Here is a 55,033-nt window from a genome sequence, read left to right as displayed (position 1 = left end):
ACCGTCGTCTCAGCATCCGTCCCACCGAACGCCGCCGAGAACTCCGCCGCAGACCCCGCCGGCACCCCCGCCGGCCCTGGATGCTCCGTCACCACCGGACGCACCGGATTCACCGTCAGCGTCGCCGCGTCGGACCACACCGACCCTGAGGCGTTGCTGTAGCGGACGCGGTACTGGCGACCGTCCATGTCGAGCGTCACCCGCTCGAAGGTGAGTGTGGGGTCAGCGGCGGCATCCGGTACGTCTGCCCAGCTCGCGCCCCCGTCGACCGAGTGCTCCCAGGTGGCGCTCGTGGGCGCAGCCGTACCGGTATACCGACTGGTGAACGTCGCCGAGCCGCCCTCCGAGACGGAACGGGAGACGGGCGACTCGGAGACGACCGCCAGAGCCGGGATAACGGTGAGCCTGGCCGGATTCGTCGCGGCCTCGGTCCGCGCGTTGGAGAACACCGCCCGGTAGGACATGCCGTCGAGAGCGAAGTCCGCCTCGACCTCGAACCGCGCCTCTGCGTTGAATCCGATCGGGACACGGGACCCGTCGATGTCGGTCCACGAGGACTGGTCGCGCGACTCCTGCCAGCGGACCTCCGCCGGGGCGGAGGCCCCGCCATGACGGGCGGTGAACACCGCTGTCGCGCCCTCCGCGAGAGTCTGGCCCTGCGGGCTGGCGTTGACGGCGATCTGCCCGGGGAGAACGGTGAGGGTGGCGGGGTCGCTGTAAATGACGACTCCTGTCGGCGCGGCGACCTTCGCCCGATACATGTAGCCATTCATGTGCCACCAGACGTCGGGCAAGTCGTACGACAGCGTCACCCTGGACGTGGAGCCGTTCATTGTCGTCTCCGTACCTGCGATATCGCCCCAGGTGAGCCCCCCGTTGATGCTCGCCTGCCAGTTAGCCGTGAGATCACTGACGCCCATCGGCCTCACATTCGCCGTGAAGTCGGGCCGGAAGGGCCGGCCATTGCGCTCAGCGAGTGACACGTCTTGCGGGTGGGTAGCCCACTCCGGACGCACGCCCCACCCACCTTCACGAGCGAGGTCAGCGAGGCCCGGCGCCGCGCCGGAGCCGCCTCGCGCTGGCACGCCAGCCGCTGGGCTAGCCGCCTTCTGTCCCTCGGGTTGTTCGGGACCACTTCCTTCGCCCTCCGCGAGATCAGTCTCGCTCGCAGCGGCGCCCCCGGCATGCTCTTCCGTGTCCTCGGCGTCGGCCTGCCCCGCGTGTCCGGCCTCAGTCGCCACCATGACGGCGTGAGCCGACGCGGGTGCCTGCAGGAACGAGCCCACGGTCAGCACCGAGGCCAGTGTGAGAGCGATCAGCATCCGGAAGAACAGGTACACGAGAGGTTCCCATGCTCGAGGGCGGCACGACCCATGCGGGTCGTCTGGTCGTTCCGAGTCTGTACGTCATACATGGCGCTCTTACGCGACTGCGGCCGAACTGAGTGCACCCGTGACCGACATGAGGGCACCGACGCGCCGCGTAGGTGCCCTCATGGTGTGCTCGTGGCCCGCGCTTCGCCGTGCCGGGCTCGCGCCGCTGAGCCTGTCGACAGCACGTCGAGCACCCCGAAACCCACGCGACACCGCGGACGAGCAGCCGATCAGTCGTCGAGGAGCTCAGCCTCGATCACGTCGTCGTCCCCTCCGGCAGCTGCCGGCCCGGCAGGCTCCGCCGCGGGACCGGCACTCGTGAGGACGAGCGCCGAGCCGTCGGCGGCGACATCGACCCGCACGATGTCGCCGTCGCGCACCCCGCCCGACAGGATCGCCATCGCGAGGCGGTCCTGGATCTCCGACTGGATGAGGCGTCGCAGCGGGCGCGCGCCGAACACGGGGTCGTAGCCGCGCTCGGCCAGCCAGGCACGCGCGTCGGGCGTGACGGCGAGCGAGAGACGCCGGTCCTTCAGGCGCCGCTGCAGCGCGTCGACGGAGAGCTCGACGATCTGCGCGAGGTCGTCCTGGCTGAGAGCCTCGAACATGACGGTGTCGTCGAGGCGGTTGAGGAACTCGGGGCGGAAGGCCTGCCGCAGCAGGATCTGCACCTGCTCGCGCTTCTGCTCGAGGCTCAGCGTCGGGTCGATGAGGATCGGCGATCCGAGGTTGGACGTGAGGATCAGGATGACGTTGCGGAAGTCGACCGTGCGGCCCTGACCGTCGGTGAGGCGGCCGTCGTCCATGACCTGCAGCAGCACGTCGAAGACCTCGGGGTGCGCCTTCTCGACCTCGTCGAGCAGCACGACCGAGTACGGACGGCGCCGAACGGCCTCGGTGAGCTGGCCGCCCTGCTCGTAGCCGATGTACCCGGGAGGGGCACCGACGAGCCGCGACACGGAGTGCTTCTCGCCGTACTCCGACATGTCGATGCGCACCATGGCGTGCTCGTCGTCGAAGAGGAACTCGGCGAGCGCCTTCGCTAGCTCGGTCTTGCCGACACCGGTCGGCCCCAGGAACAGGAACGAGCCGGTGGGACGGTTGGGGTCGCTGATGCCCGCGCGTGAGCGGCGCACGGCGTCGGCGACGGCCTTGACGGCGGTCTTCTGCCCGATGAGGCGCTTGCCGAGCTCGGACTCGAGGCGCACAAGCTTCTCGGTCTCTCCCTGCAGCAGGCGCCCGACGGGGATGCCGGTCCAGGCGGCGATCACGGCGGCGATGTCTTCGTCGGTGACCTGCTCGTTGACCATCCGCTCAGGACCGTCGACGGCGGTCTCGGCGCGCTCCGCCTCGATGACCTCGCGTTCGAGCGCCGGGATCTCGGCGTACAGCAGGCGCGACGCCTTCTCGAGGTTGCCCTCGCGCTGGGCCCGCTCGGCTTCGACCCGAGCCGCGTCGAGTCGCGTCTTGAGGTCGCCGACGCGGTTCAGCGAGGCACGCTCGCGCTCCCATCGCGCCTGCAAGTCGTCGAGCTTCTGCTGCTCGTCCTTCAGCGTCGCGCGCAGGGCCTCGAGACGCTCGCGCGACGCGGCATCCTTCTCCTTCTTGAGCGCGAGCTCTTCGAGCTTCAGCCGGTCGACGTGCCGGCGCAGCTCGTCGATCTCGAGCGGCGCGGAGTCGATCTCCATGCGCAGGCGCGACGCGGCCTCGTCGATCAGGTCGATCGCCTTGTCGGGCAGCTGACGTGCCGGGATGTAGCGGTTCGAGAGGGATGCCGCGGCGACGAGCGCGCCGTCGGAGATCGCGACCTTGTGGTGGGCTTCGTAGCGCTCCTTGAGACCGCGGAGGATCGCGATGGTGTCTTCGACGCTCGGCTCGCCGACGTAGACCTGCTGGAAGCGGCGTTCGAGGGCGGCATCCTTCTCGATGAACTCGCGGTACTCGTCGAGGGTGGTCGCGCCGATGAGGCGGAGCTCACCGCGGGCGAGCATGGGCTTGAGCATGTTGGATGCCGCGACCGAGCCCTCGCCGCCGCCCGCGCCCATCAGCACGTGCAGCTCGTCGATGAAGGTGATGATGCGGCCGTCCGACTCGGTGATCTCCTTGAGCACGCTCTTCAGCCGCTCCTCGAACTGGCCGCGGTACATGGCGCCGGCCACGAGAGCGGAGATGTCGAGCGAGACGAGCTCCTTGTTCTTGAGGCTCTCGGCGACGTCGCCCGCGACGATGCGCTGGGCGAGGCCTTCGACGACGGCGGTCTTGCCGACGCCGGGCTCGCCGATGAGGACCGGGTTGTTCTTCGTGCGCCGCGTGAGCACCTGGCTGACGCGGCGGATCTCGCTGTCACGCCCGATGACCGGGTCGAGCTTCCCCTGGCGGGCACGGTCGGTGAGGTTGATGCCGAACTGCTCGAGGGCGCTCTGCGCCTCCTCCTGTCCGGGCTGTTGCGTGGCGTTCATGTCTCTCCTGAAATCTCTCGGCTCAAACTTGAGCCTGTCTGACTCAAGTTTATCACCGCGAGGCTCAGGGCGCTACGGCCCCCGCCGCCGCCCCCGCGGCCGAGGCCGCTAGAGACCGCTGCGTAACACGGGTCTCGATATGCGCGAGCAGGGCAAGACGAGGCCGGGTTCGCAAGAAAAGGGCGACAGCGTGCAGCACGGTGAAGAGCGCGCATGACCATCCGATCGGGCGCAGGAATTCCACCGAGGCTAGTGACAGCGCGAGCGCAAGGGCCGAACCGATGGCGAGCGTGATCCCGAGCCCCTGCACGGCGATCCGAAGCTCCGGGCGTTGCGACAGGTCCGCCGTCGCCCGCCAGACGACGCTGAGCACCAGATTGGGGTAGTAGATGGCGCAGGCGATCCCCACGAGACTCTGCCACCACGGCTGATCGAGCAGCCGGCCGACGACGAAGATCGCGGCAGCCACCCCCATCCAGATCATGAACGGAAGAACGAACTGGGCCACCGTCGCGACCCAGGGAGAACGCGGCGCACTCGTAATGGCCGAGACACCATAAACGCGGGCTCGCTCGTGGGCGATCTGCGCACGACGCTTCCGCTCGCGACCGTCCGCGACTCGTTCCACCGCCCGCGTCAGGAGGAGCGCCATCCACGTCAGCGCCAGCACCACCACGATCCGGGGCGTCTCGGACGGCGTGACGACGGCCACCGGCACCGTGAGCACGGCAAGGAAGCCCAAAAGGAGGGCGCCCACCACGATGCACCCGAAGAGCGCTTGCCTCGTCACCACTGCCATCGACTGCTCTTCGGCTCCGAACGCCGTAGCGGCGGCCGCCGCGACGAGAAATGTCGCCACCACGGCGGCGATGCCGAAGAAGTCGTGCAGCCCCACCTCCCCCGCGGCGGCGACCGCTTCGAGCGCATGGTGCCACGATTCCGCTGTCAGCGGCCCCGCCCCCGGAACCGTGGCGATCAGATAGGCGGCGCCGAAGACGCCGACCGTCATCAGCGCGAGCGATGCGGGCCCACTGAGCCACACCCACGCGAGAGCCCGTCGGGCCGAGCGCAGCTCTCGGTGAGCTACCGGCGCTGCACTCATGCGACGGCCGCATCGAGGGAGCGCGGCTCCGCTGCAGCGACATCCGGCACGCCCTCCCGCGTCGAGCGAACACCGGCTCCTACCGCCTCGGGTGTGCACGCGAACCGCGCCCGATACGCACTCGGGCTGAGCCCCAGGGCCCGGGCGAAGTTCTGGCGCAGGACGGATGCCGACCCGAATCCGCTGTCGGCCGCGATCTGGTCGAGCCCGAGGTCGGTGCGCTCGAGCAGGCGCTGGGCCCGCAGGATCCGCTGCCGCCCGAGCCACGCCGCCGGCGTCGTGCCGTAGTCGGCCTTGAACCGCCGCGCGAAGGTCCGGGGCGACATGTGAGCGCGCGATGCGAGGAGGTCGACGGAGAGGTCGAGGTCGAGGTTCGCGATCATCCAGTCGGTGATAGGCGCAAGCGAGAGCGACGCCGCCTCGGGAAGAGGACGGGCGATGAACTGGGCTTGACCGCCGTCGCGGAGAGGCGGGACGACCATCCGTCGGGCGATCGTGTTCGCCGCCTCGGCACCGAGCTCGATCCGCAACAGATGCAGGCAGGCGTCGAGCCCGGCCGCGGTGCCAGCCGACGTGATGATCCGGTCGGACTGCACGTAGAGCACGTCGGGGTCGACCTCGATGAGCGGATACATGCGCGCCATGGTCTCGGCGTAGCGCCAGTGCGTCGTGGCGCGCTTGCCGTCGAGCACACCCGCCGCCGCCACGGCGAACGCGCCGCTGCAGACCGTGAGCACCCACGCCCCGCGTTCGACCGCGCGGCGAACCACCGCCGTGACTCGCTCGTCGACGGCATCCCAGCTCTCGCGCGGAATGGGCGTGATGATCACCAGGTCGGCCTCGTCGGCGAACTCGAGTCCCGCGTCGACGTTCAGCGAGAACGCGAGGTTGGCCGGAACCACGCCGGGGTCGGGCGCCACGACCCGGAAGTCGAAGTTCGGAATCCCCTCGTCGCTGCGATCGAGACCGAACGCCTCGCAGGCGAGGCCGAACTCGAACGGTGCGAATCCGGGCTGGACGACGCAGGCGACCGTGTGCATGGCAGGAATCCTCCGAATACCGTCATCTCCGCCAGTATCGGCAGGATGACGCCCATCGTAGCGTTTCTGCCATGGATTCCGACATGCTTCTTCTCGCCGTCGCCCTCGTCGTCATCGCCGCGGTGACGGGCACCCTCGCAGTCGTCGCGCGCGACGGCTACCGCCGAGTGCCCACCGACGCGACGCGCGTGCCGCCGCGGGACGAGGCCGCCCCGACGCGCCCCACCGCCAGCCGGCGCCGCGTCGAGGGATCAGCCGAGGTCAGCGGGCGCGGAGCGCACGGGCGCGACGCGATGCCGCGAGCAGTCGCGACGCCGATTCCGCCCAGGTGAACCGGGCGATGTGGGCACGACCCGCCGCGACCAGCGCCGCACGAGCGGCATCGTCGTCGAGCGACTCGACGGCCGCCGCGAACGCGCGCGGGTCGCGGGGCGGCACGTAGAGCGCACCGTCACCACCGACCTCGTGGAAGATCTCCATGTCGCTGACCACCGCCGGCACCCCCAACGCGAGCGCCTCGGCGATCGGCAGCCCGTACCCCTCGTCCAGACTCAGCGTCGCGAGCGTGCCCGCATCGGCCAGGAGGGCCGCGTACTCGGCATCCGTCACCCCGCCGTGGAAGACGATACGGGCGTCGGGGGGCGCGAGCTTCTCGAGTTCGGCGCGCCGGCTGTCGGAGATCCGGCTCAGCAGGTGCAGCGTACGACCGGGCAGCCACTGCATCGCGCGGACGAGCGTCTCGACGTTCTTGTAGGGCATGAACGAGCCCATGTAGACGATGTTGCGCGGCTTGGCGGCTCCCGGCATCGCCGTCGACGGCGCGAGATCCGCCAGACGCTGCGGAGCGTTGGGGAGGACGACCACCTCGCGCTTGGTCAGCTTCACGTCGGCGAACTGCCGCTTGCTCGTCTCGCTGACGGTCGCGACGAGGTCCGCGGCGTTGAGCGTGGCGCGCTGGGGCGCGTACGAGAGGTGGAAGAGCCGCCAGCCCAGGCGCACGAACCACGGCAGATCGCGGGGCGGCGTGCGGTGACGGTAGTAGATCGTGTCGTGAAGCGTCAGGATGAGGGCGAACCGCCGGCCGAGCGCGCCGATCGTCTGCATGGGTGAGTAGACCACGTCGGGCCGATGCCGGTTCAGCCGCAGGGCCGCGAACGGCTCGAGCATCGACGTGGGGGCGTGCAGCACGACGTGCGGTGCCCCCTCCGGCAGGAAGGGAACCTGCGCGGGGTCGTGCACGATGAACGTGACCTCGACGTCCTCGGCGGGGGCCGCCGCGAAGACGGCGTGCGCGAGCTCGTGCGAGAAGCGGCTGATGCCGTCGTGGAAGTCGGTGCGGATGTAGCGCGCGTCGAAGAAGAGCCGCATCGTCACGCGTCGAGCGGCTCGCCGCGGTAGAGCTTCTCGAAAGTGTCGAGGGTGCGCTCGATGTCGTGGATCTCGACACCGTCGAGCGAGGCCTGCTGCATCCGCAGGTACTCCTCGGGAGAGGCGGTGAGCACCCGGCGCAGCTTGTCGGCGAGATCGTCGACGTTGCCGGGCTCGAAGAGGTAGCCGTTCACACCGGACTGGACGAGGTGCGGCAGGGCGACGGCATCCGCCGCGACGACGGGCAGCCCCGAGGCCATGGCCTCCATCGTCGCGATCGACTGCAGCTCGGCGATCGACGCGATCGCGAAGACGTCGGCCCGCGTGTAGGCCGCCCGCAGGTCGGCCTCGTCGGTACGCCCATAGAACGTGACGCGGTCGCTGATGCCGAGCTGCTGCGCGGTCTGCTCGAGGTTCCGGCGCTGGTCGCCGCCGCCGACGATGTCGAAGTGGACGTCGAGCTCGGGGGCGAGCTTGGCGACGGCCTTCAGGGTGACCTCGACGTGCTTCTCGGTCGTGAGGCGCCCGACGAACAGGATGCGGCGGTGCTCGCGCGGGGTGAGGTCGGGGGTGTAGTTGCGCTTGTCGATGCCGCAGCTGATCGGGATGACGCCCGAGATGTCGATCGTGCCCTCGAGGAACTCCGCGGCCTTGCGTGTCGGCGTGGTCACGGCACGCGACATCAGGAACGTGCGCTTGGCGTCGTCCCAGCAGAGCTTGATGATGATCTTGTCGAGGAACGGCGGGAGCGTCGTGAAGTCGATGACGTTCTCGGCCATGACGTGGTTGGTCGCGACGACGGGGATGCCGCGCTTGCGCGCCTCGCGCGTGAGTCCGCGCCCGATGACGATGTGCGACTGGCTGTGGACCACGTCGGGCTTGACCGAGTCGAGCACGCGCCGTGCGTAGTGCTTCGAGCGCCAGGGCAGTACGAAGCGCAGCCAGTCGTGCGGGTACCAGCGCCACCCGGGCAGGCGGTGGACGGTGAGGTCGGCGCCCTCGATGTTCTCGGTGAAGATGCCCGACTGCGAGTGCTTCACGCTCGGCGTCACGACGTGCACGTCGTGACCGCGGGCGGCCAGGCCGGCGGAGAGCCGCTCGGCGAAACGGGCGGCGCCATTGACGTCGGGGGCGAAGGTGTCGGCGCCCATCACGATGGTCAGGGGCGCGCGCGTACTGTCGGCGGGAACACCCTCGGTCGTCGTGGATTCGGTCACGGGTCAGGCCCAATCTGTACGGCGGAGTGCCGCCGGCTGTGGCCGACGCGGCGGGCCCGAGCTTACCCGAGCGGTCTTGGGGCTTCCGGGAGGCGGTGCGGCGTTGGGGAAAACCGAGCGGCACGGGCCTGCGCCGCGGGCTGCGCGGCAGACGGGGGCGAGCACCCAGGCGGCATCCCTAGGCTGTGGTCATGGCCCGACTCGAAGCCGATGCCGATCCCGCCCGCTGGGTACCCGTCACCGAATCATTCGGATTCTCCGGACGCCGCGCCCGCAAGCGCGCCATCGGGATGCTGCTGAGCCAGGCGAACGCCGCGATCGGCGCCGCGCCGCGCCCGGGCGGGCGCTTCGCGGCGTGGGCTGCGAGCCAGGCCGTGCCGATGCTCATGCGCCGCGCGAACGGGCGCGTACGGGCCTGGATGTGGAAGGCCGACCCCGAGCTGGTCGTCGTGCTCGCGCAGATGCAGGAAGCGACGCCGCAGGTACGCACCGCGCGGGCGATGATGCCGATGGAGTACGACGACACCGAGGACTTCCGCTCCCCCTACCTCGGGGCGGGCGAGAAGCTCGTGATGACGCTGCCGCCCGATCCGCGGACGCCGCCGTTCGTCTCGTACACGTGGGACACCGGGACGCATCTCGTGACGCTCTCGGCCGTGTGCAGCGACCGCGAGCGCGTGGGAACGGTTCTGGACGAGCTCGATCACCTCGCCCGCTCGCTCCGCGTCGTCGACGACCTGACCCTCGACGAGTCGGCTGGCACCCTCCGCCTCCCACCCGCCTGATCCCCACCGTCGCGCACGACGTCGCGCACGACGTCGACTCGCCAGGAACTGAGGATGCCGGGCGGCCGGATCCACAGTTCGTGGCGAGTCGACGGGGGGTCACTCCCCCGCGGGCGGGTCGGAGGGGCGGCGGTAGAGCACGACCTCGGTCGCCCGGCGCACGCGCGCGCCGTGACGTAGGGTCACGACCGCGCCGGTGGCGCCGGCGGCGAAGACCCGCGCACCGGGACGCTGCTGCATCTCGTCGCGCAGTCGTTGCTCGAGGTCGCGCACCTCGCGGCGGAGCCCAGCGACCTCGTTCTCGAGCTCCAAGATGCGCGCGATGGCGGGGAGGCTGATGCCCTCCGCAGACATCCGCGCCACTTCTCGCAGCTGCCGGATGTGACGCAGCGAGTATCGACGCGATCCTCCCTGCGTGCGCCCGGGCACCACGAGGCCCAGCCGGTCGTACTGCCGGAGGGTCTGCGCGTGCATGGCCGCGAGCTCCGCCGCGGCCGCGATCGCGAAGATCGGGGCGTCCTCGTCGATGTCGTCTTCAGCCATGGTTGGTCACCTCCTGGGCGTCGCGGGTGTCGCCGTCCAGCCCGCCGCCCCGTTCCGTGGGATCGGGGACGGCGAGCGAGCAGCGGGTGGATCAGCCGCGCGCCTTGTTCATCAGGTCGGCGCGGGGGTTCTCGCGGGGCTCGACCTCCGCGAAACGTTCGAGGGCCGCTCGGGCCTCCTCGTCGAGATGGGCGGGAACGGCGATTTGAACCTCCGCCAGAAGGTCGCCCGTGCCTTTGGACGTGCTCACGCCGCGCCCCTTGACCCGCAGGACGCGACCCGACGGGGTGCCGGGCGCGACCCGCAGCTTGACGGGGTCGCCGCCCAGTGTCGGTACCTCGATCGTGGCACCGAGGGCTGCCTCGGTGAAGGTCACCGGCACCACGACACGGAGGTTGAGTCCGTCGCGCGTGAACACCGGATGCGGCCGGACGGTCACGCTCACGACGATGTCGCCCGGCTCTCCGCCATCGGGCGAGGGACGCCCGCGACCGCGCAGCCGGATCTTCTGCCCGTCCTTGACCCCGGCCGGGATCTTCACCTTGAACGGCTTGCCGTCCTCGCCCTGGAGCGTGACGGTGTCGCCGCGAACCGCCGTGGCGAAGTCGAGCGTCGTCCGCGCCGTGACGTCGGCGCCGCGCTGCGGGCCGCCGAAGCCCTGGAACCCTCCGGTCGAGCGGCCGAAGCCGCCCGACCCGAAGCGACTGGACCGCCCGGTCTGCTGGTTGAACATCGCGAAGATGTCGTCGAAGTCGGCGCCGCGCGCTCCGGCGCCGCCCCGCGCACCCTGGTTGAAGGCGCTGAAGACGTCCTCGAAGCCACCGGCGCCCTGGCCACCCGCGGTGAAGCGGGCGCTGCCCGACCCCATCGCCCGGATCTGGTCGTACTCGGCACGCTGCTCCTTGTCGGAGAGCACGGAGTACGCCTCGCTGATCTCCTTGAACTTCGCCTCGGCCGCGGGGTCGCCCTGCGTCGAGTCGGGGTGGTACTTGCGCGCGAGCTTGCGGTAGGTCTTCTTCAGGTCGCTGTCGGAGACGTCTTTGGAGACGCCCAGCACCTTGTAGAAGTCCTTGTCGAACCAGTCCTGACTGGCCATGTCGTTGCCTCCTATTCGGCCGGCACGGCGACGACGACCTTCGCCGGACGCAGCTCGATGCTGCCGAGGCGGTAGCCGACCTCGACGACCTCGAGGATCGTCGGCTCGGCCGTGCCCGGGGTGGGCGCCTGGAAGATCGCCTCGTGCTGCTGCGGGTCGAAGGCGTCGCCGGCGGCGCCGTAGGACTCGACACCCAAGCGCGCCACGACCCCGCGGAGCTTGTCCGCGATCACAGCGAGCGGCGATCCCTCGACGAGGTCACCGTGCTTGTCGGCACGGTCGAGGTCGTCGAGCACGGGCAGCAGCCCCTTGGCGACCGACCCCTTGGCGCGCTCGATCTCGGCCTCGCGCTGGTCCTCGGTACGCCGACGGTAGTTGGCGTACTCGGCCTGCACGCGCTTGAGGTCGAGCAGCAGGTCGTGCTCCTCGGCCGGCGCCTCGGCGACGGCCGCCTCGTCGGACTGCGTCGCTCCGAGGATGTCGTCGATGGTCAGTTCGTCGTCCGCAGCCGCAGCGTCGGCGGCATCCGATGCTTCGGAGGCCTCGTGCGCGTCGGGGCCGGACGCCTGGGCGTCCGACCCCTTCCCGCCGAGGACCTCGTCTTCGCCGTGCGGCTCTTCGAAGTCCTTGTTGGTCATGATTACTTCTTCTCGTCCTCGTCTTCGACGACCTCGGCGTCGACGACGTCCTCATCGGATGCCGCCGCACCGGTGTCACCGGTGGGAGCGTCGGTCGGGGCTCCCGGCGCCTGGTCGGCCTGACCCTGCGCGTAGATCGCCTCGCCGAGCTTGCCCTGCGATGCGTTGAGCTTCTCGAACGCGGTCTTCACGGCCTCGTCGTCATCGCCCGCGAGCGCGGTCTTCAGCGCGTCGACGTCGCCCTGGACCTCGGACTTGACGTCCTCGGGGAGCTTGTCGGCGTTGTCGGCGATCAGCTTCTCGATCGAGTACGACAGGGTCTCGGCCTGGTTGCGGACCTCGGCGGCCTCGCGGCGCTTCTTGTCCTCTGCCGCGTGCTCCTCGGCCTCGCGCACCATGCGCTCGATGTCGTCCTTCGGCAGCGACGAGCCGCCGGTGATCGTCATCGACTGCTCCTTGCCGGTGCCCTTGTCCTTCGCCGAGACGTGAACGATGCCGTTCGCGTCGATGTCGAAGGTGACCTCGACCTGCGGGATGCCGCGGGGCGCCGGTGCGATGCCCGTGAGCTCGAACGTGCCGAGCGGCTTGTTGTCGCGGGTGAAGTCGCGCTCGCCCTGGAAGACCTGGATGGCGACCGACGGCTGGTTGTCGTCGGCGGTCGTGAAGGTCTCGCTGCGCTTGGTGGGGATGGCGGTGTTGCGCTCGATGAGCTTCGTCATGATGCCGCCCTTGGTCTCGATGCCGAGGCTCAGGGGGGTCACGTCGATGAGGAGGACGTCCTTGCGCTCGCCCTTGAGGACGCCGGCCTGCAGGGCGGCGCCGACGGCGACGACCTCGTCCGGGTTCACGCCCTTGTTGGGCTCCTTGCCGGCTTCCTTCTTCACGAGCTCCGACACGGCGGGCATACGGGTGGAACCACCCACGAGCACGACGTGGTCGATGTCGCCGACCTTGATGCCGGCCTCGCGGATGACGTCCTCGAACGGCTTCTTCGTGCGGTCGAGCAGGTCCTTGGTGAGGTCCTCGAACTTCGCGCGCGACAGCGTCTCGGACAACGAGACGGGGCCCGAGTCGGTGAGCGAGAGGTAAGGCAGGTTGATCGAGGTCGACTGCGAGCTCGAGAGCTCCTTCTTCGCCTGCTCAGCGGCCTCCTTGAGGCGCTGCAGCGCGATCTTGTCGCCGGAGACGTCGACGCCGGTCGTGTCCTTGAACTGCTTGATCAGGTACTGGACGATGCGCTGGTCCCAGTCGTCACCACCGAGGCGGTTGTCACCGGCGGTGGCGCGCACCTGGATGGTCGAGAAGTCGTCGTCCTTGCCCACCTCGAGCAGCGAGACGTCGAAGGTTCCGCCACCGAGGTCGAAGACGAGGATGAGCTCGTCCTCCTTGCCCTTGTCGAGACCGTAGGCGAGCGCGGCGGCCGTCGGCTCGTTGATGATGCGCAGGACGTTGAGACCCGCGATCTCGCCGGCCTCCTTGGTGGCCTGGCGCTCGGCGTCGTTGAAGTACGCGGGGACGGTGATGACGGCGTCCGTCACCGTGTCACCCAGGTACTGCTCGGCGTCGCGCTTGAGCTTCTGGAGGATACGGGCCGAGATCTCCTGCGGCGTGTACGCCTTGCCGTCGATCGACTGGGTCTTCCAGTCGGTGCCCATGTGGCGCTTGACCGAGGTCAGCGTGCGGTCGACGTTGGTGACGGCCTGCCGCTTGGCGGTCTCACCGACGAGGACCTCGCCGTCCTTGGTGAACGCGACGACCGAGGGGGTCGTACGGAGCCCTTCGGCGTTGGCGATGACCTTGGGCTCGCCGCCCTCGAGGACGGCCACGACGGAGTTCGTCGTGCCCAGGTCGATACCCACTGCACGTGCCATGAGTTGTCTCCTTACTTGCGGTTCGAATGGATCGGAAGTCTGCGGCGGCCCAACCTGAGCCGCGATGACTCAACTGTACTCGCGCCGGAAAACCCTGTCAAGAGAACTTGAGTCTGGTCGTATCAAGTTCGACGATAAGCAGCGTCAGCCGCATGACGATGGACTGAGGAAAAGCTGAGTAAGCCTGAGGCGGCATCATCGGATCCTCCCAGGGGAGCGCTATATGTTGAGTCCACCCATGACAAGAAGCGTGAACCCGAACTCGCCTCTCGTCGACATCGAGCCCGCGATGGGCGGTCGCCGAGCGTTCCCGCGCGCACGGAGGCGCTCATGACTCGCAGCGCTGTCGTCATCGAGGATGACGACGACCTCCGTCACCTGCTGACTCAGACCCTCGAACAGCACGGCTTCGCCGTGCATGCCTTCCCCGACGGCCCGGCCGGCGTCGACGCGGTGCGCTTGCTGCGCCCCGACCTCACTACCGTCGACGTCAAGCTCGACGGGATCGACGGGTTCGAGGCCGTCCGCCGCATCCGGGCGTTCCACGACGGGTACGTGCTGATCATCAGCGCCGTCGACGACGAGACCGCGACGGTCGAGGGGTTCCGCAGCGGTGCCGACGACTACGTCATCAAACCCTGGCGCCCCTACGAGCTGCGCGCCCGGATCGACGCCCTGATGCGCCGCCCCCGCGCCCTCCAGCCCGGCGAGGCGGCGCCGGGGGCGTGGCTCGAAGCCGGCGGGCTGCGGCTGAACCCCGGCTCGCGCCGCGTCGAGCTCGACGGCCGGTCGCTGGATCTCACACGCTCCGAGTTCGACGTCCTGCAGGCGCTCATGCAGCGCCCCGGCGACGTCATCGAGAAGGCGTGGATCGCGCTCATGCTGCGCCGGCAGAGCGGCGCCCACGGCGAACACGTCAGCGGACATGATCTCCACGCGGTCGAGGTCCACCTGATGAACCTGCGGCGCAAGCTCGGCGACGACGGCCGTACGGGCCGCTGGATCGAGACGGTGCGCGGCATCGGCTACCGGTTCGCGCGTCGCGACTGAAAAGCACGCTCCCCCGCCCGGCGACGGATACGCTGACCCCGTCGCGATGACGCGACGCGCCGCCGACCGGCGGCACCGAGTGTTCACGGAGAGGTCGTAGCGTGCCCGGCATGTCACCCGAGACCGACCCACCCGGCGCGGGCCGCTCCCCGCAGGCATCCGATCCCGGCGTGCCGGCGCCTCCGACGGCCGCCGACACGCAGGCACTCGGGCGCATCGCCGCCATGCGGACCCGCGACGTCGACGAGCAGCCGATCCCCCGCAAGGCCGTCGTGTCGTGGGCGCTCTGGGACTGGGCGACGCAGCCCTTCAACTCCGTCATCCTCACGTTCGTCTTCGCGTCGCTGTTCCTCGTCTCGGACTCGTTCCTCCCCGCCGACATCGCGGCGCTGCCCGACACCGACCCGGTGAAGGAGGCGGCGCTGGCCGAATTGGCGAGCGGCTACGGCGTCGCCTCGACCGCCGCCGGCATCCTGATCCTGCTGCTCGCCCCCGTGCTGGGACAGACCGCCGACCGGTCGGGGCGGAAGAAGCGATGGCTCGGGGTGTTCACCGTCGTCCTCGCGCTGCTGCAGTTCGCCCTGTTCTTCACCTTCGCCGACCCGGCCTTCTTCTGGTACGGCGCGATCGTGCTCTCTCTCGGCGCCGTCGTCTCGGAGATCGCGGGCGTCAACTACAACGCCATGCTCGTCGAGGTCTCGACCCCCCGCACGATCGGACGGGTCAGCGGTCTGGGCTGGGGCCTCGGCTACATCGGCGGCATCATCGCCCTGGCCCTCGTGGTCGCCCTCACCTTCGCCGACTGGTTCGGGATGGACACCAGCAACGGTCTCGCCTACCGGCTCATCGCCGTGGGCTGCGGCGTGTGGACGATCGTCTTCGCCATCCCGCTGATGCTGAACGTGCCCGAGCGCTCCGCGCCCCACACCACGGAGAAGGTCGGCTTCTTCGCGGCGTACGCGCACCTGGTGGCCGACATCGTCCGCCTGTACCGCACGGAACGCCCGACGTTCTGGTTCCTCCTGGCGAGCGCGGTGTACCGCGACGGCCTGGCGGGCGTCTTCGCCTTCGGCGGCGTCCTGGCGGCACGCGCGTTCGGGTTCTCGGCGACGGAGGTCATGATCTTCGGCATCGCCGCGAACCTCGTCGCCGGCGCGTCCACCATCGTCGCCGGACGATTCGACGACCGGTTCGGGGCACGCGCCGTGATCGTCGCGACCCTGTCGGGCCTCATCGCCGTGGCCGTGCTGCTGTTCGTCCTGCAGGATGCCGGATCGATCGTGTTCTGGATCGCCGGACTGATCCTCTCGGGGTGCGTGGGCCCGGCGCAGGCCGCCAGCCGTTCGCTACTGGCCCGTGTGACGCCTCCCGGCATGCAGGGTGAGATCTTCGGCCTCTACGCCACGACCGGACGCGTCGCGAGCTTCCTCTCCCCCGCGATGTGGGCGCTGTTCATCGCCTGGTTCGGCAGCATCATCTGGGGCGTCCTGGGCATCGCGGTGGTGCTGCTCCTCGGACTCGTGCTGCTGCTGTTCGTGCGACTGCCGAGACAGGCCCGCATCCGCTGAGCAGGTTCAGGCGGGACGCTGCATGGGGACGTGCGGGATGTCGTCCTCGGAGAACTCCGCCCCGCTGATCGCGAACCCGAACCTCCCGTACCAGTCGGCGAGGTGCTTCTGCGCATCGAGGTCGATCGCGGCACCGGGCCACCGCTCCCCGGCGCGCTCGACCGCCGCGCGCATGAGCTGCGCAGACAGACCGCGGCCGCGCGCGTCGGCCGCGGTCGCCACTCGGCCGATGCGGGCGTTCCCCGAGGCATCGCGAAGCAGCCGGAGCGTCGCCAGCACCCGCCCGTCGTCTTCGATCCAGAAGAGCTCGGTGTCGGGCTCGAGGTCGCGGCCGTCCAGCTCCGGATAGGCAGCGGCCTGCTCGACGACGAAGACGCTGACGCGCAGCCAGAGCAGGCGGTAGAGCGTTTCGGCGGGAACATCGGTCAGACGGGCGGAAGACACCGGGAGCATCCGCCCAGCGTACGACGAAGGCGCCGAGCGGTCGTGCTCGGCGCCTTCGAGACGGTTCACTGACGATTCGCGGCAGCTGTGTCAGCCGCGCCTGCCGACGATCCACGGGAAGCGCACTCCCCGTTCGTTCGGCTCCTCGACCTCGAGCCCGTAGTGGTCGCCGATGCGCTCGATGAACTGCGCGCGCTCGGCGCGGGCGTAAGCGCGACGTTCCCGCTGGAAGGCGAGCACCGTCGACCAGCACATCAGCAGCATCACGATCGAGAACGGCAGGGCGATGAGGATCGCCGCCGTCTGTAGCGCCTGCAGGCCTCCGGCCAGCAGGAGCGCGCTCGCGAGCGCGGCGGTGATGACGACGAAGAAGGTGCGCACCCAGCGCGGCGGCTCGGGATTGCCGCCCGTCGCGATCATGCCCATGACGAGCGCCCCCGAGTCGGCCGAGGTGATGAAGAACACCGCGATCAGGACGATGGCACCGATGGTCAGCACACCACCGGCGGGCAGCCCTTCGAGCAGCTGGAACAGGGCGCCCTGCAGGTTCACCGACCCGTCGGCGGCGAGCATCGATCCGGGCTGCTCGAGCTCGCGGTACAGCGCCGAGCCGCCGAGGACGGCGAACCACAGGATGCCGATCAACGTGGGAACGAGCAGAACGCCCGCGACGAACTGGCGCACCGTGCGCCCCTTGCTGACGCGCGCGATGAAGATGCCGACGAAGGGCGCCCACGAGATCCACCAGCCCCAGTAGAACGACGTCCACTGCGCCTGCCAGGCCTCGCCGGCCGCCCCCTGGAGAGCGCTGACCGTGAACGAGAGACCGATGAAGTCCTGGATGTACGCGCCGATGGACTGCACCCATTCGCGCAGGAGGAACTGCGTCGGGCCGACGAAGAGCAGGAACAGCAGCAGAAGACCGGCGACGATGAGGTTGAAGTTGGAGAGCCACTTCATCCCCTTCGTCACGCCCGACAGCACCGAGAACAGCACGAAGACCGACACGATCGCGATGAGCCCGATGAGCATCGCGTCATTGAGCGGCGGGAGGCCGATGAACTCGAGCCCCGACCCCATCTGCATGACGCCGAGTCCGAGCGACGTCGCGACGCCGAACAGCGTGCCGACGAGGGCGACCGCGTCGATGACGTTGCCGGCGGCGCCGCGGACACGGTTGCCGAGCAGGGGCTCGAGCGCCCAGCGGATCGAGATCGGGCGGCGGCGACGGTGGATCGCGTACGCGAGGGCGAGCCCGACGACGACGTACATCGCCCAGGCGTGCACGCCCCAGTGCAGGTAGGTCTGCGTCAGAGCGCTCTGCGCGAGCTGCTGCTCGGTGCCGGTCACACCCGGACGCGGGTCGACGAAGTGGCTGAGGGGCTCGCTCACGCCGTAGAAGACGAGGCCGATGCCCATGCCCGCGGCGAAGAGGAGCGAGAACCACGAGCCCGTCGAGAACTCGGGCTCGTCATCGTCGCGCCCGAGCTTGATGTCGCCGAAGCGACTGAAGCCCACGAAGATCGCGAAGCCGACGAAGAAAGCGGCGATGAGGACGTAGTACCAGTTGAACGAGTCGACGATCGAGGTCTGGATGGCGCCGAAGAACGACTCGGCCGTGGTGGGGAAGATGATCGCGAAGGCGCTGAACCCGACGATCACCACCGCGGCGGGCCAGAACACCCAGCGGGCGATCGTGCCCGGGGTGGACACCGCGGCTATGCGTTCTGCGGGAGAGGGCTGATTGTCGGTGCTCACCGAACCAGGGTGACAGGATACCGGCGCGACGCAAAGCGGGGAAGGCCAGTTGCCCGCGGCGGCGACAGCGGCTATGCGTCAGGGGCGCGGCCAGGCGTCGGCGAGTTTGGTGAGCAGTCGGGCCAGCTCGGAGCGCTCGTCGTCGGTGAACCCGTCCAGCGCGCTGCCGAGGGCAGCGCGACGCTCACCCCGCACACTCTGCGCGAATCGGCGCCCCTCGTCGGTGAGCGCGATGCGGGTGCGGCGGGCATCGTCGGGGTCGGCCTCCCGACGCACCAGGCCGAGGTCGACCGCCTGCTGGACGAGTCGCGAGGCACGCGGCTGGTCGACACCGATCGCCTCGCCGATCTCGCTGACGGTGAGCGGATGGGATGCCGCGACGAGCACCTCGAGCATCCGCAGGCGCGCAAGCCCCGCCATCCGGCCGCGCCCCTCGGCGAACGGGCCGCCGCGATGTCCGTGCGGGCCATGCCCGGCGTGGGCGCCGAGCCCCCCGTGCGTGTGCGGCCCGCGCTCGATGCCCGGCCCGGGCCGCCGCAGTCCGCGGAGGCGACCGAGGGCATCGGCGATGGCATCGATCTGCGGGTCGTCGGCGGCCGTCATGCTTCGAGAATACATGCGACTTGACATGCACCTGAGCTACATGTCATAGTGCATGTACATGACAAATGACATACATCTCGGGTTGGACGCACCGGCCCACGAAGGGAACACCATGAACACCCACGACAACACCTCCGAGACTCCCCACCCGGGTACGCGGCCGCTGACCTTCTGGATGCGCGCCGCCGAGACGGCCCTGTCGTCCGAGATGCATCGGACTCTGTCGGCCGAAGGGCTCGACCGCCGCGACTGGGCGGTGCTCAATGTCCTGGCCGGAGAGCGCGACATCCCCGAGCTCGCCGAGCGCGTGCAGCGGGGCGGCAAGCGCGTCCGGTCGCTCGCCGCTCGCGGCTGGGCCGCCGAGCGCGACGGGGCCTGGATCATCACCGACGACGGACGGCGCGAACGCGACCGCATCCACGCGCTCGTGAGCGGCGTGCGCGACCGCGTGCGCAGCACCGTCACCGAGGAGGACTACGCCACCACCGTCGCCTCACTCGAGGCGATCGCCCGCGGGCTCGGCTGGGACGAGACCTCACCGCGCCGATTCGGCCCTCGTGGTCGACACGGCTTCGGGCACGGCTTCGGTCGCGGTCACGGCTGCGGCCCGCGCTTCGGCGAGCACCCGCACCGCGGCGACCACGCGCACCGCGGCGACCACGCGCACCGCGGCGAGCACGCCTTCGAGCGCGGCTTCACCGCGGGCTTCGCGGCGGGACGCGACGCCGCCTGATCCGCGGCATCGCCTGCGACGGCCCCGAGGCGCGAGCCTCGGGGCCGTCGTGCATGCCGCACGCGGTGTCAGGCGCCGCGCGACCCGGCGTCGATCGTGCCGACGTCGGTGCGGTGGAAGTTCTGGAACGAGCGGGATGCCGTCGGCCCGCGCTGCCCCTGGTAGCGATTGCCGTAGGGGCCCGATCCGTAGGAGTTCTCACTCGGCGAGCTGAGCTGGAAGAAGCAGAGCTGGCCGATCTTCATGCCGGGCCAGAGCTTGATCGGCAGGGTCGCGACGTTGGCGAGCTCGAGCGTCACGTGGCCGGAGAACCCTGGGTCGATGAAGCCGGCCGTCGAGTGGGTGATGAGGCCGAGGCGGCCGAGCGACGACTTCCCCTCCAGGCGCGCGGCGACGTCGTCGCCGAGGCGCACCTGCTCGAAGGTCGATCCCAGCGCGAACTCGCCGGGGTGCAGGATGAACGGCTGGTCGGGCTCGACCTCGATCAGCCGGGTCAGCTCGGGCTGGTCCTGCGCCGGATCGATGAAGGGGTACTTGTGGTTGTCGAACAGCCGGAAGTACCGGTCGAGGCGCACATCGACACTCGAGGGCTGCACCATCGAGGCATCCCAGGGGTCGAGGCCGATGCGGCCCTGATCGATTCCGGCACGGATGTCGCGATCACTCAGCAGCACGCACACAGCCTAGAGCGCGTCGCGGTGCGACGCCGTCATCCGGCCCGTTGCCGCACCGGCGGCGCGGTCGTCTGCCGGGCGACGAGCTTCGTCGGGAGGCGCAGGTGCGTGGCCGGCGGAGTCTCACCGCGCATGAGGGCCAGCAGCATCTGGACGGCGGCCGCGCCCAGCCGCCCCATCGGCTGCCGCACCGTCGTGAGGGGGACCGGAAGCCGCGTCGCCTCGGGGATGTCGTCGAATCCGACGATCGACAGGTCGCGGGGAACCTCGAGCCCGAGCTCGGCGGCGACCTGCAGGATCGCGATGGCCGACACGTCGTTCGCCGCGAAGACCGCGGTGGGCCGGTTCGGCGTCGACAGCATCTCGATCGCGACCTCGCGCACCGTCGCCTCGCGATAGCGCCCCGCACCGACGTAGGTCGCATCGAACGGGATGCCGGCGTCGGCGAGCGCCCGACGATACCCCGCGTCACGTGCGATCGACGAGCGCAGGTCGGCGCGCCCGGCGATGTAGCCGATGCGCGTGTGCCCCATGCCGATGAGGTAGGCCGTCGCCTCGCGGGCGCCTCCGTAGCTGTCGCTCTCGACGATGGGGACGTCGGCCGGACCGGTGTGCGGGTCGATCGCGACCAGCGGCACGTCGGCGCTCGCCTTGACGACGGTCGGGGTGACCATGATCGCCCCGTCGATCAGCGTTCCGCTCAGGCGGGACAGCGACCGGCGCTCCCACCCCTCTTCGTCACCGCGCGACCCCGAGTAGGCGAGCAGGTCGTAGCTCGTGTCGCGGAGCGCCTCGCCCACCCCCTTGAGGATCTCGGCGCTGAACGGTTCGAAGTCGGCGACGAGCACGCCGATCACACCGGTCGAGCGCGACCGCATGCTGCTGGCGATCAGGCTCGACTCGTAGCCGAGCTCCGCGACGGCCGCCATCACAGCATCCACGGTCGCCGTCGCAACCCCGTAACGGCCGTTGACAGCCTTCGACACGGTCGACACGGACACGCCGGCACGCTCCGCGACGTCGTGGATGGTGGGTCGTCGTCGGTCCATGACCGCATGCTAGCCCGAAATGGAAACCGTTTTCGAAAACGTTTGACACCTCTTTGTTGCCCGCGCAAACTTTCGGTGTCCGACAGCACCAGCGAATGTCCGACGACACCGAGCATCGCCGCTCGGCGGTTCGAGCAGCCCAGCCCGGGCCCGGCCGCGGCGCGCTCATCGGCAGATGTCCACTCAACGAAGAGAGAAGGAATCACATGGCACGCACCATCACGGCTCGCCGCAAGGCGGCCGTCACGGCAGCCGTCCTGGCGGTGGGGGCCCTCGCCCTCACCTCCTGCAGCGGCAACGGCGACGGAGGCAGCGCTGACGGCACCGTCGAGATGACGCTCTGGCAGAACTCGACGACCGGCCCCGGCCAGCAGTTCTGGAAGGATGCCATCGCCGCATTCGAGGCGGAGAACGAGAACGTCAAGATCTCGATGCAGTCCGTTCAGAACGAGGACATGGACGGCAAGCTCCAGACCGCACTCAACGCGGGCGACCCGCCCGACATCTTCCTGCAGCGCGGTGGCGGCAAGATGGCCGCCATGGTGCAGGCCGGACAGCTCATGGACCTCACCGACCTCATCGGCGACACCGCCAAGGAAGAGATCTCCGAGGGCTCGTTCAAGGCCGAGACCTACCAGGACAAGGTATGGGCGATGCCGCTCGCGGTGCTCCCCAGCGGCTTCTGGTACAGCTCCGACCTGTTCACGCAGGCCGGCATCACCGAGGCCCCCGCGACGATCGACGATCTCGAGACCGTGGTCGGGCAGCTCAAGGATGCCGGAATCGCCCCCATCGCCCTCGGCGCGAAGGATGCTTGGCCGGCGGCGCACTGGTTCTACAACTTCGCCCTGCGCGAGTGCAGCCCGGAGACGATCGAGGAGACCGGCGACTCGAAGGACTTCAGCGACGAGTGCTGGCTGAAGTCGGCCGAGGACCTCGCCGACTTCGCCCAGCTGCAGCCGTTCAACGAGGGCTACCTCACGACCTCGGCTCAGCAGGGCGCCGGCAGCAGCGCGGGCCTCATCGCCAACCACCAGGCGGGCATGGAGCTGATGGGCGCCTGGAACCCGGGCGTCATCGCCTCGCTCACGCCGGACGAGCAGCCCCTCCCCGACCTGGCATGGTTCCCGTTCCCCGAGCTGTCGGGCGGCGCCGGCGAGCCCGGCTCGATCATGGGCGGCGTCGACGGCTACTCCTGCTCGGCCAAGGCCCCGAAGGAGTGCGCCGACTTCCTGAACTTCCTCGCCAGCGCCGAGCAGCAGGAGGCCTACTACAAGGCCTTCAACGCTCCCCCGGTGAACTCGGTCGCGCAGGAGGCGGTCGAGGAGGAGTACCTCCAGGAGGTCCTCGCCGCGTACAACAAGGCTCCTTTCGTCTCGCAGTGGCTCGACACCGTCCTCGGACAGAACGTCGGCAACGCGCTCAACGTCGCCGTCGTCGACCTGCTGGCGGGCAAGAGCACGCCCGAGCAGATGATCCAGTCGGTCTCCGACGCAGCGAAGAAGGGCTGATCCGCATCATGTCGCTCAGCGAGACAGCCGTGGCGGGCACCGCCGACGGCGTGGATCTCGCGGCCCGGGGCGAGGGCGTCTCCACGACGCCCTCGCCCTCCCGGCGCCGCCGAGGCCTGGGCTGGTCGGGTCGCCTCGAGATCGCGGTGCTCGTCGGCCCCGCCCTGGTGATGTTCGTCGGGTTCGTCATCTTCCCCGTGGTGATGGCGGCCTACTACGGCTTCTTCCGCTGGCAGGGCTACGGGCCGCCCACCGAGTTCGTCGGCCTGCAGAACTACATCACGATCCTCACCGACCCCACCTTCGTCGAGGCCCTCAGCCACAACGCGATCATCGTCGTGGCGTCCCTCGTGCTCCAGGGTCCTGTCGCGGTCCTCCTCGCCCTGCTGCTCAACCGCCGCATGCGAGGACAGTCGCTCATCCGCGTGCTGATCTTCGTGCCCTACGTCATCGCGGAGGTCGTCGTCGGCACGGGCTTCGGACTCATGCTGCAGACCCAGGGCGCCCTCAACGGGGCCCTCGAGCAGCTCGGACTGGGCGCGCTCACGCGCGACTGGATCGCCGATCCCTCGATCGCGATCTGGACGCTCATGGCCATCCTGACCTGGAAGTACGTCGGCTTCGCCGTCATCCTCTTCCTCGCGGGCCTCCAGGGGATCCCCGACGAGCTCTACGAGGCCGCCGCCCTCGACGGCGCGGGCTACTGGCAGATGCACTGGCGGATCACCCTGCCCCTGCTCGCCCCCACCCTGCGCATCTGGGCGTTCCTGTCGATCATCGGCGCACTGCAGCTGTTCGACCTCGTCTACATCATCTGGGGTCAGTACGTCGCGTCGACCGCCGGCACCTCGACGATGGCCACCTACATGGTCGTCAACGGCCGCAACGCCGGCAGCTACGGCTTCGGAAACGCCGTCGCCGTCGTGATCTTCCTCATCTCCCTCGTCGTCGCGATCGTCTACCAGCGCTACGTGCTGCGTCGCGACACCGCGGGGGCCATCACCGAAGGGAAGCAGGAGCGATGACCGCCCTCACCTCCCCCGCCACGCGCGCGATCGTCGCGCCCGCACCGACAGGGCGTCGCGGACGCCGCACGGAGCGCCTGCCCTGGGGCAGCCCCGTCGTGTACTTCGTCGCCCTCGTGGTGATCGCGCTGATGCTCGCGCCGGTGCTGTACATCATCATCGGCGGCTTCCGCAGCAACGCCCAGATCACCGTCGACCCCGCCGGGTGGCCGTCGCCGTGGAACATCGAGAACTATCTGGCGGTGCTCACCGGCTCGCAGTTCTGGCAGCAGGTGCTCAACTCCACCATCGCCGCCGGCGCGACGACGATCGGCGCCGTGCTGCTCGGGCTCATGGCCAGCTACATCCTCGCCCGGTACCGGTTCCGCGGCCGCGGGGTGCTGTACGCCGTCTTCGCCTCGGGCCTGATGTTCCCCATCACCGTCGCGATCACGCCGCTGTACATCGTCATCCGCGACCTGGGCCTGATGAACTCTCTTGCGGGCATCATCCTGCCGCAGATCGCCTTCGCGCTGCCGATGACGATCATCATCCTGGTGCCGTTCCTGCGGGCCATTCCCGACGAGATCCAGGAGGCCGCGTTCATCGACGGATGCGGGCGCCTGTCGTTCTTCTGGCGGATGGTGCTGCCCCTGTCGGTGCCCGGCGTCATCACGGTCGGCATCCTGGCCTTCATCGGCAGCTGGAACAGCTACCTGCTTCCGCTGTTCATCCTCAACAACGAGGCGACCTTCACCCTGCCGCTCGGCGTGCAGGCGTTCTCCTCGCAGTACTCGGTCGACACCGCGAAGGTTCTCGCCTTCACCTCGCTGTCGATGCTTCCCGCCCTGGCGTTCTTCAGCCTGTTCGAGCGCCGCATCGTCGGCGGCCTGACCGGCGCCGTCAAGGGCTGATCCCCCGTAGAGAAAGCACGAACCGTGACCCTCACCGATATCTCCGTCTCGACGCGCGTCTCCGACCTGATCGCGCGCATGACCCTCGACGAGAAGCTGGCCCAGCTGGTCGGCTTCTGGGTCGACCAGGGCGATGAGGTCGTCGCCCCGATGGCGGGCGAGATGGCGTCGTCGACCGCCTACGCCGACGCGACCGTCCACGGACTCGGGCAGCTGACCCGCGTCTACGGCACGCGGCCCGTCGACCCGATCGAGCGGGCGGCGTGGTTGTGGAACGAGCAGCGCCGCCTGGTCCGCGAGACGCGTCTGGGCATCCCCGCGCTCGTGCACGAGGAGTGCCTGACGGGTCTGGCAGCGTGGCAGGCGGCGACCTTCCCCACTCCTCTCGCGTGGGGCGCGGCATTCGACCCCGAGCTCGTCGAGGAGATGGGGGCGCTTATCGGCGAGTCGATGCGCGAGCTCGGCGTCCATCAGGGTCTCGCCCCGGTGCTCGACGTCATCCGCGATCCCCGCTGGGGACGCGTCGACGAGTGCATCGCGGAGGATCCGTACGTGGTGGGCGTGATCGGCACCGCGTATGTGCGGGGTCTTCAGAGCACGGGGGTCCACGCGACGCTGAAGCACTTCGTCGGGTACTCGGGCTCGCAGGCGGGCCGGAACCACGCGCCGGTCCACGCGGGACCGCGCGAGATCGCCGACGTTTTCCTGCCGCCGTTCGAGATGGCCGTCCGCGACGGCGGCGTGCGCTCGGTCATGAACTCGTACGCCGAGATCGACGGGGTGCCGGTGGCGGCGACGCCCGCCTACCTCACCGACCTCCTGCGCGAGACGTGGGGCTTCGACGGCACCGTCGTGTCGGACTACTTCTCCGTCGCCTTCCTCCAGACGATGCACGCCGTCGCCCGCGACCGCGGCGAGGCCGCGCAGCTCGCCCTCGAGGCCGGCATCGACGTCGAGCTCCCGACGGGCGACGCCTACGTCGGCCCCCTCGCCGAGCGCGTTCGGGCGGGCCAGGTCGACGAGGCCCTCATCGATCGCGCCGTGCGTCGCGTGCTCATCCAGAAGGAGGAGCTGGGGCTCCTCGACGAGACCTTCGAGGAGCCGCCGACGAGCATCGACCTCGACTCGCCCGCGCACCGCGCGGTCGCCCGTCGCCTCGCCGAGGAATCGGTCGTGCTCCTGACCAACGACGGCACCCTTCCCCTCGCATCGCCCCGTCGCATCGCCGTGATCGGGCCGAACGGCGACAGCTCGGAAGCGCTCATGGGCTGCTACTCGTTCGCCAACCACGTTCTCGCCCACCACCCGGGCGTGCCGATGGGATTCGAGATCCCGACGCTCGCGGCATCCATCGTCGATGCCCTGCCCGACGCCGACGTCACCGTCGTGCGCGGCTGCGAGGCCGAGGGCGACGACCGGTCGGGCTTCGCCGAGGCGGAGGATGCCGCGCGCGCGGCCGACGTGGCGATCGTCGCCGTCGGCGACCGGGCCGGCCTGTTCGGCCGGGGCACCGTCGGCGAGGGGAACGACGCCGACTCGCTCGAGCTGCCCGGCGTGCAGCGCGAGCTCGTCGAGCGTCTCGTCGCGACGGGCACCCCGGTCGTGCTCGTCGTCCTGTCGGGCCGGCCGTACGCGATCGACTGGGCGCTCTCGGGCGAGGGGGCCGTCGCGGCGGCGCTGCAGACCTTCTTCCCCGGCGAAGAGGGGGGTGCCGCGATCGCCGCGATCCTCAGCGGCGAGGTCTCGCCCTCGGGCCACCTGCCCGTCTCGCTCCCTCGATCGTCGGGTTCGCAGCCCTACAGCTACCTGCACCCGATCCTCGGCGGACCCAACGAGATCACGAGCGCCGACAGCACCCCCGCGCTCCCCTTCGGACACGGGCTCGGCTACACGACGTTCGAGCGGACCGGTCTGTCGGTGACGGAGACGGTCTCGGCCGGAGACGCGTTCACGGCGAGCGTGCGCGTGCGGAACACGGGCGAGCGCGCCGGCACCGACCTCGTGCAGCTCTACGCCCGCGACGTTCACGGAAGCGTGACGCGTCCCGTCGCGCAGCTGCTCGGGTTCGCCCGGGTGGAGCTGGATGCCGGCGCCGAGGCGACCGTCTCGTTCGACGTGCCCACCGCACGGCTGGCCTTCACTGGACGCGAGGGCGTGCGCATCATCGAGCCCGGCGAGATCGAGCTCTGGGTCGGACCGTCGTGCGCGGAACGCGAGACCGAGGCGGCGACCGAGATCGTCGGCGAGGTGTATCGCGTGACGGCACCCGACCGGCGCATCGTCGAGGTCTCGATCGAGCGGTGACCGGGGGTCGTGCGCGGCGGGCCCGAGCGATAGTGTGCGGGCCATGTACAACGACTACGCAGGGCCCGCGGCGGCCTTCGGCATCGGCTTCATCGTGCTCGGGATCGCGATCTACCTCGGGACGATCGCGCTCATCCTGTGGGTGAGCTATCTGCTGATGCGCACGGCGGTGAAGAACGGGATGCTGCTCGCGATGCGCGAGAGCGGCGGGCAGTTCCCGGGTGGTGGCGCCGGTGGCGTTGGTGGTGCCGGTGGTTATGGCGCTGCTCAGCGTCCGGCGGCGCCGCCGTACCCGCAGGCTCCGCCCGCGCCGGGAGGCCACGGTGCTCCGGGTGCTCCGGGTGGGCCTGCTGCTCCCGGCGCACCGGGCGGTCCGGCTACCGGCGGTCCGGCTTCCGGCGGTCCGAGCCCTGTGGGGTAAGCTGACCGAGCACCTCCGGGTGCGCGGGGCTGTAGTTCAATGGCAGAACATCTGCTTCCCAAGCAGATAGCGCGGGTTCGATTCCCGTCAGCCCCTCCAATGCGGAAGCCGTCGGAACCGCCTCGTCCGTGCCGCGATCCAAGGGTCCGCGCCCGACACCCCGGCGCAGCGGCATCCCACCCGGCGTGTCGGAAACGATCGCTTGCATCCCGACCCGCCCCGCGCGCCGCCGCACCGGGCCGGATCAGGTACCCGCGGCCACGGCGACGAGCATCACCGCCGCCGACGCGAGCATGAGGCCCGCATGCACCCGATGGCGGCGATGCGGCAGCCGACGCATGTGGCGAGCCGTCACGACGGCCCATCCGGCGACGAGGCCGCCCAGGACGACGAGCAGCCCCATCGGCGACGTGTGGTCGTGACCTCGGACACCGATGACGCCGTCCATAGCGCCGCCGACGACACCGGCCCCGCCGCCCGCGCCGCCCATCGTCGCCGCGCAGGCGGCCATGACCACGAGACCGAGCGCCGTGTGCACCGCGAGAGGGCAGACCGCGCCGCGAGCCGCGCGTCCGTCGGCGGCCGGCCGCGCGCCGGCGCACCGAGCGACGACCGCCAGCACGACGGCGAGGGCCAGCTGCGCGGCGACCCACCACACCGCGGGCACGGCACGCCAGAAGGTCAGGTCGGCCATCGCCGCGGCCATGACGACCGACGCCGCGACGGCCGCCGCCTGCGTCCCGCGGGGACGGACGAGCAGCACCGCCGTGCCGACGATCGCGGCCGCGAGCGCGCTCAGGTGCAGCGCAGCCGACACCGTGTCACACCGCCGTGAAGCGACGCCACGACAGGGATGCGATGTCAGCGGGCGCCCCGGCCGCGAACTCGAGTGCCCCGGATGCGACGTCGAGCGCGACGGTGAGCTTGGTCTCCCAGCGCAGGTGGTCGGGCTGCTCGGGGCGCGGCCGCACCGAGATGCCGTCGCCCGCCACCGCGCCGAACGCGAGGGCGCGCTCCTGGGCATCCGGGATGCCGGCGAGCTCGGCGTTGTCGACGAGGCAGGTGTAGCGCGGCACGCTCGTCGTCTCGTACGGCGAGTACTCCCCCGCGGCGAGGCCGGGGTCGAGGAAGTGGTTCGTGTGCGCGAACGTCTCGCCGCGCGACACGGGCAGCACGGCCACGCCCGCGGGGGCGACCTCGATCGCCGCCGCGGAGTCCCGGTCGACGACCGTGATCACGCTGGATGCTGCGAGCGGCACCGACCGCGCGATCGCGGTGGCCTCGTCGACGCTCGCGGCACGGTCGAGGATCATCCGCGACAGCACGTGCACCGGCACCCCGGCCTGCGAACCGTCGGAACGGTGGTGGAGGATGTTGAAGTGCACGCCGACCCCACGGTCGTTGACGCCGATCTTGGCGGGCTGCCCGAATTCCGCGAAGGCTGCGACGCGCGCCCCGGAGGCGCTCTGCCACCGGCGCACGAGGGTCTCGTTCGAGAGCGTCTGGTGCCAGTCCCAGGTCTGCAGTGTGCGAGGCGCACCGGCTTCGGGCACGTGGACGATCGTCGAGCATTCCATGGACGGGATCGAGGGGGTCATCCGGGCGAGGATCTCGGTGCGGGCCGTGAGCATCAGCACCTCGGCGACCTCGAGGCCGCTGCCGGCGGCGATGCCCCGGAACTCCGCGGCCACCTCCGGCGCATGCACGGCGACCGCTGCATCGCACGCGAGCGCGACGTCGACGGCATCCGCCGCCAGCACACCGGACTGGGCGAACAGCTCGAGGTACGACGCGTGCGCCGCGCGCAGCTGCGGCGCCCAAGCCTCCCCCAGGCGGCGCCCTTCTGCCTCGGGGTCCGTGGACTCGGCCGACCACTCGTGAACGATCATGACCCGGCTCCGATGCGCTCGATGAGGCCGCCCACGTCGCCGTGCGGGCACCCGCGAGCACGCGCGGCGGCGACGACCCGCTCGCGCACATCCGCCGGCTTGTCCTGGCTCAGCTTGAACACCGCGCGCTGGTCGGTCACGGTGAAGCGGAACGAGACGACGCCCCCGACGATGCGCTCGAACGTCGGCAGCGACCCGGTCGGATCCCAGGCGGAGGCCTCGAGGGCCTCGAGCTCGTGCACCGTGCGGGTGACGACGTGCATGCTCTCGGTCGGGTCGTCCAGCACCGTCACGCGGGCCGTCAGATGCACCGCTGCGTAGTCCCAGGTCGGGACGTTCGGATCGTCGGCATACGCCGTCGGCGAGACGTAGCCGTGCGGCCCCGAGAACACCAGCAGCACCGGCTGCCCGTCGCGCAACGAGCGCCACTGCGGGTTCTTTCGCGCGATGTGTCCGAGCATCTCGCCGCCGACGAGGCCGTCGTCGGCGGCGAGGTGCTCGATGATGACGGGCGTGTGGGTCGCGACCGGCGCCTCTTCGGCCGATCCGCCCGAGACGATCAGCGCGAAGGGGTTCGCACGCACGAGGTCGGTGACCTCGCGCTGCGACGGGGCGCGGTAGGCGGGGAACTCGTGCACGGCTCAGCCCGCCGCGCAGAGGATGGCGTCCCACGCGGTCTCGCCCGCGAGGGTCGCGACGGCGGTGGGGTTGAGCGACAGGCGTCCGTGCGCCGTGGCCGGGTCGACGGGCAGCTCGATCTCGTCGGTCGTCAGCGCGAACAACGTGTCACCGTCCATCGAGGTGTGGAACGGCTGGATGCCGCGATGCATCGAGCTGTGCACCTGCAGGGCGAACTGCTGCAGGTCCGTGTCGCTGAGGCGGACGTTCGTCACGACAGCGGTGATCGTGGTGTTGCCCGAGACGCCGGCCGTGAGCCGAGCGTCGGCGATCGCGGCCTCGTAGTCCTCGGCCGGATGCCGCCGTGCACCGCTCGTCTCGTCGTAGTTGCCACGGACGATACCGCCCGACCGGTCGAGGATGACCCCGTAGGGATTCAGGACCGTCACCACGAGCACCTTCACGTCGCCGACCTGGCGGAACGCCGCGCCCTGCCCCGTGAACTCCACGCGGGCGGGATCGACCTTGCCCGCCGACGCGGATGCGCCCCCGCCGACGCGCCCCACCTCGATGACGCCGTCACGCGCCGCGTCGTACGCCGCGCGCCCGAGGGCGGCATCCGGGAACACGCCGTTGTCGCGCACGGAGTAGTCGTAGATGATCGCGCCCGAGACGAGCTGCAGCTCGTCGAAGCCCGCCCGGTGCTCGACCGTGTCGAACAGAGCCTCCGAGACGCCGGCGACGGCGGACAGCCCGTAGACGGATCCGCCGGCGAGGCAGATCGCGTGGTTGAAGCTGTAGAGGCCGCTCGCCCCCACCGCTCCGCCGCGGCGGTCGACGTATGTGCGCGCACCCTGGGGAATCGACAGCACGGTGGCGCCGGTGGGCCCCTCGGCGTACTCCGCGGTGCCGACACGCACGCCCGGGAAGTCGTAGGCGACCTGTCCGCGATCGGTGCCGTGCGCGGGGAGCAGGGCGAAGTCGCCATTGGAGAGCCGGGGCCCCTGCGTGCGGACGGGGGCGAGACGGGGCGAAGGGGTCACGATGAGAGCTCCTGGAACAGTTGACGCGAGTAGGGGTGGGCGGGCGATTCGTAGAAGACGTCGGTGGAGGCGAGCTCGACGATCTCGCCCCGGCGCATGACGGCGACACGATGAGAGATGTAGCGGACGGCGGCGAGGTCGTGCGAGATGAACAGCGCCGCGAAGGCGTGCTCTCGCTGCAGATCCTGGATGAGGTTGAGGATCTGCGCCTGCACCGAGACGTCCAGCGCACTGACCGCCTCGTCGAACACGACGAACGCCGGGTGGGTCACGAGCGCGCGGGCGACGCTCACCCGTTGCAGCTGTCCGCCGGAGAGCTGATGCGGGCGCCGCTGCTCGAACGACACCGGAAGGCCGACGGAATCGAGCATCGCCCGCGCCCGCGCCTCGGCCGCGGCGCTGCGGCGCTCGTGCACGAGCAGCGGCTCGAGCACGGCGTCGAGCACGCTCGATCGCGGGTCGATCGCCCACCGCGGGTGCTGCAGCACGGCCTGGATGCGGCCGGCCCGCGACCGCAGACTCCGGGCGAGCGGGGCGCCCTCGAACCGGACGACGCCACTGTCGGGTCGTTGCAGCCCGAGCACGACGGCCCCGGTCGTCGATTTCCCCGATCCGGATTCGCCCACGAGTCCGAGCGTCTCGCCGGGTGCGATGTCGAACGAAATGCCCGCCATCGCCTGCACGGAACGCCGCGCGGGACCAAACCCCGACGTGAAGCGCACCGAGACGTCGTCGAGCTCGACGACGGGTCGCCGGTCATCGGTCATGCCGTCACCTCCTGGTCCTGGTCTCGCTGATCGCTGTCGCGGCGCAGCAGCTCGTCGGTGCGGATGCACAGACTCGAACGCGCGGAGGTCGGCTGCGGCCGGGTCGTCGCGCACGCCGCGACGCTGACGGGACAGCGCGCGCTGAAGGCGCATCCAGCCGACTCGCCGTGCAGCACCGGCGGCGAGCCGGGGATGCTGGCGAGCCGATCGCCTCGTCGCACGCGCGAGGGATCGGTCGCGGCGAGCGCTCGCGAGTATGGGTGCACGGGTGCGCCGAGCACGTCGCCGGCACGGCCGCGCTCGACCACCCGGCCGGCGTACATCACGGCGACCTCGTCGCACCATCGTGCGACGGCGGGCAGGTCGTGACTGAGCCACAGGATCGTCGTACCCAGCGCGCGCGCCTGCTCGAACATGAGTCGCACGACCTCCTCGCGCACCTGCGAGTCGAGGGCCGCGGTCGGCTCGTCGGCGATGAGGAGGCGGGGTTTGCGGCACATCGCGAGCGCGATCGCGACGCGCTGCGCCATCCCGCCCGAGACCTGGTGGGGGTACAGCTTCAGCACACGGTCGGGGTTCTCGATCTGCATGGCCTCGAGCAGTTCGAGCAGGCGCGATGTCGACGCGTCCCGTCCCGTCGAGCGCAGCACGAGCTGCAGCTGACGTCCGATGCGCATCGTGGGGTCGAGCGATCCGATCGGGTCCTGTGCGATGTACGCGAGCTGGTCGCGACGGTACCGGCGCAACGCGCTGGTACCGAGCGCCAGCACGTCGATGCCGGCGACGCGGATGTCGCCGCGCACGACGGTCGCCGACCTCGGCTGCATCCGCCCGAGGACGGACGCGAGGGTCGATTTCCCCGACCCCGACTCGCCGACGAGGGCGAGCGACGAGCCGACGCCGATCTCGAGGTCGACGCCGTCGAGGGCGCGCACGGTGGTCGCGCCGACGAAGTCGAGGGCGAGGTCGCGAATGATGACGGCGCTCATGTCAGCGACCTCGTCTCTCGGGGTTCGAGTCGGTCTCGCAGGCTGTCGCCCACGATGTTGATGCAGAGGATCGACAACACCAGCACCGCTCCGGGGACGATGAGCAGGTGCGGGGCGAGGGTCATGTAGAGGGTGCCCTGCTGGATGAGCAGACCGAGCGAGGCCTCGGGTACCTGCACGCCGAAGCCGAGGAAGCTCAGCCCGCCCTCGACGAGGATGGCGACGGACAGGGCGTAGCTCGCTTGCACGATCACGGTGCCCGCGATGTTCGGAAGAAGGCGCCGCAGGAAGATGACCGGGGTGCGGACGCCGCTGATGCGCGCCGAGACGATGAAGTCGCGTTCGGCGACCGAACGCGTCGCCAGGCGCACGACACGGGTCATCAGCGGAATGGTGATCGCCACGATGCTGATGATGGCCGCGGGGCGCCCGGGGCCGATCAGTGCCGAGACGAGGATCGCGAGCACGAGGGCCGGGAACGCGTAGAGGATGTCGACGACGCGCATGACGACCTCGTTCGCGGCCCCACCGAGGTAGCCCGCCACCATGCCGAGGAGCACGCTCACCGCGGCCGAGCAGAGGACCGCGACGATCGAGACGACGAGCGTCGTGCCGATCCCCTCGAACAGCCGAGGCAGGAACGAACGCCCGAGGTTGTCGGTGCCGAGGGGTGCGTCGAACGCGGGCGGCTGGAAGCGTCCGCCGATCGTGGCGCTGGTCGACCCGGCGACGCCCGTGAGGGTCGCGACGACCGTGACGACGACGATCGCCGCGAGCACGAGCATCGCGGTACGCGTGAGCACGTCGATCTCGCTCCATGCGACGCGCGTGCGCCGACGCGCGCTCGACAGCCGCTGGGTGGTGGTCGGTGTGACGGTCATCGCCGGCTCCCTCCGGTCAGGCGCAGCCGTGGATCGAGCGCGTTCGAGACGAGGTCGACGACGAGGGCCGCGAGGATGAACACGGTCGCCGCGAGCAGCACCGCGGCCTGGATGATGGCGTAGTCGCGGCGCCCGAGAGCGGTCTGCAGGTACGACCCCATCCCCGGCACGTTGAACACGAACTCGACGATGACGGTGCCGCCGAGCAGCACGGCGACGAGGGCCCCGACGATCGTCAGGACGGGGGCGGCGACGTTGCGCACGACGTGATGACGGATGATGAACAGGGGCGTCTCTCCCCGGGCGACGGCCGCCTGGATGTGCGGCTCGACGAGGACGTTGAGGACGGCGTCGCGTGTGTTGCGCGCGACCACGGCGACGCACCCCACCGCCAGGACCGCGACGGGCAGCACGAGCGAGCCGAAGAAGCGAGCGGGATCGTCCGCGAAGGCGGCGTACTGGCCGACCGAGACACCGAGCCCGAGCGTCGAGACGGCGAACACCAGCAGGCCGGCGAGCAGGAACTCGGGGATGCTGATGCCGAGGGCGCTCAGCAGCTTGCCCGCCGCTCCCGCCGAGCCGTCCGCCCGGAGCGCGGCGACGAAGCCGAGGGGGATGCCGATGAGCAGCGTGACGATGATGGTGATGGCCGCGATCGTCGCGGTCACCGGAAGCCGGGCGGCGAACTCGTCCGTCACCGACACGTTCGAGACGAAGGAGTAGCCGAGGTCGCCGGTGAGCACGCCCCCCACCCAGCGGAAGTACTGCTCGACGACGGGCGCGTCGAGGCCGGACTCGCCCACGGCCTGGGCCCGCTGCGCCTCGGTGGCAAGCGGACCCAGGACGAGGTCGGTGTAGTCGCCGGGCATCAGTCGCACCGAGGCGAAGATGAGCACCGAGACTCCGGCGAGTGTGAGAAGGGCAGCCAGCACGCGCCGGATCGACCACAGGATGACGGTCATGTCAGCCGGCGCGGAACTCGGTGATGCGGCGGAGGAAGTCGCCGTAGCCCTCGTCGGCGCTCAGCGTGGGGCTGAGCGACGCGGTGTTCCACCCGATCGTCGACGGCCGCAGCACGAGCGGGACCATCTCGCTCTGCTCGTCGGCCAGCGAGCACAGATCGGTGAAGGTCGAGGCGCGTTCGCTGCCGGGCTCGGTCGAGGCACCGGCGGCGATCATCTCGCTGAGCTCGGGCGATCCCGACATGAAGACTGCCGAGAAGCCGGCGAGCTGTGGGTTCCACCAGGTCGTGACCATCGCCGGGTCGGCGTAACCCGCGAACCAGCTCAGCGCCAGGTCGAAGTCGGACGGGGCACCGTAGACGCGTCCCGAGTAGGTCGCGTAGTCGAGTTGCTCGATCGAGACGTCGACGCCGATCTCGGCCAGGTTCTGCTGGATGATCTGTGCGATCTGTGCCAGGACCGGCTCGTCGGTGTAGACGAGCAGATTCAGGTCGAGGCCGCCGGCGGCGTCGACGGCTGCCTTCGCCGCCGCGAGGTCGCGGGCTGCCGACGGCAGCGAGGCCGGATCGCACGAGTCGGGCAGCCCGACGGGCGTGACCCCCGTCGCCGCGGTCGCTCCGCCGAACACGAGCTCGTTGATCGCGTCGCGGTCGATCGCCGAGTTGATGGCGAACCGCACATCCTCGTCGGCCAGCGCAGGATCGCCCCCGAGCGAGTTGATCATCAGGTAGTGGAAGTCGGTGTTGCGCTGCGTGGCGACGCGGGCGTCGGCGGTTCCCGAGAGCAGCGAGGCCGAGTCGGTGGAGTTCAGGATGGCGAGGTCGGCCGATCCGTCTCGCAACGCAGCGGCGCGCGTCGCCTCGTCGCCGACGATGTCGATCGTCAGCGTCGAGAAGCCGAGGTCGGCGGCATCCGGGTGATTCTCGTTCGGCGCGAAGGTCCACTGCTCGTCCTGACGGTGCGCCGTCGCGACGAGCGGTCCGGTGCCGAGCATCTCCTGGGTGATGTCGACCTCCCCCGCCTCGATCTCGGCGATCGGCAGCACGGCGGCCGGGGTGTTCGCGAGCGCCGCGAGGAACGCGGTGTACGGCTCGGCGAGTGTGACGGTGACCTCGAGATCGCCGGTCGCCTCGATCGATGCGACGGGACCGAGCTGACCGGTCCACGTCACCGGGTTGTCGATCAGGCGCTGGAGGCTGCCGACGACATCCGCCGCCGTCATGGGACGGCCGTTGGAGAAGACGGCGTCGTCAGCCAGGGTGAAGACGTACTCGGTGTCGCTCGGGGTCTCCCACGAGGTGGCGAGACCGGGCGCGACGGCGAGGTTCTCGTCGATCGTGGTGAGGGTCTCGTAGACGAGCCCTTCGAGCATCCACGACCGTGCGGTCGCGGCGCCCTGCGGATCGAGGCCGCTGGCCTCGGCGGTGTCGTAGTCGACCTGGACGACGAGCTCGCCGCCCGCGGGGGCGTCGGCGTCGGCGACGGCGATGAAGCCGGGCGCGACCTCGTCGGACGTCGCGGCCGGATCGGGGGCGGATGCGGCGCTGCATCCGGTGAGGGTGAGGAGGGCGATGGTGCTGATCGCCACTCCCGTTCGGGTGCGTGTTCTCATGGCGGTTCCTCTCGAGGTGCCGGCCCGCGGGTCAGTGTGCGGGGCTCGACGGCGAAACGGGGAGGTGGTGCGAGTGGGGCATGTGGTGCGGGTCGCCTCCGTGCCCGGGCGCCTCGTGGGCGCACGAGCAGGAGGATGCGGACGCCGGGACGTCCAGGGTCGGGTTCCGGTCGAAGAAGTCGTGGGGTGTGAGGACGAACCCGCAGGTGTCGACCGGCATGATGGGCCAGTCCTCGAGTCGCGGGAAGTGCGTCAGGCCGAAGGTGTGCCAGAGCACGAGATCGGCCGACTCGAGCGACGCGTCGTCGGCGATGAACACGGGAAGGCCCTGCTCGCCGACGCTCTGGTTGACGATGGTGCCGGCGGGGTAGCGCTCCTCGGGGTCGTACTCGGTGACCCAGAGATCCGCCGTCGCGAAGCGGGCGCGCGAGGCGATGACCGATTCGGGATGGGCCTGGAGCACGGGCGTCCCCTCGGGGGTCAGCACGTACGAGACCGGGCGGCCGAAGCGATTCGTCGCGGTCGCGCTGCTCACCCGCCAGGTGCGTCCGATGGATGCGTTCGCGCGGCGCACCGCGCCGGACTCGCTGGTCAGGCGCGTGGCGGTGAACCCGATCGCGGTGCCATGCGGGTTGCCGTCATCGATCGGAACGGTCGTCACGTCGATCTCGTCGATGACGGCGGGGCCGTCGTCGACGGCCATGTCGAGCCGCGCGCAGAAGAGATGCTGGTGGTACGGTGCGGCCAGTCCGGGCGCGAGCTCGCTGGCGAAGCGGCTGGTGCGCTCGTCGTACGCGGCGGTGAAGACCAGGCCGGTCGCCTTCGCCTCGAACTCGATCTTGCCGTCGAGATAGAGGTACCAGTAGAAGCCGTAGTCGTAGTTGCCGACCGTGACGAAGAACGACACCACGAGGCGCCGCTGGCGTCGCACGTCGCTCGTCCCGGTGAACTGCTCGGTGTGCTTCCAGAGCACGCCGGCATCCTCCTCGTGGATGCAGATGGCGTTGGGCAGCACCTTGACGCCGCCGCGGGCGTCGGCGATCGGCACGTCGAGATAGGTGATGTCGCCCACGCAGTCGCAGCCGAGCTCGAGGCTGTTCACGAGCCGGCCCAGCAGGTATTCGCCGGTGTCGAAGTAGTTCTGCCAGAAACGCACGGGGCCCGGATCGCCGTACGGCACGAGCATCTCGGCGATGGAGGCGCGGTGGACGATGGGCCGGACGCGGCCGGCATCCTCGAACCCGATCCCGTGCAGGACGAGCCCTTCGCGCATGTCGTATCCGATGCGCAGCGACCACTTCTCCCACGTCAGCACGTCGCCCTCGAACGAGAAGCTCGGCCCCTCGGGCTGCTGGATGACGATCGGCTTCTGCGTCGTGCGCTCGGGGCCGAAGGTTCCGGGCACGTGGTAGTCGGCCGTCTCCTGCGGGATGGGCATGACCCCGGTGTCGACGACCTGCGCGACGCTGCGCGAACCTAGGTCGACATAGGCCACGAGCCCGTCGATCGGATGCGCCCACGGCATCGTCTGAGGGGTCGGCTGGTGGTGGGCCAGCACCCGGGCGAGCCGGCGGCCCGCCTCGCCCTCGATGGGGTAGCGCCCGGCTGAGAGCCCGGCGAGCGCGACGGTCGCGGGGTCGGTGATGCCTCGCAGACGCAACGCCGCGAGCCAGTCGTCGTCGACGGCCAGCAGGTCGCGGATGAGCGCGTGCTCCTCCTGCAGAAGCGGCACCTGGCCGCTGACGTCGTGCTCGATCGGCACGTCGAGCACGAGTTCGCCCTCGGTGAGGTCGACGGAGATGTCGCGGGCGAGCCCCGTGCCGACGTCGAGCAGCTGCACCCGGGCGCGCCGCGGAACGACCCGGCCCGCGGCGACCTCGCGGCGGTCGGGCTCGTCGAGCCCGATGTAGGCGATGCGGTGGTCGTCGTCGAGCGCACCGTGGGCCCGAAGGATCTCGGCGGCGCGCAGCAGCTCGGCCTCGGACAGCGTGGCGTAGGGCGCCCCGGACTCGTCGCCGAGGCGTCGCGAGCGCTGGGTGTGCGTGTTGGGGGTGCAGGAGCAGTTCATCGCATCTCCGATTCGGGGCACTGTCTTGTTCGGGCATTATCGGGTTCGATGCCGGAACGTTCCGGCAAAAGTATGCGAGAGCCCTATTACGGCGCAAGACCCGAATTGTTGCGAGCGCGTTACGGTCCGATCGGTGTGGTTAGACTCGCCGCATGCACGGGTCCGGCAGAGCACGCCTCATCGATGTCGCCCGTCGAGCGGGCGTGGCGAAGACCACGGCATCCGACGCGCTCAGCGGCAGCGGCCGGGTGTCGCCCGCCACGCGCGAGGCGGTCCTGGCCGCCGCGGCGGAGCTCGGCTACACCGTCAACGCGGCGGCACGCCACCTGCGGACGGGGTCGGTCGGCACGATCGGCATCGTGCTGCCCGAGGTGGTCTCGCGCTCGTCGTACTACATGGCGTTCACCTTCGGCATCGTCACCCACGCGGCCGCGCACGACGTCGATGTGACGATCGTCAGCCCCTCGGTGTCGTCCGGACGGTCACGTCCGCTGCGCGCCGACGGGCTGGTCATCGGCGACCCGCTCGCCGGCGACCCCGCCCTGCCTGCGCTGTTCGCCTCGGGCATCCCGATCGTGACGCAAGAGCACCTGCCGTCCGACGTCGACGGCGAGCCGGTGGGTGTCGTGTGGTCGTCGCACGAGTCGGGGATGCTGCGCCTGTTCGACGAGATCGACCGCACCGGCGCTCGCCATCCGGCCCTCATCGTCGCACCCGACTCGTCGGACTGGGGCCGTCAGCTCGTCTCGGGATACCGCCGGGCGTGCGACGCCCGCGGCTTGGAGCCGATCGTCGCACCCGTGTCGTTCGAGGCGCCCTGGGTCGAGGTGCGCAACCGCACCGAGCAGCTGCTCGCCGAGCGACCAGAGACCGATGTCATCATCTGCGGCCCCGATTCCAGCGCGATCGAGGTGACCGCGACACTCGAGCGTCTGGGACGCGTCATCGGCGACGACATCACGGTCGTGTCGTGCGTCGACCATCCCTCACTGCCGTACCTGCGCCCGTCCATCACCTCGATCGATCTGCGAGCGCGCGAATCGGGTGTTGCCTGCGCCACCCTGCTGCTCGATGTGCTCGAGGGTCGCAGCCCCCGCGGCACCGACGTCGAGTTCCCCATCGCGGTCGTCGCGCGCGACTCGACCGCTCATGCCCTCGAAGGGGTGCGGGCATGAGCGCGCCGCTCGCCGGGGTCGTCGTCGCCGATTTCTCGCGTGTGCTCGCCGGTCCCCTCGCCACGATGATGCTCGCCGACCTCGGCGCACGGGTCATCAAGATCGAGCGTCCCGGAGCGGGCGACGACACCCGCGCATGGGGCCCGCCCTATGCGCCGTCCGGCATGACGACGTATTTCGAGGCGGCGAACCGCGGCAAGTCCTCGATCGCGCTCGATCTCACCGACCCGACCGACCGCGAGCACGCCGAGGCGATCATCGCTCGCAGCGACGTCGTCATCGAGAACTTCCGCCCCGGGCAGTTCGCCCGGCTCGGCTTCGACTGGGAGACCCTGGCACAGCGACATCCCGGCCTGATCTACGCGTCGGTCAGCGGCTTCGGCAGTGCCGGCGGCGCCGACCTGCCGGGCTACGACTTCGTCGCTCAGGCCGTCGGCGGGCTCATGCACATCACCGGCGATCGCGACGGCGAGGCGATGAAGGCCGGCGTCGCCCTCGTCGACGTCCTCACCGGCAAGGACGCCGTCATCGCGATCCTCGCGGCGCTGCGGCGGCGCGAGCTCACGGGGCGCGGCTCGCGCGTCGAGGTCAACCTGCTGTCGAGCCTGCAGGCGGGACTCGTGAACCAGATGTCCGCGCACCTCGGTGCCGCCACCGAACCGGGCCGCCTGGGCAACCGGCATCCCTCCATCGCCCCCTACGAGGTGCTGCGCTGCAGCGACGGCCCGCTCGCGGTCGCCTGCGGGAACGACGTGCAGTTCGCCCGCATGACCACCGTGCTCGGGGTACCCGAGCTCGCCGCCGATGAGCGTTTCGCGACGAATACGATGCGCGTGAGCAACCGAGACGAACTCGCGGCCTCGCTCGAGGCCGCCCTCGCCGCCGCCCCGGCCGCGACATGGGCGGAACGGCTCAACACCGTCGGCGTCGCCGCGGGCGTCGTCGCGACGATCGGCGAGGGCATCGCGCTAGCCGATCGTCTCGGACTCGATCCGGTCTACGACGCCGTCGGCGCCGACGGCCGGACCTCGCGCCAGGTGCGGTCTCCCATCACCTGGGCGCCGCCCGTCGAGAGCGCGCTCACCGCGCCGCCCCGGCTGGGCGAGCACACCGACGAGGTGCTGCGCTGGCTCGCGGCCCCGACCGGCGGCGTCAGCGACTGACGCGCAGCGCGAGCCACAGCTCCGCGCCCACGTCCGGATCGGTCAACGACACCCCCATGGCCCGCTCCGCGGCGGCGATGCGCTGACGCACGGTGTTGCGATGCACGCCGAGCAGCCGAGCGGTCTGCTCCATGCGCTGGCTCGCCGCGAGGTGCGCCCGCACCGCGTCGCGCAGTCCGGGCGACCCGTCGAGCGCGTCGAGCCAGAGCTCGACGCGGCGCGGACGCTCGGTCACCGCGCCCGCGCCGTCCACCGACCGCCACAGCGCGATCGCCCGGGATGCTGCGGCCGGGGCCTCGTCGACCGGCACCGGGGCGCTGACCGCGCCGGCCTCGGAGATGTCATCGACATCGAGCAGGGCCAGCCGCATCCCGTCCTCGACCGCCGACAGCGGATGGGGCTCGCCGTCGACGCCCGTGACCGCCACCCGCACCATGCGGGGCAACGCGACCCCGCCCGCGCGCGCGAGCGAGCGGGCGGCCGCGGTCTCGCCGTCGAGCGCGAGGCGCGCGACCCACTCCCCCGGCGACGCCGCGCCCGCGGGAGCCGTGACCATCCGAAGCAGCGCCACCGCCGTGAGCGCGAGCTGACGGTCGGCACGGGAGAGCGGTCGCCCCGAGCCGATCACGAGGGCGCCGCCCATGCGTCCGCCCGTCGTCACCGGGAAGGCGACGGCGACCGAGCCGTGCGACGCGAAGGATGCCGCGGCGGCGCCCGAGCGTCGTAGCGAGGCCTCGACGTCGGCGATGACGGCGGGCAGCATCCCGGCGAGCGCCGGCGGATGCAGCAGCGCCGCGCCGTCGTGTCGCGACGCCGGCACCCAGGCCGCCCAGCCGCCGACGGCCTCCGCGATCGCCCGCGCGATGGCGGGGCGGGGCTCGTCGCCCGCAGCGGCTTCGGCCAGCCGGGTGTGCGCCGAGGCCGCGCGCAGGCCCGCGTCACGCTCGAGGCGGCGCTCGAGGGCCAGCAGCGCGCGCGAGACCGCGAGGAACGGCACGCCGTCGGGCACCACGAACAGCGCGACACCGGCCGCCGCGCAGCGTGCCGCGAACCCGGGCGGGGGTGCGTCCCACCCCTCGCCGAGCCCGAGCCCGAGCGCCCCGACGTCGTGCGCGGCCAACGACGCGACGTAGGCGGCATCACCGTCGTGCCCCGTCAGCGGGATGCCCGTGGTCAGCAGCAGCTCTCCGCCCGCGAGGTAACGTCCGGGCTCGGAGAGCTCCGAGACGTGCACGCCGCTGATGACCCGCGCGGGAGGGAAGGCCGTCACGGGAGCGAGGGCACCGTCGGCGGCATCGACCAGGGCGGCGAGAGTCGTCACGCCTCCATTGTGCAGCACGCCCAATTCCGCGAAGCAGATGTGCGATGCGCCTCCTTTGTGAAGCGGATGAGCCCCTACAGTCGCCTCATGACCGTCCCCCACCTCGTGACCGAGATCCCCGGCCCGCGCTCCCGACGCCTCCACGACGAACGCGGTCAAGCCGTATCGGCCGGGTTCGGCGTGACGCTGCCCGTCTTCATCGCGGATGCGACGGAGTCGACCCTCATCGACGTCGACGGCAACGAGCTCATCGATCTCGCGTCCGGGATCGCCGTCACGAGCGTGGGTGCCGCCAACCCGCGAGTGCGGGAGCGGGTTGCGGCGCAGGTCGAGCGCTTCACCCACACCTGCTTCATGGTGACGGAGTACGAGGGATTCGTCCGGGTGGCCCAGTGGCTCAACGACCACACGCCCGGCATCCACGAGAAACGCACGGGCCTGTTCACGACGGGCGCCGAAGCCGTCGAGAACGCCGTCAAGATCGCTCGCGCCCACACCGGTCGGGCGGGCGTCCTGGTCGTCGACGAGGCGTACCACGGCCGGTCGCTGCTGACGATGGCGATGACCGCGAAAGAGCACCCGTACAAGACCTCGTTCGGCCCGTTCCCCGCCGACGTCGTGCGCGTCCCGAATGCCAACCCACTTCGCGGGCGTCCGGTGGCCGACGTTCTGGCCGCGATCGAACAGACGATCCGCGAGCACGGCGCCGACGCCTTCTCGGCGCTCGTCGTCGAGCCGATCCAGGGCGAGGGCGGCTTCGTCGTCCCCGCCCCCGGCTTCCTGCCCGGGCTGCGCGAGATCGCCGACCGATACGGCATCGTGCTGGTCATCGACGAGATCCAGAGCGGTCTCGGCCGCACCGGACAGCTCTTCGCGAGCGAGCACGAGGGGGTGGTGGCCGACCTCATCCTCACGGCGAAGGCGCTCGGCGGCGGACTCCCCCTCAGCGCCGTCACGGGTCGCGCCGAGATCATGGACGCCGTGCACCCGGGCGGTCTCGGCGGCACCTACGCCGGCAACCCGCTCGCCTGCGAGGCCGCCCTCGGCGTGTTCGAGGTGCTCGAAGACCCCGGTCTGCTCCCCCGCGTGGCGCGCATCGAGGGTGCGATCCGCGGCCGGCTCGAACCGCTCCTCGCCGAGTTCGACGTCGTCGCCGAGATCCGCGGACGGGGCGCGATGATGGCGGTCGAGTTCGCCGACCCCGGCACTCTTGCTCCCCGCAGCGACCTCGCCCAGGGGGTGTCGGCCGCGTGTCACGCCGCGGGGGTGCTGACGCTCACGTGCGGCACCTACGGCAACGTCATCCGACTCCTGCCACCGCTCGTGATCGACGAGGCGGTGCTCGCAGCCGGACTCGACATCCTCGTCGACGCCATCCGCTCCACCGTCGCAGGCGGGCCGGACAGCACCATCGCCGACGCCACCGAGGAGGACGCCGCATGAGCGCCACGACAGATCTGCTCGACTTCGACGGCCAGCTGAGCGAGGCCGAGCGCGACGTGCGCGACCGCGTCCGCGCGTTCGTCAACACCCGGGTGAAGCCCGCGATCGCCGGCTGGTACGACGCCGCACGGTTCCCCGCGGAACTGATCCCCGAGCTCGCCGACCTGGGCGTGCTCGGCATGCACCTGACGGGCTACGGCTGCCCCGGTCGCAGCGCCGTCGAGTACGGTCTCGCCGCGATGGAGCTCGAAGCGGGCGATTCGGGCCTGCGCACCTTCGTCTCGGTGCAGGGCTCGCTCGCGATGAGCGCGATCCACAAGCACGGCAGCGAGGCGCAGAAGCAGAAGTGGCTGCCGCCGATGGCGCGCGGCGAGGTCATCGGCTGCTTCGGGCTGACCGAGCCCGATTCGGGCTCCGATCCCGGCAGCATGACGACGTTCGCGCGCCGCGACGGCGACGAGTGGGTCATCAACGGCGCCAAGCGCTGGATCGGCCTCGCCTCGATCGCGCATATCGCCGTGATCTGGGCCCAGACCGACGAGGGCGTCCGCGGGTTCGTCGTCCCCACCGACACCCCCGGGTTCACGGCGACGCCCATCGCACCCAAGATGTCGATGCGCGCCTCGATCCAGTGCGACATCGCCCTCGCCGACGTACGGCTGCCGCTCGATGCCCAGCTGCCAGAGGCGCGCGGACTGCGCGCTCCGTTCTCGTGCCTCAACGAGGCCCGCTACGGCATCGGCTGGGGCGTCATCGGCGCGGCACGCGACAGCTACGAGACCGCCCTCGACTATGCCGGCCGCCGGATGCAGTTCAATCAGCCGATCGCCTCGTTCCAGCTCACCCAGAGCAAACTCGTCGACATGGCGCTCGAGATCGAGAAGGCGCAGCTGGTGGCCCTGCGACTGGGCCGACTGAAGGACGCGGGGCGGCTCCAGCCCCACCAGATCTCCGTGGCGAAGCTCGCCAACACCCGTGCCGCCATCGCGGTGGCCCGCGAGGCGCGCACGATCCTCGGCGGCAACGGCGTCACCGCGGATTACTCGCCGATGCGTCACGCCGCGAACCTCGAGTCGGTGCGCACCTACGAGGGCACGGATGAGATCCACACCCTCGTGCTCGGAGCCCACCTCACCGGCATCCCCGCGTTCCGCACCGCCGCTGCCCAGGAGGACCGATGAGCACGCCCATCGAACTGCGACACCTCATCGACGGCCGATGGGTGACCGGCAGCGGCGACGAGCTCGTCGACCTCAACCCGAGCCGCCCGTCCGACATCGTCGCCTCGGGGCCGGGCGCGTCGGATACCGACGTCGCCCGCGCGTTCGTCGCAGCCCGGGCGGCCGCCGAGGGGTGGCGGCGGACGCCGGCCCGGTCGCGGGCGGCCGTGCTGCTGCGCGCGGCGGACTTCGTCGCGGCGCGCAGCGAGGAGTGGGGCACCGAGCTCGCCCGCGAGGAGGGGAAGACACGGGCCGAAGGCATCGCCGAGGTCGCCCACGGCGCCAACATCCTGCGGTACCACGCGCACGACGTCGAGCGGGCGTCGGGCGAGGTCTACGAGTCACCCAACCCAGGCGAGCGCATCCTCGTGGTGCGCCGACCGGTCGGGGTCATCGGCGCGATCACGCCGTTCAACTTCCCCTTCTCCATCCCGGCATGGAAGCTCGCCCCCGCCCTGGCGTGGGGCAACACGATCGTGTGGAAACCGGCGACCTTCGTGCCCGTCCTGGCGATGCGCTTCGCCGAGGCGCTGATGGAGGCCGGGCTACCCGACGGGGTGCTCAACCTCGTCAACGGAACCGCCGCGGTCGGCGAGGCGATCGTCGCTCATCCCGACGTCGACGCCGTGACCTTCACCGGCTCGACCCGGGTCGGACGCCAGATCGCGTCCCGACTCGCCGGCCGCGGCATCCCCTTCCAGGGCGAGCTGGGCGGCAAGAACGCCTCGCTGGTGCTCGAGGACGCCGACCTCGACCTCGCCGTCGAGCAGGTCGCGATCGGCGCGTTCCGCGCCGCGGGGCAGAAGTGCACCGCGACCTCGCGCGTCGTCGTGCACGAGGCGGTCGCCGACCGCTTCCTCGCGGCTCTGGCCGAACGCACGCGAGCCGCTGTCGTGGGCGACGCGCTCGGTGACGGCGTCGAGGTCGGCCCCGTGGTCGATGCGGGCGCCCGCGACCGCATCAACGCCGCGCTCGATCGCGCGAGCCGCTACGCGACGCCCGTCGTCGCGCCCGGACCCTACCGCGACGGCCCACTCGCCGAGGGGTTCTTCATCCCACCGTCGGTCTTCGAGTTGCCCGCGGCCGAACCCGGCGAGCTGTGGCACGACGAGCTGTTCGGCCCCGTCGTCGGCGTCCGGCGGACGCGCTCCGCGGCCGAGGGCTTCGCGCTCGTCAACGACAGCGAGTACGGGCTGTCGACCGCGGTCTTCACGACCGACCTCGGGCGCGCTCTCGCCGCGATCGACGACATCCGGGTCGGGGTCGTGCACATCAACTCCGCCTCGGCCGGAGCCGACCTGCACGTGCCCTTCGGCGGCACGCGCGGCAGCGCCCTCGGCCCGAAGGAGCAGGGAGCAGTCGCCCGCGACTTCTTCACCGAGACGGCGACCGTCTACCTCCGCGGCTGACCCTCCCGCCGTCCCGGGCGGGCGGGTCAGCCGGTTCCGCGATGCAAGAGATCCGCGGCGACACCCCGGGTTGCGGCATCCGCTCACGGGGTGTCGGCCACGATCCCTTGGATCCGGGCGCCGGCCAACGGGTGCCGCATCCGGGCACCGATCGACGGGTGCCGCATCCGGGCACCGACAATCGGATGCCGCGGTGCGGCGTCACTCCTTCTCGGCGGCGACCCGTTCGTGCGTGCGCTGGGTGGCCGTGGCCATGTCGTGCGCGACGCCCAGCGACTCGAGGTAATCCGCAACGGCCGCCATCTCGTGCGCACGGCGCACCGCATGGGTGCGCGTGCCCCGCTCGAGGCGTTCCACCACCGCGTGCCCGTCGCCGGCGAGCTGGCGGGCGATCTGGTCGCGGATCCACTGCTCCGACCCCGCCGCTCGGCCGGCTGCGAGCGCCTCCGTGATGATCGCCCCCAACCCCTTCATCAGGATGCTGCGCAGGAGCTTGCGCGCCGACGCATCTCCCGCGATCTCGCCCCCGTCCTCCACGGATGCGCCGAACGAGCGCAGCGTCGCGATCGCGACGGCACGCCCCGATCCGGACACGATCGCGTCGGTCGCAGCTCCCCGGATGGGGACGGGCCCCAGGATCGCGACATCCGCGAACGCCACCCCCGGCCCCTCGACGACCTCGGCGACCCGCAGCAGCGCCTCCGGCGACGCGGTCGTGCAGTCGACGTAGGTCGCATCGGCCCGCAGGTGCGGCGCGGCCTCGGCTGCGATCTGCTCCGACAATGACGCGGTGGTGAGGGTGAGCACGATCTCGGCTGACGCGACGGCCTCCGCGAGCGTCGCCGCACGCGTGACCCCTTCCGGCGTCTCGGGGGCGAACGGGTCGTACCCGGTCACCGCATATCCCGCGGCGACAGCCCCCTGGGCGTAGAGACGACCCGCCTCGCCGAGCCCGACGACGGTCAGAGGGGTCGCATTTCCGGCCTGCTCCCGCGCGGCGTTCACAGCGGCCATCAGCTTTCCACCGGCTTCTCGCCGCGGATGTTGAACAGCACGTAGCCGAGCAGCGAGACGATGACCGCGCCGACGATCGCCGGCCCCTTGAAGAGCGTCTCGGCGGTGACGACGAGGTCGGGCAGCACGAACACGATCCCGACGATCTGGGTGAGCACGAGCGCGCAGGCGAGCGCGAGGAACGCCATCATGGCGAGCGCGAAGACTCCCGTGACGGTTCGATCGAGCGTTTTCCGCATGAGGATGCCTCTCAGGTGATGGGGACGGGGACGATGCCGACGGCGATCAGCACGCCGAGGACGAAGAACGGCAGCACGTAGTACATGACGAGCGGGATGAAGGTCTGCTCGGGGCGCGCGCCGGTGATGCCGCTCGCGACGAAGATCGCACCCGATGCCGGCGGCGATGCGCCCTCGGTCGAGGCGAACACGAGGATCGCGATGACGGCGAGCAGGGGGTCGACCCCGGCGGCGACCAGGGTCACGAGCGAGACCTGACCGACGGCGCTGAGCGTCGCGGTCGACGACAGCGGGCCGGCGACGAGCACGACGAAGAATCCGACGAGAGCCACGAGCAGCCACACGGGGATGTCGAGGTTGCCGAGCAGCGCGTCGACGTCGTCGGCGAGGCCGAGCGAGGCGAGGACCTCGCTCGCCGCGATCGCGAAGAAGAGCAGGGCACCGATCGCGTAGTACTTCGACGCCGCGCCCCCGAAGAACTCCCACCACTCTCGCGCGGTGCGCGGGAGCTGGCGCCAGCCGACGGCCGCGCTGATGAGGATGATGAGGACGGGGATCCAGGTGATCAACGACACCGAGCCCATCGCGTCCGACAGCGGTGAGGCGGCCAGGAAGTCGGCGAGCGGACCGATCGTGATCGAGACGGGGATGACCGCGCCGAGGAAGATCAGCATCGAGGTCCAGTTGCGGCGCACCGCCGGACCGACGGCGGGACGCTCTTCGCCGGCGACTTTGTGGATGCCGTCGCGGTGGACGAACCAGGCGATGAGCACCATCCGGATGAGGAACTGGTAGATGCCGGCGACGAACAGGGCGAGGTAGACGGAGCTCGTGGTGACGAGGCTGCCGGCGAATCCGATCATGATGACCATCGACGCGCTCGGCGGCAGCGCTGCGCCGAGCCCCGCGTTGCCGGCGATGACCGTCGCGGCCCGCGCCTTGCTCCACCCGGTGCGCGTCATCCACGGTCCGGTGATGACGCCGCTCGTGGCGGCGTTGCCGGTGTTCGAGCCGCCGGCGACGGCGCCCATGGCACCGGAGGCGACGGTGTCGACGATCGCCGGCCCGCCGCGGAGGCCGCCGAGCAGGCTCGTGAGGATCTCGATCAAGCGGGCGATGGTTCCTGTCCGCTCGACGAGGTAGGTCATGAAGATGAACGCGATCGCCGCGTACATGACCTCGTTCGAACTGGCGTCGACGATCGCGTCGCGCGCCACCTGGGGCGCTTGGAGGCCGGCGAACAGCACGGTCGCGACGAAGCCCAGGAGCATCGCCTCGGCCATGCTCCGCTTCACCACGACGTTCCACACCACGATGATCGCGAGAAAGACGAACAGGGCGATGACGGCTACGGGCACGAGGGCACCTCCGTCGAAGGGGTCGGATCGTCGTTGATCACTCGCAGCTCCTTTGCTCGCGATGGCTGCCACATGACGTGGCGGTATTTCGTCAGACACAGCTTGTTTGCGTCAAGTGAAACGTCATTTCACAGGATGCGCGATGTGCTTGTCAAGCCGACAGGCTGGATCGAAGACCTCGCAAGCCGACCCGGCACGACACGCGTCAGGGCGAGTCAGGGCGCGTGAGGGCGCATTGGGGCGCCTCACGCAGCGCCGTGCCGACAGCCGAATGCAGAGCGCCGCCAGCCGAGGCGTCAGAGGGAGAGAGCGATGGCGTGCGCCGCCCGGCGCAGCTCCGGCGCCCACCCGCGGAGCATCTCCGTGGTCGTGCTCTCGTCGGGGCCCAGGACCGAGACCGCGGCCACGACGCCGCGCTCGCGGTCGAGCACGGGCACGCTGACGGCCGCGACGCCGACGTCACGTTCGGACACCGAGATGTGGAAGCCCGCAGCTCGGATGCCGTCGACCGACGCGCGGAGCAATTCAGGGGTCACGACCTCTCCGCCGGCGGTGCGGAACTCGCTCGCGTGCTCGAGCACCCGTTCGCGCTCATCGTCCGGCAGGAAGGCCAGCATCGTCCGCCCCGCGCCGACCAGCAACGGCAGCCGCCGCCCGAGGGGCAGCTGATACCGCAGCGGGTCGCGCCCATCGACGCGTGCCGCGAGCACCCGTGACTCTCCCGAACGGGCATACAGCGAGGCGGTGAGGCCCGTGGTGCGGGCCAGTTCCTGCAGGTGCGGGCGCGACCGCACGACGAGCGGGTCGGACTGCAGGTAGCGGTGAGCCATGCCGAGCCCCGCGACGCCCAGGCGATACTCCCCGGTGTCGTCGTGCTGGACGAAGCCGCGGCGCTGCAGCACGCCGACGAGCCGGAGGACGGTCGCCGCGTGCAGCTCGGTGCCTCGGCTCAGATCGACCAGACGCAGCGGGCCGTCGGAGCGTTCGAGCATCTCGAGGATGTCCAACGCGCGTTCGACGCTGCGAACGGTCGGCTGATTCGCGGCATCCGGGGTATCGGGCATGACCTCATTCTCGCAAGGTCGGCACGATTCCCGGGGACCGGCTCAGCCCGCGACGATCGACGCCCTGATCTGCGTCTCGTCGGCATGTTTGGCCTCCGCCCGCGCGAGAACCTCCTCGGCCTCTGCGGCGGGCACGATCACCACGCCGTCCGCATCGCCGAGGACGATGTCGCCGGGGGCGACGACGACACCGCCGACGGCCACGGCGCGGTGATGGCGCCACGGGCCGTTCTTGTACGGCCCCGCCGGCGTGACCGATCGCGCGAAGGTCGGAAAGCCGAGCTCACCGAGCTCGTCGGCGTCGCGCACCGCGCCGTCGATGACGATCCCGACGCACCCGCGCACCCGCAGCCGCTCGGCGATGAGCTCGCCGATCAGCGCGCGGTTGCGGGCGCCATGACCGTTCACGACGAGGACGTCACCGGGGCCGATGTCGGGGAGCGTGCGATGGATACCGAGGTTGTCACCCTCGGCGACCTCGACGGTGACCGCGCGGCCGGCGACGCGGGCCCCGCGCCATACCGGGCGGATCTCGGCGTCGACGACGCCCAACCGCTCCATCGCGTCTCCGACGTTGGCTGTGGGCAGTGCGCCCAGGCGCTCGATCAGGCTCGTGTCCTCGGTCATGTTCTCCTCCTTCGGCGCCGGGGCCCGGCGCGCATCGTGGTGGTCGGCGGGTGGTCAGCGAGCGGGAGCGGCGAGCCCGAAACGGTCGGCGAGCGCGCCGAGGCGGTCGTGATCGACGTCGGTGAGCCGGATGCCGTCGCGCTCCGCGCGCTCACGCTGCTCGTGCTCGATGAGGCCCGGGTAGTAGACGCGCTCACCGTCGGCGGCATCCATATCCGCGACATCAGCGAGCGACTGCTCGACCAATCGGTCGAAGAGATCGGCCCCGCCGAAGGCCTCGGGATCGAGCGCGATGACCAGGTGGCCGGTGCCCGACACCGCCGATGAGTCGGGCAGACCGACGACGGAGCCCACCGGCCCGGTACCCGACAGGCTCCCGGCGAGCAGGTCGATCACGAGCGAGAGACCCGCGCCTTTCGGCCCACCGAGGGGAGCGAGGTTGCCGGCGAGCGCAGCGGCGGGGTCGGTCGTGGGCGCGCCGGTCGCGTCGGTGGCCCAGCCGGCGGGGATCTCGGTCGCGCCATTGTCGAACGCGCGCCGGATCTTGCCGCGCGCGACCGTCGTCGACGACATGTCGAGGACCGCCAGGGGGCGGTGCCGCGAGGGGATCCCGATCGCGATGGGGTTGGTGCCGAGCAGCCGGCGCGTGCCGTTGAAGGGCGGCATGGCCGGCGAGGCGTTGGTCAGCGCTATGCCGACGAGCCCGCTCTCGGCGGCAGCGCGGACGTAGTGCCCCGCGATGCCGAAATGATTGGAGCGGGCGACCGACACGACGCCGGCGCCGTACGCGCGCGCCCGCTCGATCGCATCCACCATCGCGCGACTCGCGGCGAGCTGCCCGAAGCCGTTCGCCGCATCGAGCAGCGCGGTCGCACCGTGGTCGCGGACCAGCACCATCTCGGGATCGAGGGCCATCACTCCGGCGTCGACGCGGTCGAGGTAGGTCGCGAGACGCGTGGCGCCATGAGAGTGGACGCCGAGCAGATCGGCTCCCACCATGACACCGGCGACGACGTCGGCGTTGTGCCGCCGCATCCCGGCAGCCGCCAGCACATCGGTCGCGAACCGTCGCAGTTCGATGCCGGTCGTCGTCATAGCCGTCTCCCCGTCGAGATGGTCATTGTTTCACTAGTTGCAACGCAGGTGCGTCTAGTGAAACTAGCACGACGGGTGCCGTGGCCTCCAGGGCGGGGTTGGCAGCCCCGCGACACAAGGGTCCGAACGAGACACCCCGAGCCCGAGGCATCCTGACCGGGGTGTCGGATCAGATCCCTTGCATCCCGATCCAGGCGGGCGGATGCCGGCTCGCCGGCTCAGCGCTCGATGATGACCTCGTCGCCGACCCGCACGACACCGCCGCCGTCGGCGGGGAGGAGCAGGATGCCGAGGGTCGGCTCGGTCTGATCGAACTCGGTCGTCAGCACGCGCAGCAGCCGGGCGTCGCGCTCCCCCGTGTCGGGATTGGCCATGATCGCGGCGCACCGGCCGATGGGGCGCTGCACCTCGAACGCGACCTCGCCGATGCGGATGCGGCCGCTCCAGCCGAGCTCGTCCCATGCCCCGGCACCCGAAACCACGATGTTCGAGCGGAACCGCCGGCTGTCGACGGGCGCGGCCACGGCGGCGTCCACGTCGTCGACCGACGCGGCGCCGTGCAGCGAGACATAGCCGCGGGCCCGGTCCTGGAACCGGGCGGTGACACCGTCGCCGACGAGCCGCAGCGGCAGCACGCCCTCCTTCTCGAGCCGTCGGGCATCCGGCGAGGCCTGCACGAACGCGGTCACGGCTTCCTCGAGCTCGCGCCGGCCGGCGTCATCGAGCCCCGCTTCGGCGAGCACCACTCCATCGGCGCTCAGCCGCAGCCGCTGGGCGTCGGCGTCGAACAACAGAGCCACGCGGGCGAGCGCCGGGAAGTCCATGAGCGCGAGGCCACGGCTCTTCGGCCACGACTCGAGGCCGTCGGCATCTTCGGGCTCCACCGCGTCGGCGAACCGGAAAGCGAGCACCCGGTCGCCGGCGATCCGACCGTCGGGCTGGACGACGAGCTCGTCGCGCGCTTCGGGGGTGAATCCCTTGACAGGGTAGCGGTACAGGGCGGAGACGGCGGGCACACCGCTACTCTGCCGCACAGCACAGTGCTGCGCCGCACCGAGATCAGCTGCCGGCGACCGCCCAGGCCGCGAGGGCGGCGACGAGCGTGCGGTGGCCGGAGGCCTCGAAGGCGCGTGCGTCGTGCCCGAGCACGTCGACCGCGATGCGGCCGCCGCCGTACTCCCGCACCCACGCCGCGGCCTCCTTCGCACCGTCGCCCTCGTGCCATGCCACGACGGTGCGCTGCCCGAGCCGCTGCAGCGCGCAGTAGCGCTCGTCGTGGGTGTGGAAGGTCGTGGGAACCTCGGCGGGCACGGCATCCGGTTCGACCTGGACCGTCATCTCGCCCGCCTCGGGGTGGAACGAGAGCTCGGGCAGCCAGATGGCGCCCAGCGCGGGCGCCCACTCCGGGTAATCGCGCAGCGACGAGACCGCCGAGTGCACCGCGAGCACGCCGATGCCGCGCTCGAGCGCAGCGGCGAAGCCCGCGACCGACGACGGCGGAGCGCCGCGCGTCAGGCTGCTGCCGCCGCGCCAGGGATCGCCCGCGCAGACCGCGACGAGGTCGTACCCGTCGAGATTCGCCATGCCCTGGTCGACGTCGTCCGACACGGCGACATCCCAGTCGCGGTGGCGGAGGATGTCGGCGACCTCGGCCCCGACTTCCGCGAAGGGGTGCCACGGGTCGGCGTACCGCCCCGATCCGGTCAGGACGAGTGCTCGATGTGCCATGTCGGTGTCCCCCTCGCGTCTGTGCTCCCACCGTAGGGGCCGCGCGCCCCTCCCGCCGACGGGTTGAGAATCGACGCCGCCTGTGACACCGCGCGGTCAGGGCGCCGTGAGCTCACCCGGCCGGAGCCCGAGGAGAGCCTCGACGGCGGTGGACATGAGGCGGATGCGGGCATCGGCGTCACGCCACGACACGAGAGCGTGGGCGTTGAGCCCATCGATCATCCCGAGCACCTGGGCCGCGACGGCGACGGGGTCGTCGACCCGGAACGTGCCTGCGTTCACCCCGTCGCGGATGATGCCCTGGAGGAAGGCCGTCCAGGCATCCATCTGCGCGCGCACGCGCTCGGCGAGCGCTTCGTTGCGGCGACCGAGCGCCCACGACTGCACCCACACGAGGGTGACATCGGAACGGGTGCCGTCGAGGAGCGTGCGCAGCAGCTCGCGCACCAGCAGCACGCTGTCGGGACTCCTCTCTCGCAGGCGCTCGAGGTCGCTCAGCTCGGCCGCGACGATCGTGTCGAACGCGCCGGCCACGACGTCGTCCATGCTCGGGGCATGATGCGCGACGAGCGCCGACCCGACGCCGACCGACGCCGCGACGGCACGCAGGGTCACCGCGCTCAGTCCCTGCTCGCGGGCGATGCGCTCGGCGGCGGCGGCGATCTGCGCGCGGCGCTGTTCTCCGCTCAGCCGCGCTCGCCCCGCGGAATCCTTTGACGCCATGCCCGCCAGTCTGTACGCTTCCCAGAAATTGATCAACTGATCAACTGGATCCGGAGGAACGCGATGCCCTGGAGGATGCCGGCCGAGACCGCGCCGCACGAGCGCACCTGGATGGCCTTCCCGCGCGTCGGGTTCACCCTCGGCGACACCGAGGCGGATCGCGCCGAGGGGTACGCCGCCTGGACGGCCGTCGCCCGCGCCGTGGCCGAGTTCGAGCCGGTCTCGATGCTCGTCGACCCGACCGAGACCGCACGGGCGCGCGACCTTCTCGGCAGCGGGATCGACCAGCACGAGACGCCGGTCGACGAGTTCTGGATGCGCGACCACGGCCCGACCTTCGTCGTCGACGACGAGAGGCCCGGCGTCCTCGGGGCCGTCGACTGGATCTTCAACGGGTGGGGCGCCCCCGACTGGGCGGACTGGCGCCTCTCCGCCGAGCACGCCCGCATCATCGCGGCCCACGTCGGGGCGGAGCTCGTCAGCTCGATGCTGGTCAACGAGGGCGGCGGCATCCACGTCGACGGTGCGGGCACCGTGCTGCTGACCCAGACCGTCCAGCTCGACCCCCGCCGCAATCCCTTCGCCGATCGGGCGCGCGTCGAGGCCGAGATGCTGCGCACGATCGGCGCCGACACGGCCATCTGGCTGCCCCGCGGGCTCACGCGCGACTACGACGAGTTCGGCACGAACGGCCACGTCGACATCGTCGCGACCTTCGCCGCGCCCGGACGGGTGCTCCTGCACGCGCAGCCCGACCCCGCGCACCCCGACCACGCCGTGATACCCGAGATCCGAGCCGCCCTCGGGGCCGCGACGGATGCCGCGGGCCGGAGCCTCGAGATCATCGACCTGCCCGGCCCCGCGCAGCTGCGCGACGCCGAGGGCTTCGTCGACTTCAGCTACGTCAACCACCTCGTCGTCAACGGCGGGGTCATCGCCTGCGGCTTCGGCGACCCCGCGGCCGACGACCGCGCCCGCGGCATCCTCGCCGACGCCTACCCCGGCCGCCGCGTCGTGACGGTCGACGCGCGCCCGCTCTTCGCCCGCGGCGGCGGCATCCACTGCATCACCCAGCAACAGCCCGCCCCCGCCCCCTCCCC

At 70.8% G+C, this 55,033-nt stretch carries 51 protein-coding genes and 1 tRNA gene; 17 read left to right on the top strand and 35 right to left on the bottom strand.

Annotated elements, in window-relative coordinates; translation table 11 throughout:
• The 4 genes from CBF90_RS18415 to CBF90_RS11375 form a co-directional block, all read right to left on the bottom strand.
• Window positions 1–833 (bottom strand): immunoglobulin domain-containing protein (locus tag CBF90_RS18415; protein WP_172407829.1); only part of this gene is annotated, 833 nt, incomplete at its 3' end.
• A 770-nt stretch (window positions 834–1,603) separates the two neighbouring features.
• Window positions 1,604–3,832 carry an ATP-dependent Clp protease ATP-binding subunit gene (locus tag CBF90_RS11385; RefSeq protein WP_088380644.1) on the bottom strand — a complete coding sequence of 743 codons (2,229 nt, stop codon included), beginning with the start codon at window positions 3,830–3,832 and terminating at the stop codon, window positions 1,604–1,606.
• 64 nt (window positions 3,833–3,896) lie between these two features.
• Window positions 3,897–4,841, bottom strand: coding sequence for a hypothetical protein (locus tag CBF90_RS11380; RefSeq protein WP_141097153.1), 945 nt, complete (start codon window positions 4,839–4,841; stop codon window positions 3,897–3,899).
• 89 nt (window positions 4,842–4,930) lie between these two features.
• Window positions 4,931–5,974, bottom strand: coding sequence for a helix-turn-helix domain-containing protein (locus CBF90_RS11375; protein ID WP_088380642.1), 1,044 nt, complete (start codon window positions 5,972–5,974; stop codon window positions 4,931–4,933).
• Window positions 5,975–6,045: 71 nt separating this feature from the next.
• Between CBF90_RS11375 and CBF90_RS11370 the strand changes: the two genes are divergently transcribed.
• On the top strand, window positions 6,046–6,306 hold the full coding sequence (locus CBF90_RS11370) for a hypothetical protein (protein ID WP_064956373.1): 261 nt from the start codon (window positions 6,046–6,048) through the stop codon (window positions 6,304–6,306).
• Here the strand turns inward: CBF90_RS11370 and CBF90_RS11365 are convergent.
• Window positions 6,236–7,342, bottom strand: coding sequence for a glycosyltransferase (locus CBF90_RS11365; RefSeq protein ID WP_071918636.1), 1,107 nt, complete (start codon window positions 7,340–7,342; stop codon window positions 6,236–6,238). The two genes, CBF90_RS11370 and CBF90_RS11365, sit on opposite strands and share 71 nt — an antisense overlap.
• A gap of 2 nt (window positions 7,343–7,344) precedes the next feature.
• Window positions 7,345–8,559 carry a glycosyltransferase gene (locus CBF90_RS11360; protein ID WP_071918637.1) on the bottom strand — a complete coding sequence of 405 codons (1,215 nt, stop codon included), beginning with the start codon at window positions 8,557–8,559 and terminating at the stop codon, window positions 7,345–7,347.
• A gap of 191 nt (window positions 8,560–8,750) precedes the next feature.
• Between CBF90_RS11360 and CBF90_RS11355 the strand changes: the two genes are divergently transcribed.
• On the top strand, window positions 8,751–9,344 hold the full coding sequence (locus tag CBF90_RS11355) for a hypothetical protein (RefSeq protein ID WP_023952822.1): 594 nt from the start codon (window positions 8,751–8,753) through the stop codon (window positions 9,342–9,344).
• Between the two features lie 99 nt (window positions 9,345–9,443).
• On the opposite strand, the gene CBF90_RS11350 is transcribed toward CBF90_RS11355, so the two are convergent.
• The 4 genes from CBF90_RS11350 to dnaK form a co-directional block, all read right to left on the bottom strand.
• Window positions 9,444–9,887, bottom strand: coding sequence for a heat shock protein transcriptional repressor HspR (locus CBF90_RS11350; RefSeq protein WP_088380641.1), 444 nt, complete (start codon window positions 9,885–9,887; stop codon window positions 9,444–9,446).
• Between the two features lie 91 nt (window positions 9,888–9,978).
• The gene (locus CBF90_RS11345; protein WP_064956374.1) at window positions 9,979–10,983 is read right to left on the bottom strand and encodes a DnaJ C-terminal domain-containing protein; all 1,005 of its coding nucleotides are present in this window, start codon (window positions 10,981–10,983) and stop codon (window positions 9,979–9,981) included.
• Window positions 10,984–10,994: 11 nt separating this feature from the next.
• Entirely contained in the window at window positions 10,995–11,621 is a 627-nt protein-coding gene (locus CBF90_RS11340; protein ID WP_088380640.1) for a nucleotide exchange factor GrpE, read from the bottom strand.
• 2 nt (window positions 11,622–11,623) lie between these two features.
• Complete coding sequence (dnaK, locus tag CBF90_RS11335) at window positions 11,624–13,492, bottom strand: molecular chaperone DnaK (protein ID WP_088380639.1); 1,869 nt, start codon at window positions 13,490–13,492, stop codon at window positions 11,624–11,626.
• Between the two features lie 330 nt (window positions 13,493–13,822).
• Here dnaK and CBF90_RS11330 point away from each other — a divergent pair, with 330 nt between their 5' ends.
• Both CBF90_RS11330 and CBF90_RS11325 read left to right on the top strand, forming a co-directional pair.
• Window positions 13,823–14,542, top strand: a complete 720-nt coding sequence (locus tag CBF90_RS11330) for a response regulator transcription factor (RefSeq protein WP_088380638.1) — start codon at window positions 13,823–13,825, stop codon at window positions 14,540–14,542.
• A 110-nt stretch (window positions 14,543–14,652) separates the two neighbouring features.
• Window positions 14,653–16,110 (top strand): MFS transporter, encoded by a 1,458-nt coding sequence (locus CBF90_RS11325; RefSeq protein WP_081731754.1) that lies wholly within the window; start codon window positions 14,653–14,655, stop codon window positions 16,108–16,110.
• 6 nt (window positions 16,111–16,116) lie between these two features.
• Here the strand turns inward: CBF90_RS11325 and CBF90_RS11320 are convergent, their stop codons facing one another.
• The 3 genes from CBF90_RS11320 to CBF90_RS18800 all read right to left on the bottom strand — a co-directional run bounded on the left by CBF90_RS11320 (window position 16,117) and on the right by CBF90_RS18800 (window position 18,915).
• A complete protein-coding gene (locus CBF90_RS11320; RefSeq protein WP_088380637.1) occupies window positions 16,117–16,563 on the bottom strand; it encodes a GNAT family N-acetyltransferase in 447 nt (148 codons plus the stop codon).
• Between the two features lie 81 nt (window positions 16,564–16,644).
• The gene (locus tag CBF90_RS11315) at window positions 16,645–18,276 is read right to left on the bottom strand and encodes a BCCT family transporter (RefSeq protein ID WP_242435670.1); all 1,632 of its coding nucleotides are present in this window, start codon (window positions 18,274–18,276) and stop codon (window positions 16,645–16,647) included.
• A gap of 114 nt (window positions 18,277–18,390) precedes the next feature.
• Window positions 18,391–18,915: a MarR family winged helix-turn-helix transcriptional regulator gene (locus CBF90_RS18800; RefSeq protein ID WP_237049118.1), complete on the bottom strand. Its 525-nt coding sequence runs from the start codon at window positions 18,913–18,915 to the stop codon at window positions 18,391–18,393.
• 112 nt (window positions 18,916–19,027) lie between these two features.
• Between CBF90_RS18800 and CBF90_RS11305 the strand changes: the two genes are divergently transcribed.
• On the top strand, window positions 19,028–19,648 hold the full coding sequence (locus tag CBF90_RS11305; RefSeq protein WP_088380635.1) for a MarR family winged helix-turn-helix transcriptional regulator: 621 nt from the start codon (window positions 19,028–19,030) through the stop codon (window positions 19,646–19,648).
• 68 nt (window positions 19,649–19,716) lie between these two features.
• Here CBF90_RS11305 and dcd read toward each other — a convergent pair whose 3' ends face one another.
• Both dcd and CBF90_RS11295 read right to left on the bottom strand, forming a co-directional pair.
• Window positions 19,717–20,322, bottom strand: coding sequence for a dCTP deaminase (dcd, locus tag CBF90_RS11300; RefSeq protein WP_023952839.1), 606 nt, complete (start codon window positions 20,320–20,322; stop codon window positions 19,717–19,719).
• A 35-nt stretch (window positions 20,323–20,357) separates the two neighbouring features.
• The gene (locus CBF90_RS11295) at window positions 20,358–21,371 is read right to left on the bottom strand and encodes a LacI family DNA-binding transcriptional regulator (protein ID WP_023952840.1); all 1,014 of its coding nucleotides are present in this window, start codon (window positions 21,369–21,371) and stop codon (window positions 20,358–20,360) included.
• Between the two features lie 206 nt (window positions 21,372–21,577).
• On the opposite strand from CBF90_RS11295, the gene CBF90_RS11290 reads away from it, so the two are divergent.
• The 6 genes from CBF90_RS11290 to CBF90_RS11265 all read left to right on the top strand — a co-directional run bounded on the left by CBF90_RS11290 (window position 21,578) and on the right by CBF90_RS11265 (window position 27,624).
• Window positions 21,578–22,882, top strand: coding sequence for an ABC transporter substrate-binding protein (locus CBF90_RS11290; protein WP_071918643.1), 1,305 nt, complete (start codon window positions 21,578–21,580; stop codon window positions 22,880–22,882).
• Window positions 22,883–22,890: 8 nt separating this feature from the next.
• Window positions 22,891–23,907 carry a carbohydrate ABC transporter permease gene (locus CBF90_RS11285; protein WP_023952841.1) on the top strand — a complete coding sequence of 339 codons (1,017 nt, stop codon included), beginning with the start codon at window positions 22,891–22,893 and terminating at the stop codon, window positions 23,905–23,907.
• Complete coding sequence (locus CBF90_RS11280; protein ID WP_023952842.1) at window positions 23,904–24,800, top strand: carbohydrate ABC transporter permease; 897 nt, start codon at window positions 23,904–23,906, stop codon at window positions 24,798–24,800. Before CBF90_RS11285 ends, CBF90_RS11280 begins: the two co-directional genes overlap by 4 nt.
• 78 nt (window positions 24,801–24,878) lie before the next feature.
• Window positions 24,879–27,104: a beta-glucosidase gene (locus tag CBF90_RS11275; RefSeq protein WP_088380703.1), complete on the top strand. Its 2,226-nt coding sequence runs from the start codon at window positions 24,879–24,881 to the stop codon at window positions 27,102–27,104.
• 43 nt (window positions 27,105–27,147) lie between these two features.
• On the top strand, window positions 27,148–27,525 hold the full coding sequence (locus CBF90_RS18410) for a hypothetical protein (RefSeq protein WP_088380634.1): 378 nt from the start codon (window positions 27,148–27,150) through the stop codon (window positions 27,523–27,525).
• A 25-nt stretch (window positions 27,526–27,550) separates the two neighbouring features.
• A tRNA-Gly gene (locus CBF90_RS11265) sits at window positions 27,551–27,624 on the top strand.
• Window positions 27,625–27,769: 145 nt separating this feature from the next.
• Here the strand turns inward: CBF90_RS11265 and CBF90_RS11260 are convergent.
• From CBF90_RS11260 to CBF90_RS11215, 10 genes are read right to left on the bottom strand one after another with little or no spacing between them, the layout of a single operon-like run.
• On the bottom strand, window positions 27,770–28,342 hold the full coding sequence (locus CBF90_RS11260; protein ID WP_023952848.1) for a hypothetical protein: 573 nt from the start codon (window positions 28,340–28,342) through the stop codon (window positions 27,770–27,772).
• A 4-nt stretch (window positions 28,343–28,346) separates the two neighbouring features.
• The gene (locus CBF90_RS11255) at window positions 28,347–29,414 is read right to left on the bottom strand and encodes a C45 family peptidase (RefSeq protein WP_023952850.1); all 1,068 of its coding nucleotides are present in this window, start codon (window positions 29,412–29,414) and stop codon (window positions 28,347–28,349) included.
• Window positions 29,411–30,052, bottom strand: a complete 642-nt coding sequence (locus CBF90_RS11250) for an FMN-binding negative transcriptional regulator (RefSeq protein ID WP_023952852.1) — start codon at window positions 30,050–30,052, stop codon at window positions 29,411–29,413. Before CBF90_RS11250 ends, CBF90_RS11255 begins: the two co-directional genes overlap by 4 nt.
• A gap of 3 nt (window positions 30,053–30,055) precedes the next feature.
• The gene (locus tag CBF90_RS11245; protein ID WP_023952853.1) at window positions 30,056–31,075 is read right to left on the bottom strand and encodes a P1 family peptidase; all 1,020 of its coding nucleotides are present in this window, start codon (window positions 31,073–31,075) and stop codon (window positions 30,056–30,058) included.
• Window positions 31,072–31,842 (bottom strand): ATP-binding cassette domain-containing protein, encoded by a 771-nt coding sequence (locus CBF90_RS11240; RefSeq protein ID WP_023952855.1) that lies wholly within the window; start codon window positions 31,840–31,842, stop codon window positions 31,072–31,074. The genes CBF90_RS11245 and CBF90_RS11240 overlap by 4 nt, the downstream gene beginning before the upstream one ends.
• On the bottom strand, window positions 31,839–32,831 hold the full coding sequence (locus CBF90_RS11235) for an ABC transporter ATP-binding protein (protein WP_088380633.1): 993 nt from the start codon (window positions 32,829–32,831) through the stop codon (window positions 31,839–31,841). The genes CBF90_RS11240 and CBF90_RS11235 overlap by 4 nt, the downstream gene beginning before the upstream one ends.
• The gene (locus tag CBF90_RS11230) at window positions 32,828–33,712 is read right to left on the bottom strand and encodes an ABC transporter permease (RefSeq protein WP_023952859.1); all 885 of its coding nucleotides are present in this window, start codon (window positions 33,710–33,712) and stop codon (window positions 32,828–32,830) included. Before CBF90_RS11230 ends, CBF90_RS11235 begins: the two co-directional genes overlap by 4 nt.
• The gene (locus CBF90_RS11225; protein WP_023952861.1) at window positions 33,709–34,674 is read right to left on the bottom strand and encodes an ABC transporter permease; all 966 of its coding nucleotides are present in this window, start codon (window positions 34,672–34,674) and stop codon (window positions 33,709–33,711) included. Before CBF90_RS11225 ends, CBF90_RS11230 begins: the two co-directional genes overlap by 4 nt.
• A gap of 1 nt (window position 34,675) precedes the next feature.
• Entirely contained in the window at window positions 34,676–36,286 is a 1,611-nt protein-coding gene (locus CBF90_RS11220; protein ID WP_023952863.1) for an ABC transporter substrate-binding protein, read from the bottom strand.
• A 31-nt stretch (window positions 36,287–36,317) separates the two neighbouring features.
• The gene (locus CBF90_RS11215; protein WP_242435662.1) at window positions 36,318–38,375 is read right to left on the bottom strand and encodes a primary-amine oxidase; all 2,058 of its coding nucleotides are present in this window, start codon (window positions 38,373–38,375) and stop codon (window positions 36,318–36,320) included.
• Between the two features lie 131 nt (window positions 38,376–38,506).
• Here CBF90_RS11215 and CBF90_RS11210 point away from each other — a divergent pair, with 131 nt between their 5' ends.
• Window positions 38,507–39,529, top strand: a complete 1,023-nt coding sequence (locus tag CBF90_RS11210; protein WP_088380631.1) for a LacI family DNA-binding transcriptional regulator — start codon at window positions 38,507–38,509, stop codon at window positions 39,527–39,529.
• Window positions 39,526–40,692 carry a CaiB/BaiF CoA-transferase family protein gene (locus CBF90_RS11205; RefSeq protein ID WP_088380630.1) on the top strand — a complete coding sequence of 389 codons (1,167 nt, stop codon included), beginning with the start codon at window positions 39,526–39,528 and terminating at the stop codon, window positions 40,690–40,692. Before CBF90_RS11210 ends, CBF90_RS11205 begins: the two co-directional genes overlap by 4 nt.
• Here the strand turns inward: CBF90_RS11205 and CBF90_RS11200 are convergent.
• Window positions 40,682–42,013, bottom strand: coding sequence for a PucR family transcriptional regulator (locus tag CBF90_RS11200; RefSeq protein WP_172407828.1), 1,332 nt, complete (start codon window positions 42,011–42,013; stop codon window positions 40,682–40,684). The two genes, CBF90_RS11205 and CBF90_RS11200, sit on opposite strands and share 11 nt — an antisense overlap.
• An 87-nt stretch (window positions 42,014–42,100) precedes the next feature.
• Here CBF90_RS11200 and gabT point away from each other — a divergent pair, with 87 nt between their 5' ends.
• Genes gabT through CBF90_RS11185 form a run of 3 tightly spaced genes read left to right on the top strand, consistent with a single transcriptional unit; the run spans window position 42,101 to window position 46,085 of the window.
• Window positions 42,101–43,456 carry a 4-aminobutyrate--2-oxoglutarate transaminase gene (gene gabT / locus CBF90_RS11195; RefSeq protein WP_197690580.1) on the top strand — a complete coding sequence of 452 codons (1,356 nt, stop codon included), beginning with the start codon at window positions 42,101–42,103 and terminating at the stop codon, window positions 43,454–43,456.
• On the top strand, window positions 43,453–44,637 hold the full coding sequence (locus CBF90_RS11190; RefSeq protein ID WP_023952869.1) for an acyl-CoA dehydrogenase family protein: 1,185 nt from the start codon (window positions 43,453–43,455) through the stop codon (window positions 44,635–44,637). The genes gabT and CBF90_RS11190 overlap by 4 nt, the downstream gene beginning before the upstream one ends.
• Entirely contained in the window at window positions 44,634–46,085 is a 1,452-nt protein-coding gene (locus tag CBF90_RS11185) for an aldehyde dehydrogenase family protein (protein WP_088380627.1), read from the top strand. The genes CBF90_RS11190 and CBF90_RS11185 overlap by 4 nt, the downstream gene beginning before the upstream one ends.
• Window positions 46,086–46,286: 201 nt before the next feature.
• Here the strand turns inward: CBF90_RS11185 and CBF90_RS11180 are convergent, their stop codons facing one another.
• The 9 genes from CBF90_RS11180 to CBF90_RS11140 all read right to left on the bottom strand — a co-directional run bounded on the left by CBF90_RS11180 (window position 46,287) and on the right by CBF90_RS11140 (window position 53,933).
• Window positions 46,287–47,099 carry an NAD(P)-dependent oxidoreductase gene (locus CBF90_RS11180; protein WP_088380626.1) on the bottom strand — a complete coding sequence of 271 codons (813 nt, stop codon included), beginning with the start codon at window positions 47,097–47,099 and terminating at the stop codon, window positions 46,287–46,289.
• Entirely contained in the window at window positions 47,099–47,338 is a 240-nt protein-coding gene (locus CBF90_RS11175) for a hypothetical protein (RefSeq protein WP_064956382.1), read from the bottom strand. The genes CBF90_RS11180 and CBF90_RS11175 overlap by 1 nt, the downstream gene beginning before the upstream one ends.
• A gap of 11 nt (window positions 47,339–47,349) precedes the next feature.
• Entirely contained in the window at window positions 47,350–48,696 is a 1,347-nt protein-coding gene (locus CBF90_RS11170; RefSeq protein WP_023952876.1) for a TRAP transporter large permease subunit, read from the bottom strand.
• Window positions 48,697–48,992: 296 nt separating this feature from the next.
• Window positions 48,993–49,760, bottom strand: coding sequence for an IclR family transcriptional regulator (locus tag CBF90_RS11165; protein WP_023952878.1), 768 nt, complete (start codon window positions 49,758–49,760; stop codon window positions 48,993–48,995).
• Window positions 49,761–49,802: 42 nt separating this feature from the next.
• Window positions 49,803–50,387, bottom strand: coding sequence for a dimethylmenaquinone methyltransferase (locus CBF90_RS11160; protein ID WP_023952880.1), 585 nt, complete (start codon window positions 50,385–50,387; stop codon window positions 49,803–49,805).
• A 54-nt stretch (window positions 50,388–50,441) separates the two neighbouring features.
• Window positions 50,442–51,482, bottom strand: a complete 1,041-nt coding sequence (locus CBF90_RS11155; RefSeq protein WP_023952882.1) for an Ldh family oxidoreductase — start codon at window positions 51,480–51,482, stop codon at window positions 50,442–50,444.
• Between the two features lie 218 nt (window positions 51,483–51,700).
• Window positions 51,701–52,498, bottom strand: a complete 798-nt coding sequence (locus tag CBF90_RS11150) for an MOSC domain-containing protein (RefSeq protein WP_088380625.1) — start codon at window positions 52,496–52,498, stop codon at window positions 51,701–51,703.
• A 43-nt stretch (window positions 52,499–52,541) separates the two neighbouring features.
• Window positions 52,542–53,210 (bottom strand): ThuA domain-containing protein, encoded by a 669-nt coding sequence (locus tag CBF90_RS11145; RefSeq protein ID WP_088380624.1) that lies wholly within the window; start codon window positions 53,208–53,210, stop codon window positions 52,542–52,544.
• 96 nt (window positions 53,211–53,306) lie between these two features.
• The gene (locus tag CBF90_RS11140; protein ID WP_088380623.1) at window positions 53,307–53,933 is read right to left on the bottom strand and encodes a TetR/AcrR family transcriptional regulator; all 627 of its coding nucleotides are present in this window, start codon (window positions 53,931–53,933) and stop codon (window positions 53,307–53,309) included.
• Between the two features lie 63 nt (window positions 53,934–53,996).
• Between CBF90_RS11140 and CBF90_RS11135 the strand changes: the two genes are divergently transcribed.
• On the top strand, window positions 53,997–55,033 hold a 1,037-nt coding region (locus CBF90_RS11135), incomplete at its 3' end, for an agmatine/peptidylarginine deiminase (RefSeq protein ID WP_141097152.1).

This window comes from Microbacterium sp. AISO3 (assembly GCF_002204305.1).
Classification (GTDB): Bacteria; Actinomycetota; Actinomycetes; order Actinomycetales; family Microbacteriaceae; genus Microbacterium; species Microbacterium arborescens.
Note: the sequence above shows the minus strand (reverse complement) of the source record. Positions and strands in the feature narration are given on the sequence as shown.

Coding starts and splice junctions, on each gene's coding strand:
- CBF90_RS11160 (WP_023952880.1), bottom strand. CDS start 50,387: ATGACCGAGGACACGAGCCTGATCGAGCGCCTGGGCGCACTGCCCACA.
- CBF90_RS11205 (WP_088380630.1), top strand. CDS start 39,526: ATGAGCGCGCCGCTCGCCGGGGTCGTCGTCGCCGATTTCTCGCGTGTG.
- CBF90_RS18410 (WP_088380634.1), top strand. CDS start 27,148: ATGTACAACGACTACGCAGGGCCCGCGGCGGCCTTCGGCATCGGCTTC.
- CBF90_RS11355 (WP_023952822.1), top strand. CDS start 8,751: ATGGCCCGACTCGAAGCCGATGCCGATCCCGCCCGCTGGGTACCCGTC.
- CBF90_RS11285 (WP_023952841.1), top strand. CDS start 22,891: ATGTCGCTCAGCGAGACAGCCGTGGCGGGCACCGCCGACGGCGTGGAT.
- CBF90_RS11325 (WP_081731754.1), top strand. CDS start 14,653: ATGTCACCCGAGACCGACCCACCCGGCGCGGGCCGCTCCCCGCAGGCA.
- CBF90_RS11340 (WP_088380640.1), bottom strand. CDS start 11,621: ATGACCAACAAGGACTTCGAAGAGCCGCACGGCGAAGACGAGGTCCTC.
- CBF90_RS11290 (WP_071918643.1), top strand. CDS start 21,578: ATGGCACGCACCATCACGGCTCGCCGCAAGGCGGCCGTCACGGCAGCC.
- CBF90_RS11145 (WP_088380624.1), bottom strand. CDS start 53,210: ATGGCACATCGAGCACTCGTCCTGACCGGATCGGGGCGGTACGCCGAC.
- CBF90_RS11225 (WP_023952861.1), bottom strand. CDS start 34,674: ATGACCGTCATCCTGTGGTCGATCCGGCGCGTGCTGGCTGCCCTTCTC.
- CBF90_RS11380 (WP_141097153.1), bottom strand. CDS start 4,841: ATGACGGTCGGCGTCTTCGGCGCCGCCTATCTGATCGCCACGGTTCCG.
- CBF90_RS11375 (WP_088380642.1), bottom strand. CDS start 5,974: ATGCACACGGTCGCCTGCGTCGTCCAGCCCGGATTCGCACCGTTCGAG.
- CBF90_RS11275 (WP_088380703.1), top strand. CDS start 24,879: ATGACCCTCGACGAGAAGCTGGCCCAGCTGGTCGGCTTCTGGGTCGAC.
- CBF90_RS11365 (WP_071918636.1), bottom strand. CDS start 7,342: ATGCGGCTCTTCTTCGACGCGCGCTACATCCGCACCGACTTCCACGAC.
- CBF90_RS11190 (WP_023952869.1), top strand. CDS start 43,453: ATGAGCGCCACGACAGATCTGCTCGACTTCGACGGCCAGCTGAGCGAG.
- CBF90_RS11235 (WP_088380633.1), bottom strand. CDS start 32,831: ATGAGCGCCGTCATCATTCGCGACCTCGCCCTCGACTTCGTCGGCGCG.
- CBF90_RS11320 (WP_088380637.1), bottom strand. CDS start 16,563: ATGCTCCCGGTGTCTTCCGCCCGTCTGACCGATGTTCCCGCCGAAACG.
- CBF90_RS11185 (WP_088380627.1), top strand. CDS start 44,634: ATGAGCACGCCCATCGAACTGCGACACCTCATCGACGGCCGATGGGTG.
- dnaK (WP_088380639.1), bottom strand. CDS start 13,492: ATGGCACGTGCAGTGGGTATCGACCTGGGCACGACGAACTCCGTCGTG.
- CBF90_RS11165 (WP_023952878.1), bottom strand. CDS start 49,760: ATGCCCGATACCCCGGATGCCGCGAATCAGCCGACCGTTCGCAGCGTC.
- CBF90_RS11385 (WP_088380644.1), bottom strand. CDS start 3,832: ATGAACGCCACGCAACAGCCCGGACAGGAGGAGGCGCAGAGCGCCCTC.
- CBF90_RS11220 (WP_023952863.1), bottom strand. CDS start 36,286: ATGAGAACACGCACCCGAACGGGAGTGGCGATCAGCACCATCGCCCTC.
- CBF90_RS11350 (WP_088380641.1), bottom strand. CDS start 9,887: ATGGCTGAAGACGACATCGACGAGGACGCCCCGATCTTCGCGATCGCG.
- CBF90_RS11230 (WP_023952859.1), bottom strand. CDS start 33,712: ATGACCGTCACACCGACCACCACCCAGCGGCTGTCGAGCGCGCGTCGG.
- CBF90_RS11370 (WP_064956373.1), top strand. CDS start 6,046: ATGGATTCCGACATGCTTCTTCTCGCCGTCGCCCTCGTCGTCATCGCC.
- CBF90_RS11240 (WP_023952855.1), bottom strand. CDS start 31,842: ATGACCGATGACCGGCGACCCGTCGTCGAGCTCGACGACGTCTCGGTG.
- CBF90_RS11155 (WP_023952882.1), bottom strand. CDS start 51,482: ATGACGACGACCGGCATCGAACTGCGACGGTTCGCGACCGATGTGCTG.
- CBF90_RS11295 (WP_023952840.1), bottom strand. CDS start 21,371: ATGGACCGACGACGACCCACCATCCACGACGTCGCGGAGCGTGCCGGC.
- CBF90_RS11280 (WP_023952842.1), top strand. CDS start 23,904: ATGACCGCCCTCACCTCCCCCGCCACGCGCGCGATCGTCGCGCCCGCA.
- CBF90_RS18800 (WP_237049118.1), bottom strand. CDS start 18,915: ATGACGGCCGCCGACGACCCGCAGATCGATGCCATCGCCGATGCCCTC.
- CBF90_RS11255 (WP_023952850.1), bottom strand. CDS start 29,414: ATGATCGTTCACGAGTGGTCGGCCGAGTCCACGGACCCCGAGGCAGAA.
- CBF90_RS11180 (WP_088380626.1), bottom strand. CDS start 47,099: ATGGCCGCTGTGAACGCCGCGCGGGAGCAGGCCGGAAATGCGACCCCT.
- CBF90_RS11305 (WP_088380635.1), top strand. CDS start 19,028: ATGAACACCCACGACAACACCTCCGAGACTCCCCACCCGGGTACGCGG.
- CBF90_RS11210 (WP_088380631.1), top strand. CDS start 38,507: ATGCACGGGTCCGGCAGAGCACGCCTCATCGATGTCGCCCGTCGAGCG.
- CBF90_RS11330 (WP_088380638.1), top strand. CDS start 13,823: ATGACTCGCAGCGCTGTCGTCATCGAGGATGACGACGACCTCCGTCAC.
- CBF90_RS11140 (WP_088380623.1), bottom strand. CDS start 53,933: ATGGCGTCAAAGGATTCCGCGGGGCGAGCGCGGCTGAGCGGAGAACAG.
- CBF90_RS11345 (WP_064956374.1), bottom strand. CDS start 10,983: ATGGCCAGTCAGGACTGGTTCGACAAGGACTTCTACAAGGTGCTGGGC.
- gabT (WP_197690580.1), top strand. CDS start 42,101: ATGACCGTCCCCCACCTCGTGACCGAGATCCCCGGCCCGCGCTCCCGA.
- CBF90_RS11175 (WP_064956382.1), bottom strand. CDS start 47,338: ATGCGGAAAACGCTCGATCGAACCGTCACGGGAGTCTTCGCGCTCGCC.